Here is a 56,497-nt window from a genome sequence, read left to right as displayed (position 1 = left end):
GGCGTCATCACCGCCTGCGTGCTGAAGCTGTTCCCCCGCCCGCGCGAAATCGCCACCGCCTTCGTGGCGCTCTCCGACCTGGAAGCGGCGCTGCCCCTGTTCGCCCGGGCGCGGACCGCCAGCGGCGATTCGGTCACCGCCTGCGAACTGGTGCCGCGCATCGGCCTGGAACTGGGGCTGCGCCACGTGCCCGGATTGCGCGATCCCTTCACGGCCCCCCATGACTGGATGCTGCTGCTGGAGCTGTCGTCGTCGCGGCCCGGCGGCCTGAGGGAGGCGCTGGAGGACGTGCTGGCCCAGGCCGTCGAGGACGGGCTGGCCCTGGACGCGGTGATCGCCGAAAGCCGGAGCCAGCGCGCCGATTTCTGGCGCATCCGCGAAGCCATCCCCGAGGCCCAGAAGAAGGAAGGCGGCTCCATCAAGCACGACGTGGCGGTGGCCACCTCCCGCGTGCCCGAGATGATCCGCCGCTGCACGAGCGCGGTGGAGGCCGCCATGCCCGGCGTGCGGGTGGTGCCCTTCGGCCATCTGGGCGACGGCAACACCCATTTCAACCTGACCCAGCCGGCGGACGCCGACAAGACCGCCTTCCTGGCCCGCTGGGAGGAGATGAACCGCATCGTCCACGACATCGTGGTGGAGATGGAGGGCTCCATCTCGGCCGAGCACGGCATCGGCCGCCTGAAGGTCGAGGAACTGGCCCATTACAAGCCGGGCGTGGACCTGGACCTGATGGCCCGCGTCAAGGGCGCGCTCGACCCGCGCGGCCTGATGAACCCGGGCAAGATCCTGCCCTGAATCGTCGTCGGCCCGAACCTTTCGCTGTTCCGCCGCCGGGCAGGTGTCTATAATCCGGCGCCATGTCGGGGATCACGCGATACATGATGCGCCAGATGCTGGTGGGGATGATTTTCGTCTCCGCCGCGCTGGCTTGCGTCCTGTGGCTGACCCAGTCGCTGCGTTTCGTCGAGATGATCGTCAACAAGGGGCTGTCCATCGGCTCCTTCCTCAAGCTCACCATCCTGCTGATGCCGGGCTTCCTGGTGGTGATCATCCCGATTTCCCTTTTCGCCGTGGTGCTTTTCACCTACAACCGGCTGATCGCGGACCGGGAACTGGTGGTCCTGCGCGCCGCCGGCCTGAGCCATCTGGCCCTGGCGCGGCCTGCGATCATCCTTGGGCTGGCGGTGAGCGCCGTGGGCTATGTGCTCAGTTGCTGGATCATCCCGCTCACCGTGCGCAGCTTCCATGAGATGCAGTGGACCATCCGCAACGACATCGGCAACGTGCTGCTGCAGGAAGGCATGTTCAACAAGTTCGGCGAGGGCCTGACCATCTATGTCCGCTCGCGCACGCCCACCGGCGAGCTGACCGGCCTCCTGGTCCATGACAAGCGCCATCCCCAGCGCCCCGTCACCCTGATGGCCGAGCGCGGCGCCCTGGTCCATACCGAACAGGGGCCCCGGGTGCTGATGGTCAACGGCAACCGCCAGGAGGTGACCCCCGGCACCGGCAAGCTGTCGCTGCTGTACTTCGACAATTATACCGTGGACTTCAACACCGCCACCGGCAACAAGCCCGACCGTTTCCGCGACGCCCGCGAGCGTCCGACCCTGGAATTACTGGCCATGGACGACAGCATGGAGAACAAGGGGGAATTGCGCCGCTTCAAGTCGGAACTGCATTCCCGCCTGGCGTCGCCCCTTTACAGCCTGGGCTTTCCGCTGCTGGCCGCCGCCGTGCTGCTGACCTCGGGATTCGACCGGCGCGGCCAGACCGGTCAGGTGATGGCGGCCACGGCCCTGATGGTCGCCGTGCAGGCCCTGGCGCTGGGCGCCGCCAATCTGTCGTCGGGCAACCTGGCCTTCGTCCCCTTCATCTACCTCAACGCCACCCTGCCCATCGCCCTCGGCCTGTGGGTCCTGGCCCGCCCGCCGTGGCCGCGCCGCCGGACCGCACCGGTCCCGAGCGCCGCGTGACGGGATCGAAAGTGACCATCGTGCCATCGTCCCGCCTCCTCCTTCTCGTCACCCTGCTGTCGGCCACCACGGCGCTGACCGCCCCGGCGCGCGCCGACGTGGTCGTTGAACAGAAGGCCTGGCCCGAGGCGGGAAGCTGGGGACAGGCCTGGGGCGACGACGACCCCGCCGCCGCCCGCGCCCCGGCGCCGCAACGCCCGCGCCCGATGCCCCAGGCCGCTCCGGGCTACGTCCCGCCGCCACCTGCCGCCGCCCTGCCCAGCCGCCCGGCTCCCTCCTCGGTGCCGGCTCCGGCCCATGCCGCCCGGCCGCTGCCGGTCACCGAAATGGGGGCCGCCTATCCCGAGACCGGATCGTGGGGCCAGGCCTGGGGCGACGACGAGCCCTCCCCGCCGCCGCCGCCGCGCAGCCGCTCCATTCCATCCACCATCGTCGCCGCCGAGCCCGTCGCCGCCCCGGCATCCGCTCGGCCGCCGGTTCCGGACGCGCCCCGGCCCGCCGCGGCGACGGACCAGCCCGCCCGCCGGGTCGAGGCTTCGCCCGCCGCCCAGGCTCAGCGCTCGGTCTCGCGGGCCATGGAGCGCGCCTCGGTCATCATGCGCGGCGAGGACGAGAGCGGCGACGCGGTGGGGCTGAAGCGCCCCCCCAGGGTCATTCCCCGGGCCATGCGCGGCCTCAAGACCTCCGAGGATGGCGTCGAGCCGGTCCACATGGTGGCCGATCAGGTGATCTACGACCGCGAGTTCAACGTGGTCACCGCCAAGGGCCGCGTCGAGATGATGCACGACGGCCGCACCATCACCGCCGATACGGTCAGCTACAACATGAAGCAGGACGTCATGGGGGCGTCCGGCAACGTGGTGTTGACCGAGCCCTCGGGCGAGGTCACCTATGCCGACTATTTCGAACTGACCGGCGACTTCAAGAACGGCGTGGCCAAGGACATCCGGTCCATCCTGGCCGACAATTCCCGGCTGGCGGCGCAGAGCGCCCAGCGGGTGGGCGGCGACCGCACCGATTTCGACCGCGCCGTCTACACCGCCTGCGAACCGTGCAAGGACAAGCCCGACGCCGAGCCGCTGTGGCAGGTCAAGGCCCAGCGCGTCACCCACAACCAGGCCGAGGCACAGGTGGAGTACCGCGACGCCTGGCTGGAACTGAAGGGTATCCCCGTCGCCTACACCCCCTACATGTCCCATCCCGATCCGACCATCAAGCGCCAGAGCGGCCTGCTGGCGCCGGTGTTCGGCATGAACAGCACGCTCGGCGCGTCCATCGCCACTCCCTATTTCCAGGTCGTCTCCGACAACGAGGACTTCACCCTGACGCCGCGCTTCATGCTCGACCAGATCAGCAAGGTGGATTCCCCGGACAAGGACGTTCCCACCTCGGTGCTGCGGCGGATGCAGCTGTCCGGCCAGCACCGCTGGCGCGGCATGCGCGGCGAGGCCCTTTCCCAGGGCAGCATCACCGCCGACAAGACCACCGGCGCCATTCGCGGCCACCTGGAATCCAAGGGCCTGGTGGAACTGGACCGCACCTGGCGGGCCGGATGGCAGGTCCAGCACCAGTCGGACCTCAATTACCGCACGCTTTACCGGGTGCGGACCGAGGAGGACCGCCCCTGGCTGATGAACCGCCCCTATGTGGAAGGCTTCAGCCGGCGCGGCTACGCCATGATGGAAGCCATGTCCTTCCAGGGCAAGCGGGTCATCGAGGATGCCAGCAAGTCGCCCGTGGTGCTGCCGCACATGGTCTACAGCACCGTAGCCGCGCCCGGCTGGGCGGGCAGCTACTGGTCCACCGATTCCGACGTCCTGGCCTATACCCGCGACGTGGGCACCCAGGCCCAGCGCCTGTCGACCAAGGTGGCCTGGAACCTGCCGCTGATCTCGCCCGACGGGCAGGTGGTGGCACTGTCCACCTCGGTGCGCGGCGACGGCTATCACGCCGACCACCTGAGCGGCACCAACAAGACGTCGGGCAGCACCGGGCGCGCCATTCCCGAGGTGGCGCTCAACTGGCGCTATCCCTTCACCCGCCCCGGCCGCACCCTCACCCAGGTGGTCGAGCCCGTGGCCATGGTGGCGGCCAGTCCCAACGCCGGCATGGATAACCATATTCCCAACGAGGATTCCCTGGGCTTCGAACTGGACGAAACCAACGTCATGCGCCCCAACCGGTTGCCCGGCCTGGATCGGGTCGAAGGCGGCGTGCGCGGCGCCTATGGCCTGCGCTGGGCGGCCTATCCCGCCCGGGGCGGCGCCGTCGTCGCCCAGGCGGCCCAGGGCTGGCGCCAGCACAAGGCGTCGACCTTCGGCAGCGGCAGCGGCTTCGCCGACACCCTGTCCGATTACGTGGGCCGTGTGGACATCACCCCCATCGGCGCCTTTTCGCTGCGCGACCGCATCCGCCTCGACAAGGATACGCTGGAAATCCGGCGTAACGAGGCCGGCATGTCCATCGGGCCGGCAGCCCTGGCCTTCAACGCCGATTACGGCTTCATGTCGCCCAGCGCCAGCAACACCAGCTCCATCTATCCCAAGCGGCAATACGTCAATTACGGCGTGACGTCCGCGACATCGCGGCATTGGCGCAACAGCTTCGCCCTGCAGCAGGATCTGGCCAGCAACGGCGGCACCGTCAGTTGGAGCGCCACTTCCATGTACAGCGACGAATGCATCGCGGTGATCGGCGCCTTCAACCGCTATCACGCCGACGTGAGCGGCCTGCTGTCGGGATATCATCTGAGTCTGACCGTGGTCCTGAAGTCGCTGGGCGAAGCGCCCGTCAGCGTCTTTTAGTGGGAGGTAACCCGAGAATGCTGGCCCGCGCCGCAATCGTCCTGACCCTGCTCCTGATTCCGCTCCTCCCGCCTGGCCAGGCATCGGCACAGGACGTGGACCGCATCGCCGCAGTGGTCAACGACGAGATCATCTCGCTCCGCGACCTGGATGCCCGGCTGAAGCTGGCCATCACCGTCTCCGGCCTGCCGGACAACATCGAGAACCGCCGCCGCGCCGTGCCCCAGGTGCTGCGCAAGATGATCGACGAACGCCTGCAGGCCCAGGAAGCCGCCCGCCTCAAGGTCTCGGCCGGCAACGACGACGTGGTGCGCGGCCTGGCCAACATCGAGAACCAGAACCGCATGCCGCCCGGCTCGCTGCTGCCGTCCCTGGCCAAGGCCGGCGTCGATCCCGACGCCGTCAAGGAGCAGATCAAGGCCGACATCATCTGGGTCAAGCTGATCATGCGCTCGCTGCAGCCCACCATCCGGGTCGGCGAGGACGAGATCACCGAACGCATCGAGGCCATGCGCCAGCAGTTCGGCCAGCCCGAATTCATGCTGGCCGAAATCTTCCTGCCGGTGGATTCGCCGCGCCAGGAAGAGGAATCCCGGCGCCTGGGCGAGCGTCTGATCGAGCAGTTGCGCGCCGGCGCCCCCTTCCAGGCCCTGGCCCGTCAGTTCTCGCAAAGCGGCTCGGCCGCCAATGGCGGCGTCCTGGGCTGGATGACGCCCGCCGTTCTCGATGACGAAGTCCGCGACGCGGCCGCGCGACTGGACAAGGGCCAGGTCAGCACCCTGATTCGCACCTCCGCCGGCTTTACCATCCTGGCCATGATCGACAAGCGGGTGGCTGGCGAGACCGGCACGTCCGATGCCAAGTTCACCTTGGCCCAGGTGGTCTTCCCCGTCCCCCCCGGAGCCCCGCCGATCGAGCAGCTGGCGGCCAAGGCGGCGGAACTGACCGCCCCCCTCAAGTCGTGCCGCGAGATGGAGGATTTGGGCCGCAAGCTCAATTCCGAGCATTCCGGCGTACGCGAGGGCGTCACCCTGCCCGTCCTGCCGCCCGCCATGCAATCCACCGTGGCCGCGCTGCCGATCAACAAGCCCAGCGCTCCCATGAGCATCGGCGACGCCCTGCTGGTGGTGATGGTCTGCGCCCGCGAGCAGAACCTCGCCAAGGGCGGCCTGCCCAACCGCGAGGCCATGAAGCGCATCATCGAGGAAGAGCGCCTGGACATGATGTCGCGCCGCTATCTCCGCGACCTGCGCCGCGCCGCCTTCATCGACTTCCGGCTGTGACCATCCTCGCCCTGACCATGGGCGAGCCCGCCGGCATCGGAGGGGATATCGCGCTCAGGGCCTGGAGCGAACGGGCCGCCAACGGCGCGCCCCCCTTCGTGATGATCGATGATGCCGGGCGCCTGCGGCGGTTGGCGGCGCGCCTGGGCATCGATGCCGCCATTCGGGAGGTGTCCTCCACCGCCGAGGCCGCAGCCGTCTTCGCCACGGCGCTTCCCGTCCTGCATCAGCCCCTGGCGGTTCCGGTCGAACCCGGCAGGCCCGATTCGGCCAACGTGCCCGTGGTCACCGCCGCCATCGAGCGCGCCGTCGCCCTGGCCCTTTCCGGCGAGGTGGCGGGGGTGGTCACCAATCCCATCCACAAGCACGTGATGTACCAGGGCGGCTTCGCCTTTCCCGGCCACACCGAGTTCCTGGCCGCCCTGCTGGGCCGTCCGGGCCTGCGCGAGGTGATGATGCTGGCCTGCCCCGAATTGCGGGTGGTGCCGGTGACCATCCATCTGGGACTGGCCGAGGCCATCGGCACCCTGACCCGCGCCGACATCGTCGAGATCGGCCGCATCACCGCCCGGGCGCTGGAAATGGATTTCGGCATCCCCCGGCCGCGCCTCGCCGTGGCCGGCCTCAACCCCCATGCCGGCGAAGGCGGTACCATGGGCCGCGAGGACGAGGACGTGGTCGCCCCCGCCGTGGCTGATTTGCGGGCCATGGGGATCGACGCCTTCGGCCCCCTGCCCTCGGATACCCTGTTCCACGCCCGGGCGCGACGGGGCTACGACGCGGCGCTGTGCATGTATCACGACCAGGCGCTGATCCCCATCAAGACCATCGATTTCGATGGCGGCGTCAACGTCACCCTGGGCCTGCCGGTGGTGCGCACCTCGCCCGACCACGGCACCGCCTTCGATCTGGCGGGAACCGGCAAGGCCCATGCGGGCAGCCTGGTGGCGGCGCTGTCCATGGCCGCCGCCATCGCCGCCAACCGGGCGAGGCACCATGGCTGAGTTGCCGCCCTTGCGCGAGGTCATCGCCCGCCACGGCCTCGATGCCCGCAAGTCGCTGGGCCAGCATTTCCTGTTCGACCTCAACCTGACGGGGCGCATCGCCCGGGCGGCGGGCGACCTGACGGTGGGCTCGGTGATCGAGATCGGCCCCGGCCCCGGCGGCCTGACCCGCGCCCTGCTGGATTCCGGCGCCCGCCGCGTCATCGCCATCGAGCGCGACGACCGCGCCATCGCCATCCAGAACGAGATCGCCGAGGCCTATCCCGGCCGCCTGGAGATCATGGCCGCCGACGCCATGACCGTGGATGCCGCCGACCTGGGCGAGACGCCGCGCCGCATCGTCGCCAACCTGCCCTACAACATCTCCACCGCCCTGCTGCTGGGCTGGCTGAAGCGGGCCGAGGCGTTCGAGCGCCTGATCCTGATGTTCCAGAAGGAGGTGGTGGACCGCCTGGCCGCCCCGCCGCGATCGGACCATTACGGCCGCCTGTCGGTGATCACCCAGTGGCGCTGCGAGGTCCGCCCGCTGTTCAACGTGGACCGCCGCGCCTTCACCCCGCCGCCCGCCGTCACCTCGACGGTGGTGGAACTGGTGCCGCGGCCCGAGCCGCTGGCCCCGGCCCGCTTCGCCACCCTGGAACGGGTGACCGCCGCCGCCTTCGGCCAGCGGCGCAAGATGCTGCGCTCCAGCCTCAAATCCCTGGGGGGGGCCGAGGACTTGCTGGAGCGCACCGGCCTGCCCCCCACCGCCCGGGCCGAGGAAATCCCGGTGGAGGGCTTTTGCGCCCTGGCCCGCGCCCTTGACGAGCGTCAGGCATCCTGACCGTTGGTATGCTATACTGACCGCACAGGAACGGAGGCGACATGAGCGGATGGGGCTGCGCCCACGACGATCACGGCACGTGCACCCGGGTGGCCGGACGGCCCTGCGACCCGGGCATGAAGGGTTGCATTCTGGCCGGACGCTTCCGGTTCTCCAATCCGGCAAAGAATAGACCTGTAAAATCCCCGCGCGAATACACAACGGGCAATGTTACCGATGAGGACAATGAAACGCCTGTTTAGCCGCGCCACCTCATGCCAAAAGTCCCGGGCTTGCATGAACGCAAGCGTTGACGCGTCCCCAGGCAATAGGTTTTAGTGAACCCCAACTAACAGGGCGTCCGAAAGAGGCGCCGTAAAATCGGTGAATTGTACTCTGGGAGAAAGCGGAATGACGGCTGAACGCGGCGGGGCCTCCCCGACGGCGGAGAGTGTTGACTCGTTCGCCACCGAGGTTTTGAAGCAGATCGACAGTCTCAGCCTCGAGGTCGCCGACATCGCCGGCACCATGGACGGCCTGACCCGCTTCGTGAAGCACCAGGAAGAGCTGTTCGGCCATCTGAAGATGATCGCCCACACCATGGCCGACACCATCGGGCTGATCGACGTGGCCGGCCGCGAAACCCGCGACATGACCGTCCAGGCCGGACACCAGTCCTCGGAATCGCTGCGCACGGTGGAAGAGGCCCTGTCGGGCGTCAACCGGCTGGTGGGCGCCGTCCAGGGCATCGAGGAGCGCCTGGAGGGCCTGGAGGGCGCGCTGGGCGAGGTCAGCACCATGTCGCGCAACATCCAGAAGATCGCGCGCCAGACCAACCTGCTGGCCTTGAACGCCACCATCGAGGCCGCCAGGGCGGGCGAGGCGGGCAAGGGCTTCGCCGTCGTCGCCACCGAGGTCAAGACCCTGGCGCGCCAGACCGCCGACGTCACCAGCGGTATCGACGACACCGTCCACAAGCTGTCCGGCTCGGTCACCGACCTGATCGAGACCTCCACCGATACCCTGAAGATGGCCGATTCGGTCGGCTCCGGCGTCGGCGTCATCAACGAGGCGGTCTCGGTGTTCGGCAACGTCATCGAATCGGTGGAAAGCAAGGTGGGCGACATCTCCCAGGCGGCTTCCGCCTCGCTCACCCAGTGCGGCGACGTCATCGGCGAGATCGACAAGTTCTTCGAAGGCATCGCCATGACCAGCGAGAGCCTGCGCAAGGCCGACGAGCGCATCGCCTCGCTGCTGGGCAATTCCGAGGAACTGATGGGCTATATCGCCGCCTCGGGCTTCCGTACCGCCGACACCCCGTTCATCGAGGCCATCCAGGAGGCCGCCCGCAAGGTCTCCGCCCTGTTCGAGCAGGGGGTCACCTCCGGCCGGATCTCCATCTCCGACCTGTTCGACGAAGCCTACCAGCCCATCGCCGGCACCAACCCGCAGCAGCACACCTCGCGCTACGTCGCCTTCACCGACCAGGTTCTGCCCGACATCCAGGAGCCCCTGCTCGGCCTCGATCCGCGCGTGGCGTTCTGCGTCACCATCGACCGCAACGGCTATATCGCCACCCACAACAAGAAGGTCTCGCACCCCCAGGGCGCCGACCCGGTGTGGAACAACGCCAATTGCCGCAATCGCCGCATGTTCAACGACCGCACCGGCCTGTCGGCGGGACGCAACACCAGGCCCTTCCTGCTGCAGACCTATCGCCGCGACATGGGGGGCGGCCAGTTCATCATGATGAAGGACGTTTCGGCCCCCATCTCGGTGCAGGGCCGCCACTGGGGCGGCATCCGCCTGGGCTACCGGATTTAGACACCGCCACCGCCGGGCAACCGCGTTTTTGCCGTGGCCGCCTTCTCCACGCGGGGGATGGCGGCCCTTTCGTCTTGGGCGTATCATGGCCGATAGGTAGGCATTCCGCAGGGAGGCTTCCATGACGACCAATATCCTTTCCGTAATCTCCGCCATGGCCGAGGTCGCGACGGTTCCGCGTCAGGGAGAGCACTCGCGCCCCCGCCAGCCGGTCATCACCCTGTCGCGCGACTACGGTTCGGGCGGCGACATCATCGCCACCCGGCTGTGCCAGCGCCTGAAACTCCCCCTCTACGACGAGGAACTGCTGCGCGAGGTGTCGGGCCGCCTCAACGACGATCCCGCCATCGTGCGGCTGCTGGACGAGGGCTTCGGCCGGGCCAAGGACATGTGGCTCTACCGCCTGTTCTCCGGCAAGGACATCAGCCCCGACGCCTATCGCGACACCCTGGTCAAGGTGGTGATGAGCCTGGGCCGCCTGGGCGGCGTCATCGTCGGCCGCGGCGCCCACATCATCCTGGCGGGTGAATGCGCGCTGCGCGTCCGGGTGGCCGGCAGCCCGGAAGCCTGCGCCAAGCGCATGGCGGCGGCCGGCCACGGCAACGAGGCCGACCTCCTGGCCAAGGCCCAGGAACTCAACCACCGCCGCGGCAAGTTCGTGTGGGAGGCGTTCGGCTCGCGCCTGTCCGACGCCAGCCAGTTCGACCTGACCATCAACACCGACCGCATGGATGATTTCGAGGACGTGGTCGAGACCATCATCGTCATGGCCGAGGCCATCCATTCGGGCCGCGTGCTGCGCGGTGATCTGGTTCACGCCCATGTGTGATCTCCCGGGGACCGGGAGGGGCAACCCCGCCCCTCCCGGTCCCGGAGGTTGACATTGCCGGGCGAGCGCATACCCTCCATGCATGGGATTTCGAGGGGGCCGGGAATGCCGCTTGGTGCAACGCGTATCGCTTCGCTCCTGGCGATGCTTTCGGCCCTGGCGGCGTGCGGCGGCATCGTCGGGGTTCCACCGCCCGCAGAATCCTGGCCGTCACCGCCGCAGGAGGTGATGCGGGAGCCCGTCCGCTATCCCGAAGTCCGCCTCAACGTCCCCGCCTTCATCGCCGCCGACCCGGAGGCCCAGCGCTTTCTGCTGCTGCGCCAGTTGGTGGAGGCCGGGCTGGTCTCCCCCGACGAGGCGGAAGCCCGGCGCAATGCCAATATCGGCGCCCTGCTGCCCTATTCCGCCCCGCCTCCCGCCGCCGGCCTGGGCCGGCCGGTGGCGTTGCGCGACATCGCCGACCGCCTGTCCCGGCTGTCGGTGCCGGGGGCGGGCCAACCGGCCTCGGTCCGCCAGGCCGAGCGCGACTTCCTGATGGACAGCCTGCTGCCCGCAGAACCCGCCACCCGCACGCCGCCGGCCCGCCAGGACAAGGACGCCCTGGCCATCGGCCGGCGGCGCGCCGAGGATCTGGCCCGCCTGGGGCTGGTGGAACACGACGAGTTCCAGCGGGAGATGGCCGCCATCCTCATCGCCGAGCGCGCCCTGGCCAACGCCCCGCCGCCCCCGCCCCCGCCGCCCAAGAAGAAGCCGAGAAAGAAGGCCACGCTTCCCGATGGCGGCGTGCCCGGTGCCACCAGGCCCGGCGACGTCCCGGGAGGCGCGCAGCCGTTCAATCCCAAGGGGACCCTGGGCCTGCACCTGTTGTCCATGGCGTCGCCCACCACCACCGACAAGGCGGTGGAGGCCCTGAAGAAGGAATACCCGGAACTGGCCCCCCTGGAGTTCAAGGCGGTCAAGACCGACATTCCCGATCTGGGCACCACCTACCGCCTGATGGCCGGGCCGCTGTCGGGCGCCGATGCCGAGGCCCTGTGCCGGGCACTGCGCGGCAAGGGCCAGTCCTGCGCCATCGCCAACTACTGACGGCAGGGCCGTCATATTTCGTCAGGAAGACGCACTTTCTGTAACATCCGCCCGGCGAATACGTATAATTCCTTGCCCCCACAAGGGGCATCACCTATCCTTTTTTCGTTCCAAGTATGGCGTTCGGCGTAATGGTTCCATCGCGCAAGCCCAACCCTGCCGTTCATGCCGCCGAGCCACACTCGCCGGGCGAGATCGTCTTGCAGACGCGAAAACTGGCCTTCCGCCTGTTCGCCGCCGTCATGGCGCTCAACCTCCTCATCGCCGTCGCCGTCGTTACGATCATCAATGTCGGACAGGAACGGCATCGGCAGGAGGCCGAACAGTCGGCCGAGAACCTGTCCACCGTGCTGCGGGCCAGCCTGCTCGGCACCATCACCAAGATCGACGTCACCCTGTTGGCGGTGGCCGACGAGATCGCCCGCCAGGAGCGGGCGGGAGGCATCGACCCGGCCCAACTGGAGGAGGTGCTGCGGCGTCACGACGCCCGCCTGCCCGAGGCCCTGGGCCTACGGGTGGTCGACGAGGCTGGAACCATTCGTCACGGCGTGACGGGGATCAAGGTGGCCCAGGTCAGCATCGCCGACCGGCCGCAATTCATCCGCATGCGCGACGATCCAAACGCCGGTCTGGTGATTTCCAAGCCGGTCATGGGGCGTGCCGCCCAGACCTGGATCATCACCTTCAGCCGCCGCCTCGATCACCCGGACGGTTCCTTCGCCGGCGACGTGCATGTGGCGGTACCGCTGGACCGCCTGGCTCAAAGCTTCGCCAGCGTCAATGTCGGCCCCAACGGCGCGGTCAGCCTGTGGGATGACGGGCCGTCGGCCCTGGCCCGCATTCCCGACCTGGACGGCCCCGGCGGCGTGGTGGCCAAGGCGCCCAGCCCGTCCCCGCAGCTGCGCGCCCAGATCGAATCCGGCGCGGACAAGGCCGCCTATCACGCCCATTCCGGTATCGACAACATCAAGCGGAGCGTCCACATCAACCGGGTCGGCCAGCTGCCCCTGTGGGTGGTGGTCGGTCTGGCCGAGGAGGATTATCTCGCCGACTGGAACCGCCAGGTCCGCATCCTGGTGGCCCTGGCCGCCGCCTTCTCGCTGCTCAGTCTGGCCATGGCCGGCCTGTTCCTGCGGGGCTGGCGGAACCGGCACCGCGCCGCCCTGGCCGTGGAGGAGGCCCATGCCCAGACCGAGGAGGCCCGCCGCCGGCTGGAACTGATTCTCGGCTCGGCCGGCGAAGGAATCTGCGGCGTCGACACCCAGGGCCGCATCACCTTCATCAATCAGACGGCGCGGCGCATGCTGGGCTGGGATGAGACCGAGGGTATCGGCCTCAACCTCCATGAGGAGGCCCACCACCACCGCACCGACGGCAGCGAATATCCCGCCATCGCCTGCCCGGTATGGCAGACCCTCCACGACGGCAATACCCGCCACGTCCCCCGCGATGTCCACTGGCGCCGCGACGGCACCCCCATCCCGGTGGAGTTCACCTGCGCGCCCATCATCCAGAACGGCCAGATCACCGGCGCGGTGACCCTGTTCCGCGACATCGCCCGCCGCATTCGGGCGGAAAGCGAGGCGGCCCGCAACCTGGCGGTCACCACCGCGCTGGGCGGCATTCTGCGGCACTCCCTGGAGGACCGGCCGCTGGACGACATCCTTCAGAATTCGCTGGTGGAGATTCTCAGCCTGCCCTGGCTCAACCTGGAGGAACGGGGCAGCATCTTCCTGGCCGAGCCCGATGGCCGCACCCTGCGGCTGGTGGCGGAGCACAACCTGGCCCCCAGCATCGCCGACGCCTGCGCCACCATCCAGCTCGGTCAATGCCTGTGCGGCATCGCCGCCGAGCGGCGCGAGGTGGTCTTCGCCGCCCATGTGGACGAGCGCCACGAGTCCCGGTTCCACGACATGCATCCGCACGGCCATTACTGCGTGCCCATCATGAACGGCAGCGATCTGCTGGGGGTGCTCAACACCTATGTGGGCGCCGGCCATGCCTGGCAACGCGACGAGGAGCACTTCCTGAAGATGGCCGCCGACACCCTGGCGGGCATCATCCGGCGCAAGCAGATCGAGCAGACGTTGCGCGACAGCGAGGAACTGTCCAAGACACTGCTCAACGCCACCATCGACGGCGCCCTGCTGCTCGATCCCCAGGGCCGCATCCTGGCCACCAACGAAGCGCTGGCCGCCCGATTCGCCAGCACGCCGGCCGCCATGGCGGGAACCAGCTTCTTCGACTGGCTGCCGCCCGCCCTGGCCGAAGCCCGCCGCATCCAGTTCCGGCAGGTTCTCGACGACCGGACGCCCCTTCACATCCATGACGAACGCGATGGCGCCATCTTTGACAACCGTGTCTATCCGGTCAGCGACGCCGATGGCGGCGTCCGGCAGGTGGCGGTGTTTTCCCGCGACGTCACCTTGCAGCGCAACGCCCAGAAGACGGTGGAGAAGGCCCTGGCCGACCTGGCCCGCTCCAACGCCGAACTGGAGCAGTTCGCCTATGTGGCCTCCCACGACCTGCGCGAACCCTTGAGGGCCATCACCGGCCACCTGCAACTGCTCCAGCGCCAGCTGGGCGGCCAGTTGAACGAGCTTTCAGCGGAATCCCTGCACTTCGCCGTGGACGGCGCCCGACGCATGGACGCGCTGATCCGCGATCTGCTGGATTATTCCCGCATCGGCCACGCCGACCGCCAGATGGAGGACCTGGAACTGGGCGAGGTCATCGCCGACGCCCTGGCCAACCTGTCGGCCACCATCGCCGAAAGCGGCGCCACGGTGACCTCGGCCACCGCCATGCCCATCGCCCACGGCAACCGCATGGAGCTGGTCCGGCTGTTCCAGAACCTGATCGGCAACGCGCTGAAGTACCGCTCCGCCGACCGGCCGCCGGTGGTGGAACTGCAGGCCGTGAAATCGGGAAATGCCTGGGACATCTCCATCCACGACAACGGCATCGGCATCGAACCGGAATACTTCGAGAGGATCTTCATGATCTTCCAGCGCCTGCACGGACGCGGGCAGTTCGAGGGGACCGGCATCGGCCTGGCGGTATGCCGCAAGATCGCCGAACGCCACGGTGGCTCCATCCGGGTGGCCTCCACCCCCGGCGAGGGCAGCACCTTCACCATCACGCTGCCCGCCGTCGAGGAATAGGCGGAGCTGCCCCGCGGCAACCGCCTCGGGCTGAAGAAGATGCTTCGCCGCGTTCGGCACGACAGCGCGTTTCACATCTGACGCTCGCCGCTCTCGCGGAAGGCGGCCCACAGCTCCTCGATCTCGGCGAACAATCCGTTCGCTCCGTCGCAGGCCTCACCAGCGTCGAGGTCGCCCAGGCCTGACACCATCCGCCAGAACCTGGGCCATTGCAGCCCCTCCGTCTGGCGGGCGAAGAACCTGGACGCGTCGCGGGCATCCGGCGGCAGGCGGCGGAACAACTGGCGGGCGATCATGGCTCCGCCGAATGCCGACCCCTCGATGACGTAGCGCATGCCCACATATGCCGCCAGGCCGGCGGGGCGGCGCCCGTTCCAGATGGGTGCCACGGCGCCGGCGTCACGGCCCAGCACCATCAGATCATGCGCAATATCCAGGCTGCGTCGGGCGGGAGCGAAGTCGTCGCCCGCCAAATAGGCGGCGAACACCTCCTCCAGCGGGGCATGCAGGGCATAGAGGGCCGACAATGCACGGGCATAGAGCCCGACGGAAATGGGGCCGCGCACCAGGCAGATCATGACCTCATGATGGTCGATTCGCCGGTGGGATGCCCGGGTGGCATCCCGCAGCACCTGACGAAGAATCGGTTCGGTGTCCAAGGTCCGGCCTCTTCGTTGCTTGGCGGTTCGCAGGCCCCGCCTCCGCGAAAGCCGCCATGATGATCCTGGCTTCACCGCCCCCCAGCGAGGCGTGCCGATTTGATCTGGAAGGTCCGGGCCGCGCTTTCAATCCTAGCCAGCCGAGAAATCGACATGAACCGTCACCACCACATGCGGGGATAGGACGCGCCGCCCATCCCCGCTTCTTTCCGTCTCCGGCCCGACAACGACTGCACCGAGCGGCGGTCCCGCCGCCCCGGCATGCCGGCGTTGAGCCCGTTGAACTCTTCCCCGTCGCCCAAATGGTGCCGGGCGAAGCAAGACCTTGTCCGGCATTCCGATACACCGCCGAAACACCGTCGTCGAATGTCCGCAACACGAGGCTTCTAAAGTGCTGAATGGCGGTCCACGCGAGAATGGGCCGCGGACATTGGGGGGAACAACGATCATGACGGCCAAGGCGACGGGTGGGGCGGAAAGCAGGCGAGGCAGAAACGATTGGGTCAACGGCGAACCGACCATCGACGAAGTGCTGGCCGACGAGATCGTGCACATGGTCATGCGCCGCGACGGCCTGGACCGTCTGGAGAACGCCTCGTTCATCCAGTCCATGGCCGTGCGGCTCAACCGGCGGCCCGGCCGTGAATAGCGACGCGCCCGCCACGCGCGCCAGTTCCTGGTCGCCGGTTTGGCCGGACGAGATTCCGCGCAAATCGCGGGACCTCGTCGCCGCATTGCTGGACGAGCTTCCTCTCCGGATTGCCCTGGTGGACATGGACGGCCGTATCCTCCTGGTCAGCCGCCACTGGCGGGCCCAGCACCCCGACAGGGCGTTCCTGAGCTGGCGCCAGCTCTGCCCCGCCGGCGAAAGTCTTGATGCGGTAACCATCAGCGAGGGGCTGCGGCTGGTGCTGGCCGGACGGTCATCGACGTTTCGGCACCTTTATCGGGACGAAGCCGGCGTTTGGAACCACTGGCGCACGGCCCAGCTTGCCGAAAGTGGCGCCCTGGTTTGGGTTGAAGCCGCCGAATGCGAGGCCGAACAGCAAGAGGCAGGCGATGCCGAGATGAAGCTGTTCCGGCTGCTGTTCGCAGCCGCCCGCCAGCCGGTTAGATCCTTGCAGCGCAGTCTCGGCGACCTCGCCTCACAGGATATTTCCGATGGCGGGCTCATCGCGCTGAAAAGGGCCTCGGATGCGGCGGCCGCCATCCGGCTGCTGATCGACGACGGCGCCCCCCTGGAGCCGAACGCCAATACTGCCTTGCCGCCGCCCAACGCCCGGACCTCCCTTCTCGCCAGCCCTCTGGACGTGCTGGTCATCGACGACGATGAGGCCAATCAGTTCCTTGCCGCCTCGCAGATCCAGAGCCTGGGTCATTCGAGCCGCTGCGCCCGTGGTGTCGAGGAAGGGCTGGAACTGGCCCTGGCCCGTCAGCCGAACATGGTGCTGATGGACATCAGCATGCCGCAGATCGACGGAATCGCCGGCCTGAGGCTGTTTCGCCACATCTGGCCCGACCTTCCCGTATTCGCCTACACGGCCAATTGCGGCCCCAATGACCGGTCGATCTACGCCGAGCACGGATTCGACGGGGTGATGGCCAAGCCGGTGCTCATCGACCAGATGCGGGCGGCCTTGACCCGACCACACCAGAGCGGCATCGGCAGAGCGGCGGACCGGTTCGACGCGGGATTGCTGCGCAAGATTGTCAAGGACCTGGGTACGGCCCGTGCCCGCAAGTTTCTCGACCACTCCCTGGATGGCCTTCGGCAATGCGCCATCGCCCTGGCCCAGAACGGCAAGAATCCTCGGATGCATGCCCATCGGCTCAAAAGCCTGGCGGCGACCTGCGGGCTGACCACGCTGCGCAGGCTCGCCGAGGACATCGAGTCCGGCGCCTGCGACCCGACCAGCCGCGAGTGCGGCGCCCTCCTCAACCAGCTGATCGAGGACGGGATCGACCACCTGGCAACCTGGGCCGGGCAAACCGAGGCGCTGGCCGATCCAGCGACGGTCAGAGATTCAGCCGGTACCCGACCCCCTGCACCGTCAGGATCAGGGTCGGCGTCTTGCGCGAGCGTTCCAGCTTCCCCCGCAGCCGGCTGATCACTATATCGATACTGCGCGTGGTTTCCGCCAGATCGAGGTTGCCGTGGGCATCCATGAGCTGCTCGCGGCTGAGGGTCCGGCCGTTTGCGTTTATCAACGCCCTGAGCACGGCGGATTCCGCCGGCGTCAGCGCGATGCGCTCGCCCTGGCGCCCGACCACGAAATGATCCTCGGTCCGCATGACAAGCCCGTCGATCTCCAGCGCGGGCTTGGCTTCGCTTCCCTGAGAGCGCCTGAGGATGTTGTGGACCCGAGCCACCAACTCGCGGCCGACGAACGGCTTGGTGATGAAGTCGTCGGCGCCCAACTCCAGCCCGACGATCCGGTTCTCGCTGTCGTCGCGTCCCGACACGATGGCGATGGGAATCGAGCCCACCGCGCGCAGCCGCCGAAGAACGACCAATCCGTCCTCGTCGGGCAATGACAGGTCGAGGAGAACCATGGCCGGCATCTGGCGGGCCAGAAACTCGAAGGCCTGGCCGGCCGAGGTGACGTGCGTTACCGCGAAACCACCCAGTTCGAGATAGTCGCTCATCAGCTGTCCCAGGGCGAGGTCATCCTCGATGACCAGCAAACGCCTCGGACTTCCCATCACCCGCCTCCCCGTTACATGAGCGATACATTACCGAAAAGGTCATGGAACGCAACCGGCATAACCTTACCAAGGTATGAGAGCCGTCCGGACTCGATACCTTTGAAATCAATGCCCGTGGGGAACCATGACCAACCGACAGACCGCCGTAATGGCACCCGCGTCAGATCAGCGCAAACCTGAAGCTTGCGCCATGGAATTTTTCCCTGAAGCGGAGGACCGGGCTTCGGCCGTCACGGGCCGTTGCGCGTGGATGAGCGCCTTGGACGCCCTTGACTCCCACATCTGCGTGCTGGAACCCAATGGGCGGATCGTGTTCGTCAATGCGGCATGGAGACGGTTCGCCGGGGCCAACGGCTATGCGGCAGACGGCCAGGCCGGCATCGGACGGAACTACCGGCAGATCTGCGCGTCTGCGGGGACTCCCGAATCGGACACCGTCTCCCGCATGATCGACCAGGTGGCCTCGGGCCAATCGGTCGAACGGACGCTCGTCTACCCATGCCACTCGGCCCAGGAGCGGCGATGGTTCAGGCTGCACCTCAGCCGTATCCCCGGCCACGACCTGGTGGTGGCGGCCCATGCCAACGTTAGCACCATAAAGCTGGAAGCGGATTTGGAACTCGAAGCGGCACTGTGCGACGAGGCCACCGGCGTATTGTCCCGCCGTGGCCTGGCGCGGGCCGCCGCCCAGTTGTTCCGCTCCGTCGCCCCCCCTCACTTGCTCACCGTGGTGTCGCTGGAGGATGTGCCGAGGCTCGCCACCCAGTGCGGCCGGCGGCTTGCCAACGAGTTCATCCATCACCTCGCGGTCCGCCTGATGTCTCTCTCCCCGGCGGGCGCGGCCATCGGCCATATCGGTGGGCGGGATCTCGCCCTTCTGCTGCCGGCCTCCTCGCTGGCCTCCGAGCCCCTCCCCTGGGGCCGGTCCGTGGCGGAGGAGCTGGGTCGGCCCGTCCTGATTCAGTCCCGATTGCTGCGCACCAAAGTCACCTGCGGCATGGCCATCGGTGGAACGGCCGCGGAGGATTTCGATGGCTTGCTCGACCGGGCCGACCTCGCCCTTGGCGAGGCCCGGGCGGCGGAAAGTCCCGCCGCGCTCCATGACGACGACATGGCCCTCCGCGCCCAGCGCCGAACCAAGGTCGAAGGGGAGCTTCAGCACGCCATCGCCAGGAACCAGCTGAGCTTGGCCTACCAGCCCCAGGTGGACGGCTGGAACGGCCGCCTGACGGGGGTCGAGGCATTGTTGCGTTGGCGTCATCCCGAACTGGGACTGGTCCCGCCCTCGGAATTCATCCCCATCGCCGAAGCCGGCGGATTGGTGAGCGATCTGGGCCAGTGGGTGCTGGAAACGGCCTGTCGCCAGATCGTGCACTGGCGGAACATCGGCATGAAGACCGTCCCCGTCGCCGTCAACATCTCCGGCTGCGACCTGCGCGTGTCCGACTTTGGCGCCAGCATCGCCGGCACCGTCGCCGGCTTCGGCCTGGATCCGAACTCCATCGAGCTGGAGCTGACCGAGTCGGTGCTGATCTCCGACATCGGCACCGAGGCGGGGCGCAGCATAGACCGCCTGATCGCCGCCGGTTTCCGCTTCGCCATTGACGATTTCGGCACGGGCTACTCCAACATGGCCTATCTGCGCCACCTGCCGCTGTGCAAGCTCAAGATCGACCGCAGCTTCATCCAGGACATCGGCGTTGCCCGCGAAGCCGACGCCATCACTTCCGCCATCGTCCGCGTGGCCGAGGCTCTGTCCATCAAGACGCTTGCCGAGGGGGTGGAATCCACGGAACAGCACCGGGCCCTGATGGCCCTTGGCTGCCGCGAGATGCAGGGCTTCCTGTTCGGAAGACCTTGCCCGCCGGACCTCATCGCCCACCGCCTGGCCGCCGCGGCGTGACGGCCTTCAGACCAGACGACACCAGACCAGACTGCGCCAACAAGGGGGACGCACCATGACCAGACTGCTCCACAACACATCCATCGGCCTGCGGATCCTTGCCGGCTTCTGCATCGTCCTGGCTCTGACCGCCGCCATCGGTCTGGTTGCCGTCCAAAAGGCCAACCAACTTGCCGACATCACCTCGGAGTTCCAGGAGCATCCGTTCACCGTGGTCCAGTCCATGGGCCGCGCCCAGGTTGCGTTCCAGGCCCTGAGGATCGACGCCCGCGAGATGATGCTGGCCGAAACAGCGGAACAGGCCACCCGCATCGAGTCGATGGTCGCCAGGGATGGCGCCGACTTCGAGAAGGCCATGAACACCGTTCGCGTCACCATGCAGGGCCACGAGACGCTGGCGGGGAATGCCGGGCTGGTCGCGACCGCCCTTGCCGCCTACGGCGAGTACCGCGACGCGCTGGTCGAGGCGACCGCCCTGATCAAGGCCGGAGATCGTCCCGGCGCGCTGGCCATCATGAACGGCACGGGACGCGCCGCCGTCGAAAAGAGCGCGACGACCAACAACGCCATCACCGCATTTGCCGAATCCAGCGCGGCCGCCTTCATCGAGAGCTCCATGGCGGAGAAGGAACGGATCATCCGTTCGCTGCTGGTGATGGTGGCCCTGGCCTCCGTCCTTGGCCTGGTCGCCGCGGCGACCGTCACGCGCTCCATCACCCACCCGGTGGGCGCCATGACATCTGCCATGAACGCCATGGCTCAGGGCGAGCGCGCCCGCGCCATCCCCGGCACCGAACGCGGCGACGAGGTCGGCGCCATGGCCAAGGCCATGCAGGTGTTCAAGGACGGCATGGTCCGTGCCGAACGCCTGGAATCCGAGGCCCGCACTCGGCAGGAGGCCGAACTGAGGAAGGCCGAGCGGCGCCAGACACTGGCCCGTGACTTCGAACAGGCCGTTTCGCGCATGATCTCCCGGGTGTCGGAAACCGTCTCCGAAGTCCATCGCTCCTCCGATGGCCTCAATGCCGCCGCCTTGCAGACCAGCCAGCAAAGCAGCGCCGTCGCCGTGGCGGCGGAGCAGTCGGCGGCCAACGTGCAGACCGTGGCCGCCGCAACCGAAGAACTGGGGGCGTCCACGGTCGAGATCAATCGCCGGGTTCAGGACACCACCCAGATTTCCCAGGACGCCGTCAGCGGAATCGGTGAAATCAACCTCACCATGGACCACCTGACCCAGGCCGTTGGACGGATCGGCCATATCGTCGAGCTGATCTCGTCGATCGCCGCCCAGACCAACATGCTGGCGCTGAACGCCACCATCGAGGCAGCCCGCGCAGGTGAGGCTGGCAAGGGATTCCATGTGGTGGCGGGCGAGGTCAAGGGATTGGCCAACCAGACCTCGCGCGCCACCGGGGAAATCGGACTGCAGATCGACGAGGTCCGCGTGGCCGCCGAGGCGGTGATCGCGGTGATCGGCAGGGTCGGGGGAACCATCTCCCAGGTCGACAAGGTGGTTTCGTCCATCGCCGTCGCCGTGGAACAGCAGAACGCCGCCACCCAGGAAATTGCCCGCAACGTGGAGCAGGCCGCACGGGGCAATGACGAAGTAACCCGCAATATCGCCGACGTGTCCAAGGCGGCCACCGAAACCGGAACCATGGCCACCACCATGTTCTCGGTGGCGAACCACCTCAACCAGGACGCCGAGATGCTGCGGGTCGAGGTCGAGCGCTTCCTGACGGACATGAGAGCCGCATAGCAGGCGCCATCTTCCGGGCGCCGGCCTTCCCTGGGAATGCCGGCGCCCCAGAATTGGCGATTGCATATTCACCCGCATTGGCGGAAAATTTCCGATCCTGGCAGGCTCGGCGCGGCGACGCGCCGGATCAGTGGAGAAGGAGGGCATTTCATGGGACTTCTGTTCCATGACGGTTTCGGGGTCGCGGATCGCCAGACCGCCGAGGAAGTCACCGCCCTTCTGTATTCCAGGAATCCCGATTGGGACGCCAGGTTCGGCCCCAAGGGGCGGAAGGCCTGCACTGACGACGTCTACAACACGCTGCTCTATCTGGCGACCGCGGCCGCCACCGAACGATACGACCTGTTCCGGGAGTACCTGTCCTGGCTGCGTAGCCTGCTGGCCCGGATGAACATCGCCCCCCGTCACGTGGCGGACATGCTGGTTGCCATGCGCGACGCGCTGGCCGGCCGCGGGATGAACCCGGATTCACCGGAACTGACCTACCTCGAAGACGGCATTTCGGATCTGGCCTCGCCGGGGGCCGAAACCCATTGCCAGCCCTTTGCGGACACCCCCAGGGCCGATCTGGCCGGCGAATTGTTTTCGCTCCTCCATCGGGGAGATCGCGGCACCGCGACCACCTCGGTGCTGAACTGGGCCGAGACATTGGGTGTCGAGGGGGTCTACCTCGACGTGATCGACCCCTGCCTCCAGGAAATCGGCCGCCGCTGGCACGACAACCAGCTGAACGTCGCGGAAGAGCATTTCATGACAGCCTCCATTCAGGTGGTCATGGCGCGCCTCTATCCTCTCGTCTTCCAGACGTCCCGCATCGGCCGCCGCCTGGTTGCGGTTTGCGCTGAAGGTGAACTGCACGAGATCGGCATGCGAATGGTGGCCGACCTGTTCGACATCGGGGGCTGGGACACCACCTTCCTGGGGGCTGGAGTTCCCGATACCGCTGTGATCCGGACGATCCGGGACAGGGGATGCGATCTGCTGGCCATTTCCGCCAGTCTGGCCATCAACGTGCCCGCGGTATCGCGCCTGGTGAGCGCCCTCCGCCTGGATTCCCATTGCCGCCACGTCAAGGTGCTGGTCGGCGGCCGAGCCTTCAACCAGTCGCCCGACCTGTGGCGGCGGACGGGGGCGGACGGCTGGGCACGCGACGGCCGCCAGGCGCTTCGGACCGGCAACCGGCTGTTCGAAGCGACCGCCGAGTTGGCGTCATGACCCCACCGGCGACGGGCTTTCTCCTTCGCTGCGCGGATAACGGCAGGGTCCATTCCATTCTCCACGACGGAATGGGACTCGATGCCGCCATCGTCGGCCTCCCTTTCACGGCGGTGGTGCACTCTGCCGGCATCGCCAAGGCCCTGGACTTCTTCTCGGGTGTCATGCGCGATGGAGCGCAGTATCTGTGGGAAATCCCCGTCACCCCGGCGGCCACCACCATGGTATTCCTGGGCGCCCGCACCGAGGAGGGCGTGTTGATCGCCGCCTGCTCCACCCAGGAGGACGTAGGCCGCTTCGTCTCCGATTTGGAGCGAATCAATGCCGAGCAGGCATCCATCATCCGCGACCTTTACGCCGCCCGCAAGACGGCCGCCGTACCCACGGCCGTGGGTCTCGATGACTTCATTCGCCTGAACAACGACCTCACCAACGCCCAACGGGACCTTGCCAGCAAGAACGCCGAACTGGCCCGTGCCGTAGAATGGCGAAACCTCATTCTGGGCATGGCGGCGCACGACCTGCGCAATCCCTTGAACGCCATCGGAGGGTTTGCCGAGCTTCTGCACGACCGGATCGGCGCCACCCTCCCCACCATGGAAGCACGCGCCCTCGACCATATCCTGCGGGCGAGCGGCTACATGGTGCGGATCATCGAGGATTTTCTGGATTTCTCGCGCATCGAGACCGGTCACTTCACCATGGCGTTCGAGCCGGTGGACATTCCGTCCCTAGCCATCGAGGTGGCCGAGCGAATCACGCCTTTGGCAAGTGAACGCGCCATTACCCTCCTGGTCGAGGCTCCCGCGCCCATCCCCAATGTTGCGGCGGATAGAAACCGGCTCGCCCAGGTATTATCCAACCTCATCGGCAATGCCGTTAAGTTCGCTCCCGACCGTAGCGTCGTAACGGTGGGCGTCGTCTTCGACGAGACCGCCGATACCGTCGCGGTCCGCGTGCGGGACCAGGGCCCCGGAATTCCTCCCCTCGAGCGAGACAAGCTCTTTCGGCCGTTTTCGCGAACTTCGGCACAGTCGGCGACCGGCGAACCGGGGACCGGCCTTGGCCTTGCGATTTGCAAGTCGGTGATCGACGCTCACGCCGGCAAGATCGGGCTGGACAACAGGGTTACCGACGGAGCCGCCTTTGTATTCGAGCTCCCGGCTTCGGGCCGCCGCACGTAACCCTGAAGCCGGGCCATTTCAAAGGATATCGGCATCAGGGCCGAGAAAAGCGAAACGCCGCCAGTGTTGGGACAAACGCTGGACAAGGTGGGTACGTGTTTGATCCCATGCTTTGATGGTGCACTCTATTCGCAGGAATGGAAGGAGGCACTAGAGCGGCGTGCGTTTAATCTGAAACATACCCGGCTTCCCTGAGGTAGTTCCAGCATTCGTCTGGGGTGTAGAGATCGCAGATATTGCCGACGGCCTTCCAGAGGTCGTCGATGGTGCGCGCGCCGATCCGTCGGAGATGAGCCTTGAGTTTGGCAAAGGCCATCTCGATTGGGTTTAGGTCTGGGCTGTATGGGGGTAGGAACAGGAACCAGGCGCCTCTCTCCTTGAGGATGGCCTTGGCCTTCTCGCTTTTATGGCTGGAGAGGTTGTCGAGGATGACGACGTCGCCCGGCTGGAGCGTCGGGGCCAGTTGGGTCTCGACGTAGACCTCGAAGGTTTGTCGGTTCATGGGGCCGTTTATGATCCAGGGTGCCGTCAGACCGTCACAGCGCAAGGCGGCGATGAAGGTTTGGGTTCCCCAGTGGCCGAATGGCGCGCGGGCCTTGAACCGTTGCCCTCGCGGTGCCCGTCCCCGCAACCGGGTCATCTTGGTGGTGGTGGCGGTCTCGTCGATGAACGCCAGCCGGTGAGGCTCCTGGCACATCCGGGGCTGGCGGTGGCTCAGCCAGGTCCGGCGCTCCGCCACCACATCATCGCGACCGGCTTCGGTGGCCAGCAGCGTTTTTTTTGACGCTGAAGCCTTGCCCGATCAGAAACCGCGAGAGTGACGCCGGGTGGGCCGTGACGCCGCATTCGGCCTTCAGCTTGGCCGCCAGTTCCGGCATCGTGATGTCGCCTTGCGCCTCCACCCAGCCGGTCAGAAGAGCGGCAAAGGCCGCCAGCTTACCACCGCCCGGCGGACGGCCTTGCCGCAAGGGCTCCAACGAACCCGTCGCCGCCATCCGTTGTGCAAGACGGACGCTGGTCGCGGCGCTCACTCCAAAATGCCGAGCCGCCGCTCGCCGCGATTCGCCGTGTTCGATCTTACCGTAAACACGGACCCGAAGATCTGATGATAGCCATTTGCCCATGATCCACCTCCAATGAGGTTGAATCACTTTTTCGCCTACAAGGGAATCCCCTGCGATTCAGATTTCAGGTCCGATGCTCTAGGGGCTAGGTTCTACACGGCTGCGCCACCACGACAGAGGCAATCCGTCGAGCAATACAAAATAGTCAAGAGAGCCTGAGGACCCTTGCCAAGCGATACGGGTCCGGGCCCCTCCACCCCATCACGCAAATTTTCGTGAGCCGGCCGTGGAAATAGGCCCAACGGAGGCATTGACACATATAGTCTATTATCTATTAGACTATAGATATTTGTCTGGTGGAGCCCTCCCATGACCGTCCTGCTGCCTTCCCGCTACCGCGACGAACCCGTCTTCGAGGACGTTCTGGCACGCCATTCCGGCTTTCCCCGGCTGGTCGCCCTGAAGATCGACGTCCAGCGGCGCGGCGTCCACTACACCGAGCGGGCGGAGAAGGCGGTCGATCCGGCGATCCACCAGTTGCGCAGTCCCTACATCTTCGGCTCGCGCGACGGCGCCATCAAACCGCTGCCGGAATCGCTGCTGCTGCGCGACGGCGGCACCATCCTGGTGGACCCGACGCCCCTGGCCCAGGACCCGTATGTGGTGGATTTCGTCGATGGCCGCTTCGTGCTGCTGGACGGCGGCCGGCAGGTGGAAGAGGTCGAGCTGTGGCCCAAGCCGGCCTATTACGACAAGACCACCAGTTCGGGCGTCAAGATGAGCCTGCTGGTCACCGCGCGGCCGCAGCGCCTCAACGTCTTCCAGTCCAGCTACTGCTATTTCTGGGCCGACGAGGATGGCCGCGTCCGCGCCTGGCTGAAGGAGCACAACCGCCTGACCTTCGATCTGGAAACGTCCGAGCCGCAGGACCGCGTCGATCAGCTCACCAAGCTGACCGAGCGGTATTGCGTGGTGTTCCAGACCCTGGCCAGGCCGCCGGTCCTGGGGCTCACGGTCAAGACCGGTGGCTGAGGACCGGCTGCGGCCCGAGACCCTGGCCGCCCAGGCCCTGGGCCGCGTCGACGGGGCGACGGGGGCGATCATTCCCCCCATCCATCCCTCGACCACCTTTGAGCGCGACTCCGATCTGGGCTATTCGCGCGGGCGCTGCTACTCGCGCGGCGACAATCCCGGCTACGACGCGGCGGCCGATACCCTGACCGCCCTGGAGGGCGGCGAGCAGACCCTGCTGTTCGCCTCGGGCATGGCGGCGGCCACGGCGGTGTTCCAGGCGCTGGAGCCCGGCGACCATGTGGTGGTGCCGCGCGTCATGTACTGGGCGCTGCGCAACTGGCTGCACGGCTTCGCCCGCCGCTGGGGCCTGGAGGTGGAGGCGGTGGACGCCGCCGACGCGGCCGCCGTTGCCGCCGCCCTGCGGCCGGGCCGCACCCGGCTGGTCTGGCTGGAAACCCCCGCCAATCCGCTGTGGACCATCAGCGACATCGCCGCCATCGCCCAGGCCGCCCACGCCGCCGGGGCGCGGCTGGCGGTGGATTCCACCATCGCCACCCCGGTGTTCACCCGGCCGCTGGAGTTGGGGGCCGACATGGTCATGCATTCGGCCACCAAATACCTGAATGGTCATTCCGATGTGGTGGCGGGCAGCCTGACCACCGCCCGCCGCGACGAATTCTGGGACCGGGTCAAGGCGGTACAGGTGCAGATCGGCGGCGTATTGGGACCGTTCGAAGCCTGGCTGCTGCAGCGCGGCCTGCGCCCCCTGCTTCCGCGGGTGCGGCAGCAGGCGTCCACCGCCCTCGACCTCGCCCGCCGCCTTTCCACTCATCCCGAAGCGGCCGAGGTGCTGTATCCCGGTCTGCCGGGCTTCGCCGGCCATGAGCTGGCGGCTCGGCAGATGAGCGGCGGCTTCGGCGCCATGCTGTCGCTGCGGGTCAAGGGCGGCCGCGCGGGGCGGTGAAGGTTGCCGCCTCGACCCAAGTGTGGAAGCGCGCCACCTCCCTGGGAGGGGTCGAAAGCCTGATCGAGCACCGGGCCAGCATGGAGGGGCCGGGCTCCCCCGTCCCGGATGATCTGCTGCGCCTGTCGGTGGGGCTCGAGGCGGCCGAGGACCTGTTCGACGATCTGGACCGGGCCTTGGCGCTCTCAGCCCTTCCCTCTTGAAATGAGCGGCGTTTCGCCGCTGATATTGCATTTGCCCTTCCCCGATACGGAACGCCCCATGACCTCCCCCGCTCCCCTCGTCTATGCCGACGCGCTGCTGCGCCGCATCCTGGCCGAAACCCGCACCATCGCCATGGTGGGAGCCAGCACCAACTGGAACCGGCCCAGCTACTTCGTCATGAAGTACCTCCAGGGCAAGGGCTACCGGGTGATTCCGGTCAATCCCGGCGCCGCCGGGCAGGAATTGCTGGGCGAGACGGTGCGGGCCTCGCTGGCCGAGATCGACGTGAAGGTGGACATGGTCGAGGTCTTCCGGCGTTCCGACCAGGTGGGCCCGGTGGTCGACGAGGCCGTCGCCATCGGCGCCAAGGTGCTGTGGATGCAGCTGGGCGTGCGCAACGACGAGGCGGCGGCCAGGGCCGAGGCGGCGGGGCTGACGGTGATCATGGACCGCTGCCCCAAGATCGAGTACGGCCGCCTGGGCGGCGAACTGGGGTGGAGCGGGGTCAACACCGGGCTGGTGCGCAACCAGGCCCCCGAGGCGCCCCGCGCCCGGAACCAGAAAGAGCGGGCCATGCCGCCGCGCAACCTGGATTACGGCTTCGAGACCCGCGCCATCCATGCCGGGGCGGCGCCCGACCCGGCGACGGGCGCGCGCATCACCCCCATCTACCAGACCTCGTCCTACGTCTTCGAGGATGCCGAGCAGGCGGCCTCGCTGTTCAACCTGCACACCTTCGGCAACATCTATTCCCGCCTGACCAATCCCACCGTCTCGGTGCTGGAGGAGCGGGTGGCGACGCTGGAGGGCGGGCGGGCCGCCGTGGCCGCCGCCTCGGGCCATGCCGGGCAGTTCCTGACCTTCTTCACCCTGCTGGAGCCGGGCGACGAGTTCCTGGCCTCGCGCAACCTCTACGGCGGCTCGCTCACCCAGTTCGGCCTGTCGTTCAGGAAGCTGGGCTGGACCTGCCATTTCGTCGATCCCAGGGACCCCGACAATTTCAGGAAGGCGCTGACCCCCAGGTGCAAGGCCATCTTCGTGGAAAGCCTCGCCAATCCGGGCGGCATCATCGTCGATCTGGAGGCCGTGGCGAAGGTGGCGCACGAGGCGGGCATCCCCCTGGTGGTGGACAACACCCTGGCCACGCCCTATCTCTGCCGGCCCTTCGAGTGGGGCGCCGACATCGTCTGCCACTCCACCACCAAGTTCCTGGCCGGACACGGCAATTCCTTGGGCGGCGTGGTGGTGGAATCGGGCAAGTTCGACTGGGCGCAGAACGACAAGTTCCCGTCCATGACCAAGCCCGAGCCCGCCTATCACGGCCTGACCTTCTATGAAACCTTCGGGGATTTCGGCTTCACCACCAAGGCCCGCGCCGTGGCGCTCAGGGATTTCGGGCCGTCCATGGCGCCCATGAACGCCTTCCTCACCATCACCGGCATCGAGACCCTGCCGCTGCGCATGGAACGGCACGTGGCCAACGCCCAGAAGGTGGCCGAATTCCTGGAAACCCACCCCAAGGTCGCCTGGGTGTCCTATGCCGGGCTGAAGTCCAGCCCCTACCGCGATCTGGCGGCCAAGTACCTGCCCAGGGGGGCCGGCTCGGTCTTCACCTTCGGGGTCAGGGGCGGCTACGAGGCGGGCATCAAGATGGTGGAGGGCGTGCGGCTGTTCTCCCACCTCGCCAATGTGGGCGACACCCGCTCGCTGATCCTGCATCCGGCGTCCACCACTCACCGCCAGCTGTCGGATGAACAGCGGGTGGCGGCCGGCGCTGGCCCCGACGTCATCCGCCTGTCGGTGGGGCTCGAAAGCGTCGAAGACCTGATCCGTGACCTGGATCAGGCGCTCTCGGCGGCGGAGGGCTGAAATCGGGAAAGTTGGGGTATTCGGTTCCCCATCTCTTCACTGAACCTGCTGTTCTTCATACGCGTCCATCCTTGCCAGGGCCGGACTCTACTTCAGACTGGAGGAGAATTCCCATGGCAGGTCACTACGGCCTCGCTCATGAACCGGCCGCTTCATTCACCGTCCCCACCGACCAGAAACATCAAAGCCCCCCGGTTTGACCGGAGGGCTTCGATGATTTGGTTGCGGGGGCAGGATTTGAACCTGCGACCTTCAGGTTATGAGCCTTGAGTTCGTAAATTATAAAAGCCGCAGAAAACATAGAGTATCATTTCTTTTCAATATGTTATATTCGCCAGACAGCGACAGAATGCGACACAGCCTACCGTCAATTCGCCAAGTTTCTCCAGTTTTATACGGACACAGTACGGACACAGATATGGCAGAGCAACTTACCGAAAAGCTGATCAGGGCCCTCCCCTCTCCCGCCAAGGGCAACCGCCTCATTTACGACGAGGCGGTCAAGGGCTTCGCTGTCCGCATCACGGCGGCAGGGGCAAAATCTTTCGTCGTGAATTATTATATCCATGGCCGAGAGCGCCGCTACACCATCGGATCCTACCCTGACTGGTCCTTGGCAGCCGCCCGGGAAGAGGCGAAATATATAAAGAAACAGGTCGATCAGGGTAACGACCCGCTGGGCAAGCGCATCGAAGATCGAAATGCCAAGACCGTTGCTGATCTCTACAAGGAATACCAAGAAAAGCATCTGCCGACGAAACGCGACCGCTCGGCAAAGGACGACATCAGCATGTGGGAGACCTACATCCTCCCCCGGTTTCGCTCCGTCAAGCTGATGGACCTAACCTCCGCAGATGTCGATGGAATGCACCGCAGCATTGGTGAGACCAAGAAAATCAGGGCGAACAGAGTCGTCGAGGTATTGAGCAAGGCGCTGAACCTAGCCAAACGCTGGGAATGGATCACCAAGAAAGATGAGGTTGTCGGCCATCTTGGAAACTGTCTCCAAGGTCTGGGTCTTACGGAAATCCCTGGTTTCTCCAAGGGCCTCGCGTAAATCCTTGAATGGCCGTTCCAGATCGGTTTGGTATCCGGAGAGTACAAGTTTCTTCAGCGCGGCCACCACCTCACTCTCTGTGCAACATGAGGCGGCGCTCACCGCAATCACGAACTTTCTCAACTTGTTGGCCTTGGTTAGGCCCTCGACATTCCCGCGCAAGACGATTTCGTCGCGGACATATTTTAGGTTCTTGCCGCTCTCCTTGTCGTTCCGGAACCCATGGTTGGTCACGAAATGGAACGCATCAAAGCGTCCGGGGTAGGCTTTTTCCAACTTAGAGAACCGGCCGACGCTCTTCAGCACTTCGTCGTCGTCAGCCGCGAACGGTTCAAGGTCGAAGCGCCTGGTCTTGATCTGCAATGCCTCGTACTGGCCACCCTGCTTCCGCAGCAGGATGTCCTCGTGGTTCTCGCAGAATACCGCCTCAAGTTCGCGATCGATCAGGCGCAGGCACTGGATTGCGGCATAGCAGTGCTGGTAGGAGAACCGTCCTTGGACGTCAGCCCCGGGGTCCGTCTTGTCAAGCACTGCACCGGGATCTGCCGACACCGCCACGCTCCGTCCGTGCGCGTAAAATCGCGCCACCCGACAGATATATTACCTAACGCGAGAATTTGCTCAAGCTGATCATCAACTAGACGCAGCCGCAAGATGTTGGCCGGTTGGGGGTGCCCTGCTCGGCGCCCCGTAGATACACCTTGTAGCGCGCTGAGTGCTGCGGATATGTGAAGACTGATCACGTCCTCGCGCACCCACATCCCTTTGATATTACTTATTAAAACACCAACAAAGATCCCGGCCAGAGAAAAATCCCCCAAAGAAAATTGAATTGTGAGATGCTGAGTTTGTCATAGCGACCATGGCGCCTTCGGAAAATTTGGAGACGCACAGAAGCTCGTTTTCGCTCAACTTGATGTCGAGCCACACATTACAGTGTGGGAAGTTGCGTCAAGACCCGCGCACGAAAACACGACGGAATTACCCGCGCAGCGAGGAGAAAGCGCAGGTTTCACCTTATGAAATCTGTTTACTTTTATTGCCAGTTGCGGAGCGTATTATGAAGACCCCATCTAACGAGAATAATTATAGAAACAGCATCAGCATTGACATCGAATCAAATCTTCGTGACGAATTCATTCAGCGAAAAGATCTTATTGGACTACTAAAAATTTCCGAACGCACTTTGCAGCGGCTTGATGCGCGCCGCAAAGGCCCCCCGAGGATTCGGGTCGGAACAAAGACCATGTATTACATCCCGGCCGTTCGCGAGTGGCTGCTCTCATGCCAAGAGACACCTCACCGGAAACGGACCACAAAATGATTCCAACCATCCCCGCCTGAGCTAAGAATTGAGGACATGACCAAGATCACAAAGACCTGCCCGAGATTGTAACGGGTTGGCCTATTTCGAACTGCTCCCCCTCGTTATCACCGTCTGGGCTTTTCAATTTTAGGGTGGTTGGCGTTACACGAGCTGCCCCCCCTTGGCCATGAGAGTTGCTGGCACGAGCGCCCTCTTTCCTGACTCGACCTCCGGAAGATCAAACTCGGCACGCGTTCAAAACTGGAGAAAGCTCTTCAGATGCCGATTGCCAGGAAGCACGCCTGCGTCATCGCCCCTGAATTAAAGAATTCAGGTCGAAGCATCACTTCTCCTCTTTGATCCGCTCCATCTCAGCCTTGAGCCCCAGATCAATCAGGTAGCGGATGGCCACCGCATCCTTTTTGATGCGCCGCGCGAACTGGAAATCCTCAATCTGCTGCCAAGTGCTCGCAGGCAGGGAGACGGTCTTCCTGATTATGGCCTCGGCTTCGTCGCTCATCATCCCTCTATACCAAATAACGCACCAAAAGTGCAATGGTGCCTTTTCGCATTGCAGCACCCTTAGTGTGGTGCTATGGTGCATTTCATCAACGCACCAAACGGCTGAGCTAGGCGCTACCAACACCTAGCTCAGCCTAACGAGACCCACAATGGAGCGACCCATTATGTCTATCGCTACCCCGTACAATATCAGCACCACTGGCGACCTGCCCAGCCTGTCGTCGATTCTTTCCGACCCGCACCGGGTCCTTCCCCGCCTGATTCATGCCCAGATCAGCGGGCTGCCTCGCGCCCACCAAGACAGCGCCATGCTGGCCGAGGCCATCGCTGATGGATATATCGCGGTCGATACCGTCGTCCTCCCCTGGCGCCCGATGCTGACGGAGACTCTGCTGGACGAAATCTTGGCCGATGAACCCGGCTGCAACGAATCCGAGGACCACCGCGTCCTGAAGGTTCATGCACGTCTCCTTGCCGTTGCCAATGATCCCCGTGGTCAGCTCGAGCCCGAGGCCGCAGCTACGTCCGGCCGCTATCCGCTGCGGGCTGACCTGATTGTCTGGCATGCCAATGGCGTATCCGAGTCTTACGAGTGTGGTGCCACGGACGGCAGGTCGATCATTGAGCAGTTGCAGGACGGACACCGGGACGTGCTGGCCCAGCTATGAATGCCTGGCCGAGGATTCCCTCCGGCATCGCCTTCTGGACCTTCGCCCCCTACTCGGCGTCCGGACCTTAAGTGCCGTAGTCCGGCGCCTGGCCGAGATTGCCGTCAAGAACCCCGGCGGCAAAAGCCCCTGGGCATCGGTACCGGCCCTCAAGGAGATTGCCCTGCATCTCGACCGCATCGCATCGGCGTTGCAGCGCGGCCTGCTGACCGGCGCCCCGGCGGGAGAGCACCTGAAGGAGGTGGAAATGCTTCTGGCGCGGTTGGGGAAAGTGCTGGGAGAGCTTCGGCAATGAGGCCTAGCTAGGACAGCAAATCCCGTACGGCGGCGACGAAGGCGGCGGCTTGAACAACCGACCATTCCGCCTTATCCGAGGGCACCGGCTCGGCGGCATAGTCGGCCAACAGACGGATGTCCTGCACCTGACCGAGCGCCCGGCCGATTTCGCGCGGGATCTGGCCAGTCTTGACGAATTCCAGGGCAAAGGCGCTATGAACCGCCCCATGGGTCTTGGTGGCCTCCGGGGCATGTCCACGACTGGCCAGGGCTGCGCGAGCCGCATCGAACATGGCGTAATAGGCGCGGCTGCACGCCCCGTCGCTATCGCCCAGGTCCAGCAGCGCCCGCGCCGAGGAAGCGGCCCGCTCGGCCTTGGCCAGCAAGGAGCTCACAACAGCCGCCCTTCGCGCCGGATGTTGGCCAGCAGGCGGGGATTGGAATGGCGCTCCGGGTGATCCCATAGATCCTGGCGCACCGGTACTGGCTGGATCAGCACCCCGGTGTCCAGCAGGACGTCATAGGCGATTTCGCTGAGTTCCATTACGGCGTCGAGGTCATCCCCCGGCCGGCCGTCGAGTACCACCGCCACATCCACGTCGCTGTCACGACCGGCATCCCCGCGCGCGTGGCTGCCGAACAGGATGGCCGAACGGAACCATTCACCCTCGCGGCGAGCCACGGCGGCGGTGAAAGCCTCCAGAGCCTGGGGCAGCATCGATGGATCGGCCATGCCAAGTCCCTCTTGTTCCTGTCATGAGGATAGGCGTTCGACTAGGGGAGAACAACAACCGGGTTAGCGTTCGGCGCCATCACGCCCGGGCCGCCGTGTTGATGGCAGTTTGACCGGCCTTGAGGAAGGTGGCCGTGTTGATGCTCATTAGCTACGACGTCAACACCGAGGACAGGGCCGGCCGCCGCCGCCTGCGCCGCATCGCCAAGACCTGCCAGGACTACGGCCAGCGGGTGCAGTTCTCGGTCTTCGAATGCGAAGTCAGCCCCGCCGGCTGGGTGGAATTGCGCGCCCGCCTGCTGGCCGCCATGGACCCGGCGGTAGATTCCTTGCGCTTTTACAATCTGGGCGCCGACGGACAACGCCGGATCGAGCATGTGGGCAACAAGAAGCCGCTCGACCTGGATGGTCCGCTGCTGCTCTGACCTTCAATCTGCCGCGAACCTATAGATCCCGACAAATCCCAGGGAGGTTCGCGGCGGCATGAAACCCGCCAATACCCTGGAATATTTCACTCTCGGCACGCTCTCCAGTCTCGGATGGAGCACGAAGATCCTAAGATTCGCGGATGGCAGCGGGTTTTGCCGCATGTTTCAACATGCTAGACAGAAGCGGTCGCCCCCCGTGCGGGGGCGTGGATTGAAACGCCGACATCATCGCCCTCTGGGGTACCGCAACCGGTCGCCCCCCGTGCGGGGGCGTGGATTGAAACTCCGTGCTGGACATGGCGGCGGAACTGCTGGCGGGTCGCCCCCCGTGCGGGGGCGTGGATTGAAACGCCCACCAACTCATCCAGCACTTGGTCATCATAGGTCGCCCCCCGTGCGGGGGCGTGGATTGAAACATGTTGTAGAACCATCCGGGGATGGTCCGCATGTCGTCGCCCCCCGTGCGGGGGCGTGGATTGAAACATGGGCCAATTGGGCCAGCCATGCGGCGATTTGGTCGCCCCCCGTGCGGGGGCGTGGATTGAAACACGGAAGCGTCGCTGAAGTCGGTCCGTTCATGGCAGGTCGCCCCCCGTGCGGGGGCGTGGATTGAAACTGATTAACACAAGTCGCAAGGTTCAGCGACGGATAGGTCGCCCCCCGTGCGGGGGCGTGGATTGAAACCTTGCGCATGGAGGCCGGGGCGCGGCCGAACAGGAGTCGCCCCCCGTGCGGGGGCGTGGATTGAAACTGTACCGGCACCGTCTGTGGGATACAAGCACCTCTTTAATTCCTGCCGCCCGCTGCTTAGCCCGGTACGATTCAACCCGCTCGCGATTACTCTTTGCCATGCCGCATGGATCCGTTACTAGATACGCTTATAGCTACATAATCAGAAGCCGAGCCGTTGCAAGAAACGTAACTACACATGACGCGTACAAAATAATATAGACCGACATATCGACGTAAAATGGGACATAGAAAACAGGCCGCCACTCCATGCGCTTCATCACACTCTGACTCTTCACCGACGGGTGCTGAGCACTTGATATCGTGTCGTGTATAATGGTGCTGTAACGCGATTCGGCGAGCACGCGTTGTTCATAACGGGCCGCAGAATTAGTCCCAGTAACGTAAGGAGGATCCGTCGGCGTCAACGCGCCATCTTGTCCCACAAAATTCCGACCAAAAATGACTCTGACGAACAAAATGCGCTGTCGCGCCGACTGACAAACGGGTGCCCTGGGTCTCGCTCTTCATAGTCAGCATGGAAGGCGGGGTCGCGATCGCCGCCTCAATAATCCAAGGGGCCCAAGGCGCTCATGATAAGCACCTTGAGCACCTTGGGCGCATATTCGGAGATGACGCCTTGTCGAACAGCTTCTGATTCGCTTTGGAGCCGTCGCCACGAAATGGGGCGGGGCTACTTTCGCAGACTGGCGCTATCGGCCTCCAGGCGCAGCCGGGTCAGGGCGGATTCCAGTTCGGTGGCGATCTTGCGCCGCAGGTCCGGAGCCTTGGCTTCCTTAAGGCGGCGCAGCGCGCTATCGGCCTCGGTCAATTCGGCCAGGGCGGTGGGGCTGGAAGAGGTGGCCAATTGCAGCTTCACCGATTCCAGCTCGGCCGCCTTGGAAGATTCATATTGATGTCCTTGACCAGCGACGTCCCGCCGCTGGTGCCGTCGCTGGTCCACAATTCGGCGCCGTTGCTGTCGCTCAGCTGGAAGGGCGTGAAGTAGAGGTTTCCTCCCGTTCTGGCGAAGTAGACCGGCATGCTGCTGCCGCCGCCGGAATTGATGTCCTTGACCAGGCTGAGCGACGTGCCGTTCCAGGACAGCAGCTCGTTGCCGTTGGTCCCGTCATTTCCGCCGAGATACATGGTCGCGGTCGAGTACTCGATCCCGAACACGGTGGAAACGCCATTGATCTTGGAGGTCCCGACGGCGGTGCCGTCGGTCTTGTAAAGATCGCCTGTTTTGGTCGTGAAATAGACGTTTCCATCCCCGGCGGTCCATTGGAAGAACCCGCCGGCCACGCTGGAATCGCCTGACGACGGGTATCCGTTGGTCGTGCCGCCGGCGACGATGTCCTTCAGCAGGACGGTGCCCGCGGTGGTGCCGTCCGACACCCAGGGTTCGGCTCCGTATGTGGTGGTGTAGGGCGAGAAATAGAGTTTGTCGCCGACGGTGCTGAATGAAAAGGTGGCGTAGGAGGTATTGCTCCAGACCATACTGGCGGAGCCGAAATCCTTGACCGCCACGGTTCCGCCCGTGGTGCCGTCGCTTTTCCACAGCTGGTCGTAGTGACCCAGGCTGGTGTCGTTGGCGGCCAGGTACAGCTTGTCGCTGGCGGCGATGACCGTAGAGACCCAGACGGTATGGACCTGGGAGACGGTGGTTCCGTCGTAGGACCACAGCTGGCTTCCGGCGGCGCTGGAATTGCCGACGAAGTAGAGGGTGTTGTTGAACGCCGCGATGGTCTGTCTGGCCCCGGTGCTGACGCCGCCGTTGCTGCCGCTCCACAGATCGGTGACCATCTGGGTGTTGGCCGTGGTGCCGTCCGTCCGCCACAGCTCGGCGCCATTGGTGCCGTTGTTGGCGGCGAAGTAGAGCCAGCCGTTGCACACCACGAACTGGTTGTGGATGCGGGCTCTTGGCCGTTCGACGTTGTCGATGGCGTCGAACAGCCTCACGTCCAGCCTGTGGCCGGTATAAATTTTCCGCACAAATCCAGCCACGTTCAGAGCCCGCCAGCCCAAGGTCAATCAGGCAGGATTAAACCCTGTTCCCCTTGTGGGTAGGAGTGCGCCGGTGTAGGAGGGAGTGCCATAAATGTTAGGCGAGAGTGTTCGTCTAATACGGATTATCTGGCCTGTTCGCCATACGATAGGTGGCGGGAGGGCAGCCGAAACGGCGCGTGAAGGCCTGGGTGAACGTACTGCGGTGGGAATAGCCGAGGCGGTGACAGAGTTCCTTGATGGAAACGCCCTCGTCATTCAGCCAGCGCCGCGCCTGAAGCAATTTCTGATCCTGCACCCAATCCATGATCGTCATCCCGGTGACGCTCCGGAAGGCTTGCCAGAGGCGCCGCTGGGAAAGGCCAACCTCCCTTGCCAGTTCGTCGCTTGAGGGAAGATCGCTCAGCCGGGTGAGCAGCAGGTCGCAAACGCGGTTCACTTTCGCCCGCTCCAAGCCCAGGCGTCGCTCCACGGCAGTCCCCTTGTCGGAAAAGTCGTCAAGGATTGCCGCCACAACCTCCAAAACCTTGCCGCTCATATACAGCCTGGAAAAGTCGCCGACATAGGGGTTGGCAACCAGGCCAGCGAACTGCTGTCGGATTGCGGGAGATAGTGCCGACGTAACCCCCATGCTTTCACCACGTAACAGCCTTTTGAAGCTGTCCGGTGCCGAGACGCCATCCAATATCTGGGACAGCCGTTCCTGGGACAGGATCACGCATATCTGTTCGCTGTAACCCGATGCGCTTTCCGCCGTTACGAGGCCGCCTGCGGCCACCGATTCGACGAAGTAATTATTCTTGTCCTCGTCCAGTGGCCTGCTGCCATCCAAGCTGAAGCGCGACGTGCCGGCAAAACGGACTCTCAGATTCAACACCGACTGGTCATAGGTGCATTCATGGAGGGTCGAAACAAACGTATCCCCGGAAGCATGGATGACGCTGCAGCCGTCGCCCGCCGTACGAAGCTGGACCTGCTGTCGTCCAATCCAATCGGGAATATCATGACCGTGGCTGCCGTCGCCGCAGCCATATCCGTTCTCCAGCCGCCAGACCGAGGCAATTGGAAGAAACGGCATATCCTCGGCTGGAAATGCGTCGGCTTCGATCGGCGGGCTGATTCGGTCGTTCTGGTCCATTCAATGCTCATGTTGACCGGTATTGCGACGACGAAAAACGAGAGTCCCATATCCGAAGCACTTCAAGCTACGGCATCTCTCGGCATAATGTGCACCCCCGCCCATATGCACCATATGGCCTGCCATGGGAAATTTCCTCCAGTTTGACGTGGAGTCCGGCCCTGACAAGGACGGACAATATGAAGCGCTGCAGGTTCACGCAAGAGCAGATCATCGGCATCCTGAGGGAACAGGAGGCCCGGGCCGCGACGGCGGATGACGTCGCCGCGCTCGGTCAGATCGGTGCGGTGGCCTGTTGCAGGCCGCCGCCCTTGCGATACTCGAAGTAGCTGCATTCGATCAGCAGCTTGATCGCCCTGGCGACGGTGGCGCGGCTGAGGCCGGAATCCTCGGCCAGGCATTCATAACCGGGCCAGCACGTCCCGGTGTCCTGGTTGACGCGATTCCACAAAAACCAGCCGATTCGCCGTGCTGCATCTGACCTGTTCCTGAACTTGTTACCGCTCAGAAATAGAGTCCCATCTGGTTTTGATGCCCGAAAAGGGCGGTGATGGCAACCAGGGCCGGGGCATGCCCCGGCCCTGGTTGCGTTCGGGATCGAGCGGCCATCTCGGCGGGGGTGGCGCCGCCGAGGCTGGTGTGGGGCCGCACATGGTTGTAATCCTCCTTCCAGGCCGCCAGGACCGCCCTGGCGTGGCTCAATGAGCTGAACAACGTCTCGTTGAGGCATTCGTCGCGCAGCTTGCCGTTGAAGCTTTCGATATGTGTTACCAGCCATTGCCACCAGCACGCTGCTGGTGAAGTTGAAGTTGCGCCGTCCGTAGGCGTGTCGAGCCGACATGGGCTTGGATTCGGACAGCTTCTTCAACAACCCGTCATCGAGCACGATGTTTTCCGACAGGTCGTCATCGACGAACAGCAGCTTGCCCGGCAGGGCCGCCACTTTGAACCGATCCCGCTGGAACCCGGCGATGCTGTCGTTGAGCACAGCGTCCGGGCCAATGAGGCGTTGGACGGTCTTGAGCAACATCGACTTGCCGTTGCCGCCGTGCCCGATCAGCAGAAAAAAGCATGCGTGCGGACGGTGAGGCTGGATCGCATAGCCGATGAACTCGTTGAAGTGACGAGCCATGTCCTCGGGATGGTCGGCCTTCGAGAAGATGTCGAGCAACGCCTGATCGTACCGGGGACACTTGGCCTCGGGGTCGTAGGCAATGGGCAAGCATGAGGTGAGGTTGCTGGCCGCTCGGTGGGGGCGAAAAATCACCTCGCCGGTGGAGCTAATCCACAGTTCGCCGTTCAGACAGTTCACCACCGGCTGAGGCATATCGGCCAAGTCGATCACACCATCATCGGCACCGAGGATGTCTTTCAGGCAGGCCAATGCCGAATTCACCAGCGAGGAGGCACTCTGCTCACCTTGCAGCATCGGGTTGGCGCTCAGTTCGGTGAGCAGATGGTGGCGGACCAGCCGGGGAGACGTCTCCTCCCAATGGGTGCCCGTGTAATGCAAAAAGGTGCCGTCATCACTCACGCGGAGGTTTACGCCGTGGTAAACTTTTTCCAGGACGACCCTGGCCAGGACGAGTGCCGGATCAGGGTTAGATCCGAGCACCTGATGCTTCAACTGCTTCAACCCGTTGCGAAGCGCCCTCTTTCCCAATCCTGTGGCATTCGCGATCTCACCGATCACCTTCTCCAACTCGATCTCATTGAAATTAGAGCGGCGTGCGTTTAATCTGAAACATACCCGGCTTCCCTGAGGTAGTTCCAGCATTCGTCTGGGGTGTAGAGATCGCAGATATTGCCGACGGCCTTCCAGAGGTCGTCGATGGTGCGCGCGCCGATCCGTCGGAGATGAGCCTTGAGTTTGGCAAAGGCCATCTCGATTGGGTTTAGGTCTGGGCTGTATGGGGGTAGGAACAGGAACCAGGCGCCTCTCTCCTTGAGGATGGCCTTGGCCTTCTCGCTTTTATGGCTGGAGAGGTTGTCGAGGATGACGACGTCGCCCGGCTGGAGCGTCGGGGCCAGTTGGGTCTCGACGTAGACCTCGAAGGTTTGTCGGTTCATGGGGCCGTTTATGATCCAGGGTGCCGTCAGACCGTCACAGCGCAAGGCGGCGATGAAGGTTTGGGTTCCCCAGTGGCCGAATGGCGCGCGGGCCTTGAACCGTTGCCCTCGCGGTGCCCGTCCCCGCAACCGGGTCATCTTGGTGGTGGTGGCGGTCTCGTCGATGAACGCCAGCCGGTGAGGCTCCTGGCACATCCGGGGCTGGCGGTGGCTCAGCCAGGTCCGGCGCTCCGCCACCACATCATCGCGACCGGCTTCGGTGGCCAGCAGCGTTTTTTTTGACGCTGAAGCCTTGCCCGATCAGAAACCGCGAGAGTGACGCCGGGTGGGCCGTGACGCCGCATTCGGCCTTCAGCTTGGCCGCCAGTTCCGGCATCGTGATGTCGCCTTGCGCCTCCACCCAGCCGGTCAGAAGAGCGGCAAAGGCCGCCAGCTTACCACCGCCCGGCGGACGGCCTTGCCGCAAGGGCTCCAACGAACCCGTCGCCGCCATCCGTTGTGCAAGACGGACGCTGGTCGCGGCGCTCACTCCAAAATGCCGAGCCGCCGCTCGCCGCGATTCGCCGTGTTCGATCTTACCGTAAACACGGACCCGAAGATCTGATGATAGCCATTTGCCCATGATCCACCTCCAATGAGGTTGAATCACTTTTTCGCCTACAAGGGAATCCCCTGCGATTCAGATTTCAGGTCCGATGCTCTAGCGGCCACGATCTCGATGAGAAACGCCGTGATCTGATCCGTGCCGGTCTGTCCCGAGAATGCGATGGCCTTGGCCAAGGCATCCTTGACAGTCAATACCTGGGGCGGGGCAGTTGGCACCACCTCATCATTCGCCGGGGCCATCTTCGGCTTGTAGTTGACTGTGAGTGCCATCTTCGCGACTCCTTTCGCTGTTGCGGACCAGGAGGCAGACGGCGCTGAGGTCAAAAGCAAAAGGGCAGACCAGCACTACGCCGCCTGCCCCTCCTTGGACCTTGACTTGTCACAACATATCGTAGGCAGCCACGAATTGCAACACGAATTGTTGACAATGGAGCGGGGGAGGCCCGTAGAGATGATGCGCAACGTCTTCATCTTGCGCTGCTACCGAGCGAACGGTTTGGGCGAGATGCCGCCGACCTTGGTGGAGTGATCGGCCCTGACGGGATCGTGCTGGAGCGTCGCGGCTAGCGCCGACTTGGCGCAGGTGGACGACCGCTTATCCGAACGACAGCCGCCGTTCAGGGAGAGCGTCTGCTATGGCCCCGTTGTGCCACAAGTCGTCATTTACCACCCCTGTTGGGGGCTATCGGCTTTTGGCATGGGCGGTAATACCGGATGTGCTAAACTGAGCGGATATGGCCGCTAGCCATTTCGGGGGGGATTATGCCGATACTTCTTATCGCTCTGTCAGCATGTGGATTTTTGGCCGTCATGGTTGGCGTGTCCAAACTGGCTGATCGCAACAAGACAAAACCAGTCCCCAAAGATAGCCGCACAATAAATTTTCAGGGTATCGATGACGCTGGGAAGCTGACCCGGCAGAAGGCCGAGCTTCAGCTTCGGGTGAATGCGCTTGCCGCAAGAGAAGATACGCTTCTCGCCTCTATCCGTGAATTTGAGCAGGGAGTGGATGCCCGTAAAGCCGAGAAGCTGGCTGCCGAGCAAGCAGAAATCAATGCCGCAATCACGACAAAGGCTGCGGCTGAAACTCGCGTTAGAGAGCTTCGCGAGGTTGAGCAGAAGTTGGTAGAGCTAGTCTCTGACCTTCAGGAGGAGGCCGACCGCAAGAGAACGCATGTGGTTGAACTATCCGCCGACGTTGCCGATCTCACCCGAACAAAGGACGCTCTCGACGAGAGCATCACCACTCTCTTGGCTCGGCAGCGTGAGATTGAGGCTGAGATGGCCGAGTTGGATCGGGATATTGACGAGCGCCGCCGGGAAAAAGTAGCCGAGATGGAAGAGGCCGTCGCCGCACAGAAGGAACTGGCACTGTCCAAGATCATGGCGTGGACGGAGTCCGAGAAATCGCGGCTTCAGGAACGGTTTGAGAGCAGCTATCAGACCGAGGTCACTGACTTGCGGCGTCAGCTGATCGAGAAAGTTACAGCCGAATTCGACAGCATCCATGAATATTTCTCGACCTTCGCCTCGGAGCGGAAGCTCATGGCCGAGACCGAGATCAAGGACTTCCTTGCGGAGAAGCGTTCGACCATTCTGTCCAACCTAGAATAGACGGGAGGCAGGACATGCTTGCTCGCATCATTCTGGCTGCCGCCCTGATTGCCAGTGTTGTTCTTGGCCCTGTTCGCCCTGTTTCAGCCCAAGAGCAGCCGGACATTATCATCTTGTTCGATCAATCGGGATCGGTTGGAAAGCATGATCCAAAGCTTGCCTCAAAGGCTTGGCTTTTGACTTTTCTGAAGACGTTCGACAATCCCTATAAAATCGAAATCGTTGGGTTCGACGAAGCCCTGTACCGTCACCTGGCCATCGACCGTGATACCGCCACCGACATCAATGCCGTGAACCGGGCCATCGACGGCATTGAAACGGTTGGCAAGGCGACCGACCTGGAGATGCCATTTCGGTATCTTCTGAATTTTGCCAAGCCCTCCACCAAACTGGCGATCATCATATCCGATGGCGAGCCAGAAATTTGGGATGCCAAGCTGGGCTATCTCAGCAAGGAGGTTCAAGCGGACACCCGCTATGAAGACCTGAACCGCCAGTATCAGCAGATGAAGGATGCCGGGGTATCGAAGCGGAAGCGGTTTGAGAAACTCGGAGCTCTTTACCACGCTCGCAATGTCGAACTGATCGAAGGCCAGATGCCGGGTATCGCCAGGTTGATCGGAGATAGACTGATCATCTGGGATTTGTCAGGAACCTCCTACTATCTCAAAACCTGGGCAAAGGCGGCGGGAGCCCAGTATCTGCCCATGCGGGTTGCCGCTCAGGAAAACCCGGTCGAGCAGTTGCAGAAGGCCATGACGGCGTTGCAGCAGCATTCCAGTGCCATCGTCAAGGAGGCGCTGCCTGACGACCATGAGCACCGGGCTGCAGTCGCCTTGACCGCCATTCCTGAGATTGCGGCAAAGGTTCAGCCCAAGGAGATGCCAGCCCCCAAGCCGCCAGCTCCACTCGTTGAAACGAAAGCACCTGAACCTGAACCGCAGAAACCCGTGGCTCCCTCACCTTCAACAGATAACCAGCCCTCATTCTGGTTGATCGTGCTGGTGCTGCTGGGAGGAGCCACCGGGGCCTACGCTTTCTTCCGTCGGCGAGCGCCGGTCGCGCCGTCGGTCAAGGCTGTCCCCACCATACCCCTGGACCTCGCATCTCAGTACATCGACGCCAAGGTCAAGAACGCGCTCGATGATGCGGAGAAACTGCGGAGAAAGCTTCTTATCGCGGAAAGCGGAGCTGTCAAGGTCGAGCGGCGATTCTCATTGCGTGTTGCTGTGCCTGCCGGGGCCATGGAAATTCAATGGATCAGTGCTGATGACGAGAAGCGGGAAACCTCCGCAATCGACATCTCAATGCATGGCGTCAAATTCGAGACCCATGGGGCCGAGGTCAAGGCCGTTACCAAGATTATCTGCCCGAATATGGATGTGGTTCTGGGGGTGAAGAAATTTCAGGAAATCCGTCGTGATGGCAGTCGCTCCGTTGCTCTTTTGATCGAGTTTGAAAACAATCTCGATGACTGGATGCGGTGGGTAGAAATCATAAGCCGGATCGACCAGACAGCCACAAAGCAGTGAGCGAAGGACAGGAGGTTTCCATGAGCAATCTGATTGATGACACCCTGGACTTCGTGGGACACGAACTTCAGGTTGCTCGAGACAGGGTTGAGGACTTCGCACATGCTCTCAGTGCTTCCGTCCTCCCCTCTGCCCCCGAACCAAAGCAGAAGCCACCGACAGTCAAGCAAGTTCATCAGCTTGAAAAACGCATCCATGAGCTTGAGGAGAAGCTTAAGGCCACACAGCGAGAGTTGGGGTTGAAGAAGGCTGCGAACGAGGGGCTTATGGCCCAAGCAAACACTCTGAAGGCTGCCTTGAAAGCCGCATACCCCAAGTGTCCATTGTTGGGGCCAAGTGGCAAGGTTTGGAACAGTGGGCCGATGGCTGGGAAGCAAAAGTCCCGACTTCGTGTTGTCTGGGAACAAGCCTTTGACGTAGAGGCCAAACGCCTTGGCGCTGCTGACCCGATGAAAATCCGCCTATCCTAATTGACGGTGCTGCTCATCTCTAGAGGAACAAAACCGCTTGTGGTGAAGTTCTGATGCCATGTTGCGGAAAATCTTTCCGCAGGAATCGCAAAAGAACAGATGGACGAGGGAGGGTAGTGACTCCCGGCATCTGATTTCACTGGGTGTGCTGCCACGAGCCGCAGCGAGTTTCTTGGGATTTGGATCGAGAATGTTACGCATCGACTGCGTGATGACCTCATTCAAATCGAAGAGATTATCGCCGGAAATCCCATTCCGGCGAGACCATGCAATCACTATTTTTGATGCAAGCCACGCCAATTCGTCCTCATCCATGGGACATTGCATCCTAGATGTGGAATGTGTGCGACATTATGTGATGGGTTCAGCCGCACCGGACAACTTGCGGCAGACATAGAAACCGCCCGCAGCGGTTGCCAGTGACAAGCCGATCAAGACCCCAACACCCATGCTGGCGCTCAAGATCAGGACTGCGGCTTTACCCAAGCCAGGACCACTTGCGGCAGCGATTTTCGATCCAGTCACGGTGCTTGTGATCATGATACCCTCCCAACCCTCTGATTTAGCGAAGAGCTTCCAGGATCGGATCGTCTTCGCCACGCGAGCGCCTAGCTTTTTTAGGGCGTTTGACCATGGTGGGCTTACTCGATTTCACACTCGACCATGTCGCCGTTGTTCGTGACAAAACACTCCAAAGCTTGAGAAATAGACTTTCCCGACCATCCCAAAGGGTGGTGGCTTGCTTGTGATAGTGAACCTGGGACATCTGTGGGCTGGGGGGCAGATGGGCCGAAGAGCTTTCTGCGCCAACGCTCATGTCCGATTGGTGTGGTGAGTTATCCGCCACCTTAACCACAGTTTGGTCCAGCGGGCTGGCGGCGATCATTAGGTCCGCGACTAAATCAATGTCCCAATCGGAGTTCCAGGCCGCCCCGGCTTTAGCCACCTGGACGCCTCCGGAAACTCGATTTCTGACGTTCAGAGACGGTCGGCGTGGGCGCGTTCCGGCCTGGCCGTGATCTGAAGAGGAACTTTTGGTCCAATTCTGAGGTTGAATTGCCTCGGCATTCCCCTTCCTTGGGGTCATGCGGCGGCCGTTTTCTCCAGCCAGCACCACCGTTTCATATTGTAGGCAATATTGACCAGGGTGATCGTCGCCTCGGCCCTGGCCTTGCCGATGGTTCGGATGAAAAGCCCCATGCGGTCCTTCTGCTCGGCAAAGACGTGCTCGACGCGGGCGCGGATTTTGGATTTGACCGCATTGGCTCTCGCCGTGGCCTTGGCCATTGGTTTGCCTCTCGGCTTCTTGCGGTGGATGTGGCTGACGCGGCCATGGTCGGCCAGGAAATCGTCGTTGGCCTGGGAGCGGTAGGCGGTATCGGCCCACACCGGTGAGGCGGTATTGTTCGGATCGATCAGCCCCTCCCGCAGTCGGGCACCGTCCGCCGCCGCCGCGTCGGTCACAATGCAGCGGCGGATGATGCCGTGCAGGCGGTCGATGGAGATATGGCTCTTGTAGCCGAAGACCGGAATGGCGATGTCGATCTGCGGCTTGCCATCCGCCGTCGGCTTAGCCTTGGCGAATTTCACCGTCCAGCGGGCATCTCGATCCTTTTGCCGCAGCTTGGCCGGCTTGTCCGTCCACGCCTCGGGGATCTGACCGGCCTTGATCGCCTCCTTCTCGCCATCGCTGTTGCGCTGCTTGGGCGCCGCTACCAGGGTGGCGTCGATGATCTGGCCGCCCATGGCCAAATAGCCGGCAGCGGAAATCGCCTGGTCGAGCGTGTTGAACAGCCGGTCCAGCGCCTTGGTCTTGATCAGCGCCTCGCGGAAATCCCACAGCGTGTTGGCGTCGGGCACCGCGTCTCCGGGGCGCAGGCCGCAGAACCGCAGCCAGGTCAGGCGATCCCGCACCTGAAACGCCGTCTGCTGCAACGACAGGCCATACAGCCCTTGCAGGACCAGCATCTTGAATTTTAGCACCACGTCGAACCCGGGCCGGCCGCCCTTCGACGGATCGGAGCGCCGAACCGCCTTGGTCAGCGCCGGGCGAAATTGCTCGAAGCGAACCGTCCGCTCCAGTTGCTCCAGCGGATCGCCTTCCGCCGACAGAGCCTCAAGGCTGTGCTCGAAATCCCAGAAACCGGCTTGCCCCTTCATCTCGACCTCCCGGTGATCCCAGGGAGAATCGAATCACAAAACCGTCAGAACCGCCAGTTTCCGGAGGCGTCCACCTCCAGATGAAGTGACAGCATGGCGAAGCTCTTCTCGGAAACCTCGGTTAGACTGTCCGTCCATCCCTCCGTTTCCCCATATAGTAGGGCTGCTTCAAAAGCCGTCGCAAAGCATGCCAAATCCGTCAGGGTATGGGCAGTTGCACCATTGGCCATGAAACGAATGATGCTACTTGGGACGCTTTCGAGATGGGCAATTGTTGATGAACGGTATGCACTCAGGCCAGCTTCAACCTTGGGCATGAGGGCGAGGCATTCTTCAATGAATGTGCCTCGTTCCCCACGCTCTACGTGGTTGTCTTTGCGCTCCGATGGGGGCGTGACAATGCTTGAACACGCTGCGGCGCAGGGTATTTCACCTGATGCATTGGAACAGGAGCTTGCCCGCTTTCGGCTTTTTTTAGGGACATTAGTCACAGACCAACGTCCTCCTGTTCATACTGAGCTTACACCGCACGAAGTGTGAACACGTAAAGGGCAAGCATATCGTCTTGCCTAAGCCGTCACTGCGTCCGAGATCGCATCATCAACCTCGGATGCTGCCGAGGTGGTCCGGGCCTTGCGGTAGCGGTAAATACCGTAACCGGCTGCGGCGATGACCCCGCCCAGGATGACAGGACCAGCAGCGCCGAGTCCCAAGCCAAGGCCCAAGCTCATGCCGGTACCAGTCCATAGAGTGCCGACAGCAGCGGCACCCTTGGTGGCAGCGCCCGCAGCGGCACCCTTGGCAACCGAACCCGCCACAGCAGTTTTACCGGCGGTCTGCAATGCCACAGTCTGCATGGCACCCTTGGCGGCGATTGCGGTTCCGGCTGCGCCCTTGGCGGCGACACCAGTCACAGGATTGAGAACCAGGAACTTGCTCGTCGTACCAGCCATCATCGGAGATTCGCCAATAGCGAAGGTCTTGCCGACCAGCCACGGCATCTGCCCAGCACCATGTTGAACCTTGAGGACCACCAAATCCTTCATGGTGGCGGCGGTTTCACCAACGGGCTGAAGGAAGAGCCAATTGGCGGCTCCATTCCCGGCGGCAGTGGTCTTAGCCACCATGAAAGTCTTGCCGGTCATCATCTGGACCTGCCCGGCCTGTCTTGCGCCTTCGAGCTTCATCATGATCATGCCGTTCCCGCCGCCCTGGGTGGCGGCAGCAGTCAGACCACCAGCACCGGCAGCGCCCGCAGCAACGGCAGCGCCTTTTGCCGCGACGCCGGCCTTGGGGAACAGCACAAGCCATTTACTCACGCCGTCTGCAACGAGGGGGGCTTTGCCGACGGTGACGGTCTTGCCCACCATCCCCGACAACTGCGCGACCTGACGGGCGCCTTCCAGCTTGAGGGCGACGGCCCCCTTTCCAGCGGTAGCGCCGGCGGGGTTCAGGAACAACCAGTGTCCCATCCCATTTCCAGCCGCAGTAACTTGACCGACCGTGTAGGAATTTCCGGTCATCGACGACAGGAGAGCTGCCTGGGTAGTTCCCTCGACCTTCGCCATGATCATTTGGTCAAGCATACTGACAGCTCCCTAAACAATGACGCAGAGCGACAAACCGTTCTGCTGAAGATACCCCGAGCCCCTTCGGAGAGATATAGGCTGGTATGTGCATATATCATTACACGCCCCCATTCTCGCAAGCTGAGGCGAAATCTGTCCAGAGAAATTTATTGTGGATACTGATTTGCTCTAATAGTAAGAGGCGCTCGCAACTATGTGCGAGGGCGATCTGGCTGTGAGTTTTCGTATTTCTGAAAATAATGCTTCATGAAAAAGGCTACACGTTGGCGGCAGCTTCCTTCCGCTTTCGCGCCCGAGTAGCCGCCAGCTTGGATTCTGTTGAATGCTGAAGGTCCAAAGCAGCTTTTGCCCTCCGCTTGGCGGCGGCTGCTAACTTGATGGCCTGCTTGGCATTGGCACCAGCTGCTAATGCACGCTTCTCAGCTTCGTTGGCCTCGGCGATTAGCTTCTCGGCGGCTGCAATTTCGGCGGCAAGCTCCGCAGCCAGTGCCGCTTCGTCATCAGGTGAGGATACCAGCTTTCTAAATGCTCCGTATCCTGCGGCGAAAACAGCATCAGCCATTGACGCGACCTGGGAGACTAGTGTGGCGGTCTCTTGACCACTCTTGGTCCGAGAGCGGGGATTGCCCTTTGGGTTGGCAGCATACATCCGATAGGCCCCATACCCAGCAACGCATACGGTTCCCGCAAGCAATGCAGGCCCCCAAGCGCCGAGACCCAAGCCGATGCCGAGGCTCAGCCCTTTTCCGGAAAATATGGATGAAACCAGCTTGGTCCCGTTCGCGATCCCGGCTGAGGTCACGTTGATAGTTCCGGAGCCGACTCCAGTAATGTGGGTGTAGGGGATGCTGATCTTGCCGAGAGCGATGCTGGTGGAGGAAGCCTTGGCAGCCCCCGAACTCATCCCGGAAAGTTTGGAAGTCGGGGTGGCCAGCTTTACAGCGGCAGTGCCTGCAGATTTGACTTTCGATGCACCAGCGCCGCCCCCGCTGAGATGGCCGATCTTGCCCATGGCGTCAGGTGAACTCATGCCGAATCCCCAATGCTTCGGAAGGCTATAACGACGGTGCTGTTCGCGCAAAAAGTACTAATAATTTAAAGGTTATCTTATCGCGACGCCGTCAACAAGACGCCTCCGTTGGAATCCGATTAGAATGGCAAATATGGGTCAGGTAGAGCCGGTAGACGGGACCTCGTTGGACGACCGCAATATATAATAAATGCGGTCATTGCGGTGAGCCGCGAGGAGGCGGTTGCTCCGTGCTGGCGGTCACCTCGACAGGCCCCTATTGGCATAGCACCGCTATTTCAACACATGGGCCAGTGCCAGCTGCGCAGCTTCGAGCCGATCTGACGCGCTGTTGATGATGGTTCCGATCACGGCATTTTCGAAATCTGACCGAGCGTGTTCGTTCGCCATGGTCCAGTCCCAGCTTCGACCCCAATCAACTATGGCGCGGTATATCTGTTCATCGGTCGCACCCGCGAGTGCCATGTGTTCCAACTTGCTTGCGAACTTGGCCAGCGACTTATTTGACGGAGCGGCGACGACCAATACCTGATCGTTGGTGACGACAGCTCCGATACGATAGCCCAAAAAGCCGGACCACTCGGTGATCGGCGTGATGCAAACATGTTTCAGCGCGAAGGGGCCGGCAGGGTGGTTTGCCATTTCACATTGCAAGGTGTTCTTGATCGCTGAAGCCTCCCCATAGCTGCCCGCCAGAGCGAGCAAGTCGTCTACGAAGACGACCATCTCGCCGCCGAGGGCCGAAGCCCTCAGCGTCGGGTCCAGAAGCGTGCGTGCAACAAACGGGGAGACCAGCGAACCTTGCGGAATGCCCTGCCGGGCCTTCTTCTTCGCATACAGGAGGAGATCTATGGATAACGACGACTTCAAGCGGATCACGACAGGGGGCGACGCCTCCATGCCGGGGGTCCCCACCTACCGAGATTTAGTGCAATCAATTGCACTCAAGACCAACCTGACCGCTAAGCAGAAGACCGACCTGACCTGGGGTGTTAACGGCATCGCCGCTTTGGTCTCACCCGTCGGTCTGGACGGGATGGTCGATTTCGAGGCCATCAACGCCAAGCTCAAGGGCTTCACCCCGGCCATGGCCAATTTGGAGAAGCAGACCTTTGCCAACATGAAGTGCCGCTTCCGCGCTGTCTGCAAGATCGCCGGTCTGCTGGTGCAGCCGGGCAAGAATCAGGGACCGTTGCCGGAGGTTTGGGAGAGGCTGCTGGCCATGATCCTGGACGCCTGGGATCGCCGCCGTCTCCGTCGTTTCGCTCACTGGGCGGCACAGCAGGGCTGGCGGCCCGAGGACATCACCTCCGAACATATGCGGCGCTATCTCGACATGCTCGCCCACCACGCCATCAACGGTCAGGAATGGGAAGCCTACACCCGGACATGCAAGACCTGGAACAAGCTGGTCGAGACGGTCCCCGGCTGGCCCGGCACGGTGGTGGAGATCATTCGCAAGCGCACCTCATACATGGTGTCCTTGGATGATCTGCACCCGTCACTGCGGGCCGCTATCCTGGCCTATCTCGAAATCCTGGCGGGAGGGGGCGATCCTCTGGACGGTGACGCTCCGGTCTTCCTCAAGGGCGTCATGCGCAACATCTCCAGCATTGTGTTGGGCGTCAATCTGGTCAGCGACGGCACCGGCTGCTGGCTGAGGTTCACACCAGAGGAGACCAAGACCGGGATCGAGATCGACGTGCCGATCCCCGATACCTTGATCGGACGGCTCGAGCACTACCTGATCAAGCACCGCCCCGTCCTGTTGGCCAGGCGTAAGAAGGGCACGCCTATGACCATGTCCCTGTGGGTGTCGCGCTGGGGCACCGCCATGATCCAACATGCCATCAGGGACCAGATCAAGAAGCGCACCAAGGATGCCTTCGGCCATGCCGTGTGGCCCCATTTGTTCCGAGACTGCGCGGCCACCTCCATGGCGGTGGATGATCCCGAGAATGTCCGCCTTGCTGCGGGCCTGCTGGGGCACAATACCTTCGCCACCACGGAGCGGTACTACGTTCTGGCCCAGATGCTCCAGTCAGGGCGGCGCTACCAGGAGACCGTCCTGAACCTTCGCAAGGCCATCAACGACGAGGAGGAGGAATGATGCTGACCGCTTCCTGGTACACCAAGCTTCCCGACACCTGCCAGGTGATCGGCATCAGTCGGGGAACCCCTCGCGGCATGGCCAAAGGGTACCGGCAGTACAAGGCCTTGGCCCCCGGCCCCTGGTTCAGGACCGCCAATGAAGAGGAGTACATCGAGCGGTATTTCGGCGAAATCCTGGGCCGTCTCGACCCTGTGCAGGTGGTGGCCGATCTCATGTCCATGGCGGGGGGAAAGACACCCACCCTGGTCTGTTATGAGAGGCCCGGCGGGGCCGACTGGTGCCACCGCGCCATGGTATCCCTGTGGCTGCAACAGCATCTGGGAATCGAGGTGCCCGAATATGGCCATGATGGCTTCGGCCTGGGGCATGTCATGCTGCCCCCACTGCTCAGAGGGTAATAATAATGTCACCGTTCGAGTCTTGCATCGAAACTCCAGGTTATGCGATGACCACGCCCTTCGGGTGGGAGGGCAAGGAATTGAACGCGGGTGTGGTGAATGTCGCCATCGGCGACTTGTATGAGAGCGACGGTCGCAACCGGGATGTCTGGGTGGTGGATTCCATCATCAACGTCCCCAAGTCCGGCACCATGGTGCGACTGTCCATGGTGGACGGCATTGCCAAGATTACCCTGCCTCTCCACAACCTGGGCATCTCCCAGGGGTTCAAACGGGTGAATGAGGCCGTGCTTAAATCCGCCTCTTGATCACGGTTCCCGCCTGGTAGAGAGCCCCTAAAGGTTAAGGTTCCAACGGCCAAGGAGGGCCACCGGAACTTCTTGCTGAGCTGCTGTTGGCCTTGACCAAAGCCGCCTGAAATCGCAGTATTGGATTCATAACTGGCCCCAAGTTCCAAGGACGGAAAGGGGCCTCATTGTAACAGCCAGAGCAAAACCTCTGGCCAAACATGAGGTCGCGATGTCCTTTGCTAATGGTGCCCCCACCCGCCCCCTTCGTGCCGTGATTTATGCGCGGTACTCCAGCGACAATCAGAGCGAGTCCAGCATCGACGACCAGGTGAGGGAGTGCCGTGCCTACGCTGAGCGTTTGGGCTGGTCAGTGGTTCAGGTCTATGCCGACCCGGAAATCAGCGGTCGCTCGGCCTTCCGCCCCGAGTATCAGCGCATGCTGGCCGACGCCGAGCGCCATCGGTTCGATGTTGTCATTTGCGAAGGCGTTGATCGGCTGAGCCGTCGTCTCGCCGATCTGGCTGGCATGTACGACATCCTCGCCGCCGAGGGGATTCGGATACACGCCCTGCACTCGGGTGAGATCACCGACATGCACGTCTCCATGCTGGGACTGGTCGCTCAGCAGTTCTCCAAGGACCTCGGTCAGAAAACCCGCCGTGGGCAGGCGGGCCGTATCGCCAAGGGCAAGATGGCCGGTGGTTTGGCCTTTGGTTACCGCGCCCTGCCCCCGACCAAGAACGGCAAGACAACCGAAGCCGGAGAACGCGAGATCGTTGAAGAAGAGGCCGAGGTGGTGCGGCGAATCTTCACCATGTACGCCAGTGGAATCACCCCCGAGGAAATTGCAGCAAGGCTCAATCGCGAGGGTGTTCCGGGATTCCGGGGACGCCCCTGGCGCAACACCACCCTGCGGGGGCAAGGCAAACGCGGCACCGGCATTCTTCGCAACGAGCTATATGTCGGTCGGCTCGTGTGGGGCCGGACCAGCTTCATCCGCCTCCCCAAGACCGGCAAGCGGGTTGCCCGCATCAATGACCAATCCCGTGTCCAAGTGACCGAGGTGCCTCATCTCCGCATCGTGTCCGATGATCTGTGGAATGCCGTCCAAAGCCGGTTGGCAGAGGTTGGCCGCAGGGCGACCGCAGGCCGCTCCAGTAACGATGATCACGGCGTTGATCTCAATGCCAACCACCGCCCCAAGTACCTGCTGACCGGGCTGCTGCGCTGCTCGTGTTGCGGCGGCAGCTACATCATCATCGGCAAGGACCGCTACGGCTGTAACAACCGCAAGCGGGGCACCGGCATGTGCACCAACAGCATCACCATCACCCGCCAGAAGATCGAGGAGCGCATCCTGGCCTGCCTGCGGCACTCCCTGATGGCCCCCGAGCGGGTGCAGGCCTTCATGGCGGAGATGCAGCAGCAGATCAAGACCGCCCGCCGGGATGCCTCCGCCAAGCAGAGCACCCTCAAGAAGCGCCTGGGAGAGACCACCAAGGCCATCGACCATATGCTGGACATGGTGGAGGCTGGCACCGCTCCGAAGTCGATCCTGGAGCGTCTGCGCGAGCGCGAGGCGGAGAAGGCACAGATCGAAGCCGAACTGGCACAGCAGCACGACGACAGTGTGATCGCCCTAATGCCCAACTTGGCCGAGGTGTATGCCACCAAGGTGGCGGCGCTGGCGGACTCCCTCAACGACCCCGAGATCAAGACCGAGGCGACGGAGCTGATCCGTCAGCTGATCGGTCGGGTCGTGATGTCTCCTGACCCCGATGCCCCCGACGGCATGCGCATGGAAGTACACGGCATATTGGGGGAGATCGTGGCCCTGGCGGCGGGCCAGGAGCTGAAAAGCAAACTCCCCGACCTTTGTGGGCCGGGGAGTCAACTGTCTGTGGTTGCGGGGGCAGGATTTGAACCTGCGACCTTCAGGTTATGAGCCTGACGAGCTACCGGGCTGCTCCACCCCGCGGGAAAGTTTAGGCCGTGAACCGGCCATACAGAAAAGCGTACACCGGCCTTTTTGGGGCCGGTGTTTTGTCATCGTGTTAGGTTATTCGTTTCCTTTGAAGACCAGGCAGCGTCCTACTCTCCCGTGCCTTAAGACACAGTACCATCGGCGCAGAGGGGTTTCACGTCCGAGTTCGGGATGGGATCGGGTGGGGGGCCCTCGCTATGACCACCTGGTCGTCGAAGGAAACGAAGTATTCTGATCTGGATTAGTACCTGTGCACGTATCAAGTATTTCAGTGTCGGGCTTGCCGCTACGCATGGGCGATCAAGCCGATCGAGCGATTAGTACAGCTTAGCTTCACGTGTTGCCACGCTTCCACATGCTGCCTATCAACGTGGTGGTCTTCCACGGCTCTGATAGGGAAACCTGGTTTTGAGGGGAGCTTCCCGCTTAGATGCATTCAGCGGTTATCTCGTCCGCACATGGCTACCCGGCGATGCCGCTGGCGCGACAACCGGTACACTAGAGGTGCGTCCATCCCGGTCCTCTCGTACTAGGGACAGGTCCTCTCAAGTTTCCAACACCCATGGTAGATAGGGACCGAACTGTCTCACGACGTTCTAAACCCAGCTCACGTACCACTTTAATCGGCGAACAGCCGAACCCTTGGGACCTGCTCCAGCCCCAGGATGTGATGAGCCGACATCGAGGTGCCAAACCTCCCCGTCGATGTGGACTCTTGGGGGAGATCAGCCTGTTATCCCCGGCGTACCTTTTATCCGTTGAGCGATGGCCCTTCCACGCGGGACCACCGGATCACTATGACCGACTTTCGTCTCTGCTCGACTTGTTTGTCTCGCAGTCAGGCGGGCTTATGCCATTGCACTCGACAGCTGATTTCCGACCAGCCTGAGCCCACCATCGCGCGCCTCCGTTACTCTTTGGGAGGCGACCGCCCCAGTCAAACTACCCGCCATGCAGGGTCCCGGCCCCGGGTTCACGGGGCGCGGTTAGATACCAGGAAGCAGAAGGGTGGTATTTCAAGGTTGCCTCCACACCGGCTGGCGCCAATGCTTCATAGGCTCCCACCTATCCTACACATCCACATCCTAGTACCACTGCAAAGCTGTAGTAAAGGTGCACGGGGTCTTTCCGTCTAGCCACGGGTACTCCGCATCTTCACGGAGAATTCAATTTCGCTGAGTCGATGTTGGAGACAGCGGGGAAGTCGTTACGCCATTCGTGCAGGTCGGAACTTACCCGACAAGGAATTTCGCTACCTTAGGACCGTTATAGTTACGGCCGCCGTTTACCGGGGCTTCAATTCAGAGCTTGCACCCCTCCTTTTAACCTTCCGGCACCGGGCAGGCGTCAGACCCTATACGTCGTCTTTCGACTTCGCAGAGCCCTGTGTTTTTAGTAAACAGTCGCCACCCCCTGGTCTGTGCCACCCCCCCCTGCTTGCGCAAGGAGAGGTACCCCTTATCCCGAAGTTACGGGGTCAATTTGCCTAGTTCCTTCAACATCGTTCTCTCAAGCGCCTTGGTATACTCTACCAGTCCACCTGTGTCGGTTTAGGGTACGGTCTGTACGCTGGAGTTATTTCCTGGACCTCCTTCACTGCACCCTCAATCCGATAAGAGGATACAATACACGGAGGCCGTCACTTCCAGCAGGCCCACGAATATTAACGTGGTTCCCATCGACTACGGCTTTCGCCCTCGCCTTAGGGGCCGGCTTACCCTGCGCGGATTAGCCTTGCGCAGGAACCCTTGGACTTTCGGCGACAGTGTTTCTCACACTGTTTGTCGCTACTCATGTCAGCATTCTCACTTCCGATACCTCCAGCGCCTCTCACGATGACGCCTTCGCAGGCTTACGGAACGCTCCGCTACCGCGTGCATTGCTGCACACCCGCAGCTTCGGTGCATGGCTTGAGCCCCGGTACATTTTCGGCGCGAGACAGCTATTAGACCAGTGAGCTATTACGCTTTCTTTAAAGGATGGCTGCTTCTAAGCCAACCTCCTGGTTGTTTTGGCCGTCTTACATCCTTTCCCACTTAGCCATGACTTGGGGACCTTAGCTGGCGGTCTGGGCTGTTTCCCTTTTGACGATGGACCTTAGCACCCACCGTCTGTCTCCCGGATAGTACTCTACGGTATTCGGAGTTTGGTTAGGTTTGGTAGGTCTTTGGGACCCCCTAGCCCATCCAGTGCTCTACCCCCGTAGGTATTCGTCCGAGGCGCTACCTAAATAGCTTTCGCGGAGAACCAGCTATTTCCGAGTTTGATTGGCCTTTCACCCCTAACCACAGGTCATCTCCGTCTTTTTCAACAGACGTGAGTTCGGTCCTCCAGTGGGTGTTACCCCACCTTCAACCTGCCCATGGCTAGATCACCCGGTTTCGGGTCTAATGCATGCAACTCGTCGCCCTATTCAGACTCGCTTTCGCTGCGCCTACGCCTACCGGCTTAAGCTTGCTGC

At 63.2% G+C, this 56,497-nt stretch carries 52 protein-coding genes, 1 tRNA gene, 2 rRNA genes, 2 pseudogenes and 1 CRISPR repeat array (2 of these 58 running past the window's edge); of the genes and pseudogenes, 31 read left to right on the top strand and 26 right to left on the bottom strand.

The features are described from left to right. The 10 genes from ACV4UZ_RS04595 to ACV4UZ_RS04550 all read left to right on the top strand — a co-directional run. Positions 1-798: the 3' portion of an FAD-binding oxidoreductase gene (locus tag ACV4UZ_RS04595; protein ID WP_491599741.1), read on the top strand. Its footprint begins 606 nt before the window's first position; the window shows 798 of its 1,404 coding nt (coding positions 607-1,404); the start codon falls outside the window, past its left edge; its stop codon occupies positions 796-798. Positions 799-881: 83 nt separating this feature from the next. Continuing rightward, on the top strand, positions 882-1,979 hold the full coding sequence (lptF, locus tag ACV4UZ_RS04590) for an LPS export ABC transporter permease LptF (RefSeq protein ID WP_491599740.1): 1,098 nt from the start codon (positions 882-884) through the stop codon (positions 1,977-1,979). Between the two features lie 11 nt (positions 1,980-1,990). Continuing rightward, positions 1,991-4,783, top strand: a complete 2,793-nt coding sequence (locus tag ACV4UZ_RS04585; protein WP_491599739.1) for an LPS-assembly protein LptD — start codon at positions 1,991-1,993, stop codon at positions 4,781-4,783. 17 nt (positions 4,784-4,800) lie between these two features. Further along, positions 4,801-6,066, top strand: coding sequence for a peptidylprolyl isomerase (locus ACV4UZ_RS04580; protein WP_491599738.1), 1,266 nt, complete (start codon positions 4,801-4,803; stop codon positions 6,064-6,066). After that, a complete protein-coding gene (gene pdxA, locus ACV4UZ_RS04575; protein ID WP_491599737.1) occupies positions 6,063-7,070 on the top strand; it encodes a 4-hydroxythreonine-4-phosphate dehydrogenase PdxA in 1,008 nt (335 codons plus the stop codon). The genes ACV4UZ_RS04580 and pdxA overlap by 4 nt, the downstream gene beginning before the upstream one ends. Then, positions 7,063-7,893, top strand: coding sequence for a 16S rRNA (adenine(1518)-N(6)/adenine(1519)-N(6))-dimethyltransferase RsmA (rsmA, locus tag ACV4UZ_RS04570; protein ID WP_491599736.1), 831 nt, complete (start codon positions 7,063-7,065; stop codon positions 7,891-7,893). The genes pdxA and rsmA overlap by 8 nt, the downstream gene beginning before the upstream one ends. 390 nt (positions 7,894-8,283) lie before the next feature. After that, positions 8,284-9,696, top strand: coding sequence for a methyl-accepting chemotaxis protein (locus ACV4UZ_RS04565; protein ID WP_491599735.1), 1,413 nt, complete (start codon positions 8,284-8,286; stop codon positions 9,694-9,696). Positions 9,697-9,817: 121 nt separating this feature from the next. After that, a complete protein-coding gene (locus ACV4UZ_RS04560; RefSeq protein ID WP_491599734.1) occupies positions 9,818-10,525 on the top strand; it encodes a cytidylate kinase-like family protein in 708 nt (235 codons plus the stop codon). A 228-nt stretch (positions 10,526-10,753) separates the two neighbouring features. Next, positions 10,754-11,611, top strand: a complete 858-nt coding sequence (locus tag ACV4UZ_RS04555; protein WP_491599733.1) for an SPOR domain-containing protein — start codon at positions 10,754-10,756, stop codon at positions 11,609-11,611. A 131-nt stretch (positions 11,612-11,742) separates the two neighbouring features. Further along, positions 11,743-14,775 (top strand): PAS domain-containing protein, encoded by a 3,033-nt coding sequence (locus ACV4UZ_RS04550; RefSeq protein WP_491599732.1) that lies wholly within the window; start codon positions 11,743-11,745, stop codon positions 14,773-14,775. A 71-nt stretch (positions 14,776-14,846) separates the two neighbouring features. Here ACV4UZ_RS04550 and ACV4UZ_RS04545 read toward each other — a convergent pair whose 3' ends face one another. After that, positions 14,847-15,434 carry a biliverdin-producing heme oxygenase gene (locus ACV4UZ_RS04545; protein WP_491599731.1) on the bottom strand — a complete coding sequence of 196 codons (588 nt, stop codon included), beginning with the start codon at positions 15,432-15,434 and terminating at the stop codon, positions 14,847-14,849. A 448-nt stretch (positions 15,435-15,882) separates the two neighbouring features. Here ACV4UZ_RS04545 and ACV4UZ_RS04540 point away from each other — a divergent pair, with 448 nt between their 5' ends. Next, positions 15,883-16,083, top strand: a complete 201-nt coding sequence (locus ACV4UZ_RS04540; RefSeq protein WP_491599730.1) for a hypothetical protein — start codon at positions 15,883-15,885, stop codon at positions 16,081-16,083. Next, complete coding sequence (locus ACV4UZ_RS04535) at positions 16,076-17,542, top strand: response regulator (RefSeq protein WP_491599729.1); 1,467 nt, start codon at positions 16,076-16,078, stop codon at positions 17,540-17,542. The genes ACV4UZ_RS04540 and ACV4UZ_RS04535 overlap by 8 nt, the downstream gene beginning before the upstream one ends. Here the strand turns inward: ACV4UZ_RS04535 and ACV4UZ_RS04530 are convergent. Beyond that, complete coding sequence (locus ACV4UZ_RS04530) at positions 17,451-18,119, bottom strand: response regulator transcription factor (RefSeq protein WP_491599728.1); 669 nt, start codon at positions 18,117-18,119, stop codon at positions 17,451-17,453. The two genes, ACV4UZ_RS04535 and ACV4UZ_RS04530, sit on opposite strands and share 92 nt — an antisense overlap. A gap of 211 nt (positions 18,120-18,330) precedes the next feature. Between ACV4UZ_RS04530 and ACV4UZ_RS04525 the strand changes: the two genes are divergently transcribed. The 4 genes from ACV4UZ_RS04525 (at position 18,331) to ACV4UZ_RS04510 (ending at position 24,201) form a co-directional block, all read left to right on the top strand. Then, the gene (locus ACV4UZ_RS04525) at positions 18,331-20,043 is read left to right on the top strand and encodes a sensor domain-containing protein (RefSeq protein WP_491599727.1); all 1,713 of its coding nucleotides are present in this window, start codon (positions 18,331-18,333) and stop codon (positions 20,041-20,043) included. A gap of 55 nt (positions 20,044-20,098) precedes the next feature. Further along, positions 20,099-21,802 carry a methyl-accepting chemotaxis protein gene (locus ACV4UZ_RS04520; RefSeq protein WP_491599726.1) on the top strand — a complete coding sequence of 568 codons (1,704 nt, stop codon included), beginning with the start codon at positions 20,099-20,101 and terminating at the stop codon, positions 21,800-21,802. A 150-nt stretch (positions 21,803-21,952) separates the two neighbouring features. Next, entirely contained in the window at positions 21,953-23,017 is a 1,065-nt protein-coding gene (locus tag ACV4UZ_RS04515; RefSeq protein WP_491599725.1) for a cobalamin B12-binding domain-containing protein, read from the top strand. Further along, on the top strand, positions 23,014-24,201 hold the full coding sequence (locus ACV4UZ_RS04510; RefSeq protein ID WP_491599724.1) for a sensor histidine kinase: 1,188 nt from the start codon (positions 23,014-23,016) through the stop codon (positions 24,199-24,201). The genes ACV4UZ_RS04515 and ACV4UZ_RS04510 overlap by 4 nt, the downstream gene beginning before the upstream one ends. A 166-nt stretch (positions 24,202-24,367) precedes the next feature. Here the strand turns inward: ACV4UZ_RS04510 and ACV4UZ_RS04505 are convergent. After that, a protein-coding gene (locus tag ACV4UZ_RS04505) for an IS630 family transposase (protein ID WP_491599710.1) occupies positions 24,368-25,325 on the bottom strand; the annotation gives its coding sequence in 2 pieces (ribosomal slippage) (positions 24,368-24,995 and positions 24,994-25,325; 960 coding nt in all). Between the two features lie 309 nt (positions 25,326-25,634). Here ACV4UZ_RS04505 and ACV4UZ_RS04500 point away from each other — a divergent pair. The 5 genes from ACV4UZ_RS04500 (at position 25,635) to ACV4UZ_RS04480 (ending at position 30,373) form a co-directional block, all read left to right on the top strand. Next, a complete protein-coding gene (locus ACV4UZ_RS04500) occupies positions 25,635-26,297 on the top strand; it encodes a hypothetical protein (RefSeq protein WP_491599723.1) in 663 nt (220 codons plus the stop codon). Continuing rightward, positions 26,290-27,243, top strand: a complete 954-nt coding sequence (locus tag ACV4UZ_RS04495) for a trans-sulfuration enzyme family protein (protein ID WP_491599722.1) — start codon at positions 26,290-26,292, stop codon at positions 27,241-27,243. The genes ACV4UZ_RS04500 and ACV4UZ_RS04495 overlap by 8 nt, the downstream gene beginning before the upstream one ends. After that, positions 27,240-27,446: a PLP-dependent transferase gene (locus ACV4UZ_RS04490; protein WP_491599721.1), complete on the top strand. Its 207-nt coding sequence runs from the start codon at positions 27,240-27,242 to the stop codon at positions 27,444-27,446. Before ACV4UZ_RS04495 ends, ACV4UZ_RS04490 begins: the two co-directional genes overlap by 4 nt. Positions 27,447-27,504: 58 nt before the next feature. After that, on the top strand, positions 27,505-29,316 hold the full coding sequence (locus tag ACV4UZ_RS04485; RefSeq protein WP_491599720.1) for an O-acetylhomoserine aminocarboxypropyltransferase: 1,812 nt from the start codon (positions 27,505-27,507) through the stop codon (positions 29,314-29,316). A 418-nt stretch (positions 29,317-29,734) separates the two neighbouring features. After that, on the top strand, positions 29,735-30,373 hold the full coding sequence (locus tag ACV4UZ_RS04480) for an Arm DNA-binding domain-containing protein (RefSeq protein ID WP_491599719.1): 639 nt from the start codon (positions 29,735-29,737) through the stop codon (positions 30,371-30,373). Here the strand turns inward: ACV4UZ_RS04480 and ACV4UZ_RS04475 are convergent. Both ACV4UZ_RS04475 and ACV4UZ_RS04470 read right to left on the bottom strand, forming a co-directional pair. Continuing rightward, a complete protein-coding gene (locus ACV4UZ_RS04475) occupies positions 30,257-30,925 on the bottom strand; it encodes a dsDNA nuclease domain-containing protein (protein WP_491599718.1) in 669 nt (222 codons plus the stop codon). The genes ACV4UZ_RS04480 and ACV4UZ_RS04475 overlap by 117 nt on opposite strands. A 1,097-nt stretch (positions 30,926-32,022) precedes the next feature. Then, the gene (locus ACV4UZ_RS04470; protein WP_158303954.1) at positions 32,023-32,199 is read right to left on the bottom strand and encodes a hypothetical protein; all 177 of its coding nucleotides are present in this window, start codon (positions 32,197-32,199) and stop codon (positions 32,023-32,025) included. Positions 32,200-32,365: 166 nt separating this feature from the next. Here ACV4UZ_RS04470 and ACV4UZ_RS04465 point away from each other — a divergent pair, with 166 nt between their 5' ends. Then, positions 32,366-32,869, top strand: a complete 504-nt coding sequence (locus ACV4UZ_RS04465; RefSeq protein ID WP_491599717.1) for a hypothetical protein — start codon at positions 32,366-32,368, stop codon at positions 32,867-32,869. Next, positions 32,823-33,164: a hypothetical protein gene (locus ACV4UZ_RS04460; protein ID WP_491599716.1), complete on the top strand. Its 342-nt coding sequence runs from the start codon at positions 32,823-32,825 to the stop codon at positions 33,162-33,164. Before ACV4UZ_RS04465 ends, ACV4UZ_RS04460 begins: the two co-directional genes overlap by 47 nt. Before the next feature lie 7 nt (positions 33,165-33,171). Here ACV4UZ_RS04460 and ACV4UZ_RS04455 read toward each other — a convergent pair whose 3' ends face one another. Both ACV4UZ_RS04455 and ACV4UZ_RS04450 read right to left on the bottom strand, forming a co-directional pair. Next, entirely contained in the window at positions 33,172-33,540 is a 369-nt protein-coding gene (locus ACV4UZ_RS04455) for a HEPN domain-containing protein (RefSeq protein ID WP_491599715.1), read from the bottom strand. Next, positions 33,537-33,878 carry a nucleotidyltransferase domain-containing protein gene (locus ACV4UZ_RS04450; RefSeq protein WP_491599714.1) on the bottom strand — a complete coding sequence of 114 codons (342 nt, stop codon included), beginning with the start codon at positions 33,876-33,878 and terminating at the stop codon, positions 33,537-33,539. The genes ACV4UZ_RS04455 and ACV4UZ_RS04450 overlap by 4 nt, the downstream gene beginning before the upstream one ends. A 140-nt stretch (positions 33,879-34,018) precedes the next feature. On the opposite strand from ACV4UZ_RS04450, the gene cas2 reads away from it, so the two are divergent. Then, entirely contained in the window at positions 34,019-34,303 is a 285-nt protein-coding gene (gene cas2, locus ACV4UZ_RS04445; protein ID WP_491599791.1) for a CRISPR-associated endonuclease Cas2, read from the top strand. Between the two features lie 188 nt (positions 34,304-34,491). After that, positions 34,492-35,057: a CRISPR direct-repeat array (repeat unit 33 nt; unit sequence GGTCGCCCCCCGTGCGGGGGCGTGGATTGAAAC). Between the two features lie 672 nt (positions 35,058-35,729). On the opposite strand, the gene ACV4UZ_RS04440 is transcribed toward cas2, so the two are convergent. From ACV4UZ_RS04440 to ACV4UZ_RS04405, 8 genes and pseudogenes are all read right to left on the bottom strand, one after another. After that, entirely contained in the window at positions 35,730-35,915 is a 186-nt protein-coding gene (locus ACV4UZ_RS04440; RefSeq protein WP_491599713.1) for a hypothetical protein, read from the bottom strand. Then, positions 35,912-36,997, bottom strand: coding sequence for a hypothetical protein (locus ACV4UZ_RS04435; RefSeq protein ID WP_491599712.1), 1,086 nt, complete (start codon positions 36,995-36,997; stop codon positions 35,912-35,914). The genes ACV4UZ_RS04440 and ACV4UZ_RS04435 overlap by 4 nt, the downstream gene beginning before the upstream one ends. 160 nt (positions 36,998-37,157) lie before the next feature. Further along, positions 37,158-38,180 (bottom strand): helix-turn-helix domain-containing protein, encoded by a 1,023-nt coding sequence (locus ACV4UZ_RS04430; protein ID WP_491599711.1) that lies wholly within the window; start codon positions 38,178-38,180, stop codon positions 37,158-37,160. Positions 38,181-38,454: 274 nt separating this feature from the next. Next, positions 38,455-38,688 carry a helix-turn-helix domain-containing protein gene (locus tag ACV4UZ_RS04425; RefSeq protein WP_491599790.1) on the bottom strand — a complete coding sequence of 78 codons (234 nt, stop codon included), beginning with the start codon at positions 38,686-38,688 and terminating at the stop codon, positions 38,455-38,457. After that, a pseudogene (locus ACV4UZ_RS04420) lies at positions 38,685-38,945 on the bottom strand (integrase core domain-containing protein); the annotation flags it as partial. The pseudogene ACV4UZ_RS04420 and the gene ACV4UZ_RS04425, both read right to left, overlap by 4 nt. A gap of 43 nt (positions 38,946-38,988) precedes the next feature. Further along, a pseudogene (locus ACV4UZ_RS04415) lies at positions 38,989-39,957 on the bottom strand (DUF5906 domain-containing protein); the annotation flags it as partial. After that, positions 39,915-40,872, bottom strand: a protein-coding gene (locus tag ACV4UZ_RS04410; protein ID WP_491599710.1) for an IS630 family transposase whose coding sequence is annotated in 2 segments (ribosomal slippage) — positions 39,915-40,542 and positions 40,541-40,872 — 960 coding nt in all. Because the reading frame shifts where the segments join, the coding sequence is not laid out codon by codon here. The pseudogene ACV4UZ_RS04415 and the gene ACV4UZ_RS04410, both read right to left, overlap by 43 nt. A 35-nt stretch (positions 40,873-40,907) precedes the next feature. Further along, positions 40,908-41,126: a hypothetical protein gene (locus ACV4UZ_RS04405; protein WP_491599709.1), complete on the bottom strand. Its 219-nt coding sequence runs from the start codon at positions 41,124-41,126 to the stop codon at positions 40,908-40,910. Positions 41,127-41,666: 540 nt separating this feature from the next. On the opposite strand from ACV4UZ_RS04405, the gene ACV4UZ_RS04400 reads away from it, so the two are divergent. Genes ACV4UZ_RS04400 through ACV4UZ_RS04390 form a run of 3 tightly spaced genes read left to right on the top strand, consistent with a single transcriptional unit; the run spans position 41,667 to position 44,472 of the window. Next, complete coding sequence (locus tag ACV4UZ_RS04400; protein ID WP_491599708.1) at positions 41,667-42,470, top strand: hypothetical protein; 804 nt, start codon at positions 41,667-41,669, stop codon at positions 42,468-42,470. Between the two features lie 14 nt (positions 42,471-42,484). After that, on the top strand, positions 42,485-44,002 hold the full coding sequence (locus tag ACV4UZ_RS04395; RefSeq protein WP_491599707.1) for a vWA domain-containing protein: 1,518 nt from the start codon (positions 42,485-42,487) through the stop codon (positions 44,000-44,002). 20 nt (positions 44,003-44,022) lie between these two features. Further along, positions 44,023-44,472, top strand: a complete 450-nt coding sequence (locus ACV4UZ_RS04390) for a hypothetical protein (protein WP_491599706.1) — start codon at positions 44,023-44,025, stop codon at positions 44,470-44,472. On the opposite strand, the gene ACV4UZ_RS04385 is transcribed toward ACV4UZ_RS04390, so the two are convergent. From ACV4UZ_RS04385 to ACV4UZ_RS04350, 8 genes are all read right to left on the bottom strand, one after another. Continuing rightward, positions 44,464-44,787 carry a hypothetical protein gene (locus tag ACV4UZ_RS04385; protein WP_491599705.1) on the bottom strand — a complete coding sequence of 108 codons (324 nt, stop codon included), beginning with the start codon at positions 44,785-44,787 and terminating at the stop codon, positions 44,464-44,466. The two genes, ACV4UZ_RS04390 and ACV4UZ_RS04385, sit on opposite strands and share 9 nt — an antisense overlap. 36 nt (positions 44,788-44,823) lie before the next feature. After that, the gene (locus ACV4UZ_RS04380) at positions 44,824-45,012 is read right to left on the bottom strand and encodes a hypothetical protein (RefSeq protein ID WP_491599704.1); all 189 of its coding nucleotides are present in this window, start codon (positions 45,010-45,012) and stop codon (positions 44,824-44,826) included. A gap of 22 nt (positions 45,013-45,034) precedes the next feature. Then, positions 45,035-45,418, bottom strand: a complete 384-nt coding sequence (locus ACV4UZ_RS04375; RefSeq protein WP_491599703.1) for a hypothetical protein — start codon at positions 45,416-45,418, stop codon at positions 45,035-45,037. A 137-nt stretch (positions 45,419-45,555) separates the two neighbouring features. After that, positions 45,556-46,632, bottom strand: a complete 1,077-nt coding sequence (locus ACV4UZ_RS04370) for an IS5 family transposase (protein ID WP_491598929.1) — start codon at positions 46,630-46,632, stop codon at positions 45,556-45,558. Positions 46,633-46,676: 44 nt separating this feature from the next. Beyond that, positions 46,677-46,949: a hypothetical protein gene (locus tag ACV4UZ_RS04365; protein WP_491599702.1), complete on the bottom strand. Its 273-nt coding sequence runs from the start codon at positions 46,947-46,949 to the stop codon at positions 46,677-46,679. A gap of 252 nt (positions 46,950-47,201) precedes the next feature. Continuing rightward, entirely contained in the window at positions 47,202-48,218 is a 1,017-nt protein-coding gene (gene mamD / locus ACV4UZ_RS04360) for a magnetosome protein MamD (protein WP_491599701.1), read from the bottom strand. Positions 48,219-48,477: 259 nt separating this feature from the next. Next, positions 48,478-49,233, bottom strand: coding sequence for a hypothetical protein (locus ACV4UZ_RS04355; RefSeq protein ID WP_491599700.1), 756 nt, complete (start codon positions 49,231-49,233; stop codon positions 48,478-48,480). A 291-nt stretch (positions 49,234-49,524) separates the two neighbouring features. Beyond that, positions 49,525-50,130 (bottom strand): RNA-dependent RNA polymerase family protein, encoded by a 606-nt coding sequence (locus ACV4UZ_RS04350; RefSeq protein ID WP_491599699.1) that lies wholly within the window; start codon positions 50,128-50,130, stop codon positions 49,525-49,527. On the opposite strand from ACV4UZ_RS04350, the gene ACV4UZ_RS04345 reads away from it, so the two are divergent. The 4 genes from ACV4UZ_RS04345 (at position 50,102) to ACV4UZ_RS04330 (ending at position 53,997) form a co-directional block, all read left to right on the top strand. Continuing rightward, positions 50,102-51,361: a site-specific integrase gene (locus ACV4UZ_RS04345; RefSeq protein WP_491599698.1), complete on the top strand. Its 1,260-nt coding sequence runs from the start codon at positions 50,102-50,104 to the stop codon at positions 51,359-51,361. The two genes, ACV4UZ_RS04350 and ACV4UZ_RS04345, sit on opposite strands and share 29 nt — an antisense overlap. After that, the gene (locus tag ACV4UZ_RS04340) at positions 51,358-51,762 is read left to right on the top strand and encodes a DUF488 domain-containing protein (protein WP_145980806.1); all 405 of its coding nucleotides are present in this window, start codon (positions 51,358-51,360) and stop codon (positions 51,760-51,762) included. The genes ACV4UZ_RS04345 and ACV4UZ_RS04340 overlap by 4 nt, the downstream gene beginning before the upstream one ends. A 5-nt stretch (positions 51,763-51,767) precedes the next feature. Beyond that, positions 51,768-52,070, top strand: a complete 303-nt coding sequence (locus ACV4UZ_RS04335) for a hypothetical protein (RefSeq protein ID WP_491599697.1) — start codon at positions 51,768-51,770, stop codon at positions 52,068-52,070. Positions 52,071-52,281: 211 nt separating this feature from the next. Further along, the gene (locus ACV4UZ_RS04330; protein WP_491599789.1) at positions 52,282-53,997 is read left to right on the top strand and encodes a recombinase family protein; all 1,716 of its coding nucleotides are present in this window, start codon (positions 52,282-52,284) and stop codon (positions 53,995-53,997) included. Here ACV4UZ_RS04330 and ACV4UZ_RS04325 read toward each other — a convergent pair. From ACV4UZ_RS04325 to ACV4UZ_RS04315, 3 genes are all read right to left on the bottom strand, one after another. Continuing rightward, positions 53,954-54,030: transfer RNA gene (locus ACV4UZ_RS04325), tRNA-Met, on the bottom strand. The genes ACV4UZ_RS04330 and ACV4UZ_RS04325 overlap by 44 nt on opposite strands. A gap of 100 nt (positions 54,031-54,130) precedes the next feature. Continuing rightward, positions 54,131-54,245 (bottom strand): 5S ribosomal RNA (rrf, locus tag ACV4UZ_RS04320). Positions 54,246-54,332: 87 nt separating this feature from the next. Next, positions 54,333-56,497 (bottom strand): 23S ribosomal RNA (locus tag ACV4UZ_RS04315); it runs 577 nt beyond the window's last position.

This window comes from Paramagnetospirillum sp. (assembly GCF_058402745.1).
The sequence above is the reverse complement of the archived record's forward strand: the minus strand, read 5'-3'. Positions and strand labels throughout refer to the sequence as shown.

Coding starts and splice junctions, on each gene's coding strand:
- lptF (WP_491599740.1), top strand. CDS start 882: ATGATGCGCCAGATGCTGGTGGGGATGATTTTCGTCTCCGCCGCGCTG.
- ACV4UZ_RS04580 (WP_491599738.1), top strand. CDS start 4,801: ATGCTGGCCCGCGCCGCAATCGTCCTGACCCTGCTCCTGATTCCGCTC.
- rsmA (WP_491599736.1), top strand. CDS start 7,063: ATGGCTGAGTTGCCGCCCTTGCGCGAGGTCATCGCCCGCCACGGCCTC.
- ACV4UZ_RS04565 (WP_491599735.1), top strand. CDS start 8,284: ATGACGGCTGAACGCGGCGGGGCCTCCCCGACGGCGGAGAGTGTTGAC.
- ACV4UZ_RS04560 (WP_491599734.1), top strand. CDS start 9,818: ATGACGACCAATATCCTTTCCGTAATCTCCGCCATGGCCGAGGTCGCG.
- ACV4UZ_RS04555 (WP_491599733.1), top strand. CDS start 10,754: ATGCGGGAGCCCGTCCGCTATCCCGAAGTCCGCCTCAACGTCCCCGCC.
- ACV4UZ_RS04550 (WP_491599732.1), top strand. CDS start 11,743: ATGGTTCCATCGCGCAAGCCCAACCCTGCCGTTCATGCCGCCGAGCCA.
- ACV4UZ_RS04540 (WP_491599730.1), top strand. CDS start 15,883: ATGACGGCCAAGGCGACGGGTGGGGCGGAAAGCAGGCGAGGCAGAAAC.
- ACV4UZ_RS04525 (WP_491599727.1), top strand. CDS start 18,331: ATGGAATTTTTCCCTGAAGCGGAGGACCGGGCTTCGGCCGTCACGGGC.
- ACV4UZ_RS04520 (WP_491599726.1), top strand. CDS start 20,099: ATGACCAGACTGCTCCACAACACATCCATCGGCCTGCGGATCCTTGCC.
- ACV4UZ_RS04515 (WP_491599725.1), top strand. CDS start 21,953: ATGGGACTTCTGTTCCATGACGGTTTCGGGGTCGCGGATCGCCAGACC.
- ACV4UZ_RS04510 (WP_491599724.1), top strand. CDS start 23,014: ATGACCCCACCGGCGACGGGCTTTCTCCTTCGCTGCGCGGATAACGGC.
- ACV4UZ_RS04500 (WP_491599723.1), top strand. CDS start 25,635: ATGACCGTCCTGCTGCCTTCCCGCTACCGCGACGAACCCGTCTTCGAG.
- ACV4UZ_RS04485 (WP_491599720.1), top strand. CDS start 27,505: ATGACCTCCCCCGCTCCCCTCGTCTATGCCGACGCGCTGCTGCGCCGC.
- ACV4UZ_RS04480 (WP_491599719.1), top strand. CDS start 29,735: ATGGCAGAGCAACTTACCGAAAAGCTGATCAGGGCCCTCCCCTCTCCC.
- ACV4UZ_RS04470 (WP_158303954.1), bottom strand. CDS start 32,199: ATGAGCGACGAAGCCGAGGCCATAATCAGGAAGACCGTCTCCCTGCCT.
- ACV4UZ_RS04465 (WP_491599717.1), top strand. CDS start 32,366: ATGTCTATCGCTACCCCGTACAATATCAGCACCACTGGCGACCTGCCC.
- ACV4UZ_RS04450 (WP_491599714.1), bottom strand. CDS start 33,878: ATGGCCGATCCATCGATGCTGCCCCAGGCTCTGGAGGCTTTCACCGCC.
- cas2 (WP_491599791.1), top strand. CDS start 34,019: ATGCTCATTAGCTACGACGTCAACACCGAGGACAGGGCCGGCCGCCGC.
- ACV4UZ_RS04430 (WP_491599711.1), bottom strand. CDS start 38,180: ATGGACCAGAACGACCGAATCAGCCCGCCGATCGAAGCCGACGCATTT.
- ACV4UZ_RS04405 (WP_491599709.1), bottom strand. CDS start 41,126: ATGGCACTCACAGTCAACTACAAGCCGAAGATGGCCCCGGCGAATGAT.
- ACV4UZ_RS04400 (WP_491599708.1), top strand. CDS start 41,667: ATGGTTGGCGTGTCCAAACTGGCTGATCGCAACAAGACAAAACCAGTC.
- ACV4UZ_RS04395 (WP_491599707.1), top strand. CDS start 42,485: ATGCTTGCTCGCATCATTCTGGCTGCCGCCCTGATTGCCAGTGTTGTT.
- ACV4UZ_RS04390 (WP_491599706.1), top strand. CDS start 44,023: ATGAGCAATCTGATTGATGACACCCTGGACTTCGTGGGACACGAACTT.
- ACV4UZ_RS04385 (WP_491599705.1), bottom strand. CDS start 44,787: ATGGATGAGGACGAATTGGCGTGGCTTGCATCAAAAATAGTGATTGCA.
- ACV4UZ_RS04380 (WP_491599704.1), bottom strand. CDS start 45,012: ATGATCACAAGCACCGTGACTGGATCGAAAATCGCTGCCGCAAGTGGT.
- ACV4UZ_RS04370 (WP_491598929.1), bottom strand. CDS start 46,632: ATGAAGGGGCAAGCCGGTTTCTGGGATTTCGAGCACAGCCTTGAGGCT.
- ACV4UZ_RS04365 (WP_491599702.1), bottom strand. CDS start 46,949: ATGCCCAAGGTTGAAGCTGGCCTGAGTGCATACCGTTCATCAACAATT.
- mamD (WP_491599701.1), bottom strand. CDS start 48,218: ATGCTTGACCAAATGATCATGGCGAAGGTCGAGGGAACTACCCAGGCA.
- ACV4UZ_RS04355 (WP_491599700.1), bottom strand. CDS start 49,233: ATGGGCAAGATCGGCCATCTCAGCGGGGGCGGCGCTGGTGCATCGAAA.
- ACV4UZ_RS04345 (WP_491599698.1), top strand. CDS start 50,102: ATGGATAACGACGACTTCAAGCGGATCACGACAGGGGGCGACGCCTCC.
- ACV4UZ_RS04340 (WP_145980806.1), top strand. CDS start 51,358: ATGATGCTGACCGCTTCCTGGTACACCAAGCTTCCCGACACCTGCCAG.
- ACV4UZ_RS04335 (WP_491599697.1), top strand. CDS start 51,768: ATGTCACCGTTCGAGTCTTGCATCGAAACTCCAGGTTATGCGATGACC.
- ACV4UZ_RS04330 (WP_491599789.1), top strand. CDS start 52,282: ATGTCCTTTGCTAATGGTGCCCCCACCCGCCCCCTTCGTGCCGTGATT.